Source organism: Mesorhizobium kowhaii (genome assembly GCF_042431665.1).
GTDB classification, from domain to species: Bacteria; Pseudomonadota; Alphaproteobacteria; order Rhizobiales; family Rhizobiaceae; genus Mesorhizobium; species Mesorhizobium kowhaii.
In genome coordinates, this window is the sequence record NZ_JBHLYT010000010.1 from 111,363 (window position 1) to 164,659 (window position 53,297).

General features: G+C 62.1%; 42 protein-coding genes and 1 pseudogene (1 of these 43 only partly in view). 25 read left to right on the forward strand and 18 right to left on the reverse strand.

Going from position 1 to position 53,297, the window contains the following annotated elements; genetic code table 11:
* Both alaS and recA read right to left on the reverse strand, forming a co-directional pair.
* Positions 1-2,503: the 5' portion of an alanine--tRNA ligase gene (alaS, locus tag ACFFNA_RS11525; protein WP_378918256.1), read on the reverse strand. The gene continues 164 nt to the left of window position 1, outside the view; the window shows 2,503 of its 2,667 coding nt (coding positions 1-2,503); it begins with the start codon at positions 2,501-2,503; the stop codon falls past the left edge of the window.
* A 401-nt stretch (positions 2,504-2,904) separates the two neighbouring features.
* The gene (recA, locus tag ACFFNA_RS11530) at positions 2,905-4,002 is read right to left on the reverse strand and encodes a recombinase RecA (RefSeq protein ID WP_111542534.1); all 1,098 of its coding nucleotides are present in this window, start codon (positions 4,000-4,002) and stop codon (positions 2,905-2,907) included.
* Between the two features lie 281 nt (positions 4,003-4,283).
* Here recA and ACFFNA_RS11535 point away from each other — a divergent pair, with 281 nt between their 5' ends.
* Positions 4,284-5,228, forward strand: a complete 945-nt coding sequence (locus ACFFNA_RS11535; protein ID WP_378918258.1) for a carbohydrate kinase family protein — start codon at positions 4,284-4,286, stop codon at positions 5,226-5,228.
* A 75-nt stretch (positions 5,229-5,303) separates the two neighbouring features.
* Positions 5,304-6,221: a pseudouridine-5'-phosphate glycosidase gene (locus ACFFNA_RS11540; protein ID WP_378918260.1), complete on the forward strand. Its 918-nt coding sequence runs from the start codon at positions 5,304-5,306 to the stop codon at positions 6,219-6,221.
* A 202-nt stretch (positions 6,222-6,423) separates the two neighbouring features.
* Here the strand turns inward: ACFFNA_RS11540 and ACFFNA_RS11545 are convergent, their stop codons facing one another.
* Positions 6,424-6,747, reverse strand: coding sequence for a TfoX/Sxy family protein (locus tag ACFFNA_RS11545; RefSeq protein WP_378918262.1), 324 nt, complete (start codon positions 6,745-6,747; stop codon positions 6,424-6,426).
* Between the two features lie 91 nt (positions 6,748-6,838).
* On the opposite strand from ACFFNA_RS11545, the gene ACFFNA_RS11550 reads away from it, so the two are divergent.
* Positions 6,839-7,336: a GFA family protein gene (locus tag ACFFNA_RS11550; RefSeq protein WP_111542538.1), complete on the forward strand. Its 498-nt coding sequence runs from the start codon at positions 6,839-6,841 to the stop codon at positions 7,334-7,336.
* A 189-nt stretch (positions 7,337-7,525) separates the two neighbouring features.
* Here the strand turns inward: ACFFNA_RS11550 and sufA are convergent, their stop codons facing one another.
* The 7 genes from sufA to ACFFNA_RS11585 all read right to left on the reverse strand — a co-directional run bounded on the left by sufA (position 7,526) and on the right by ACFFNA_RS11585 (position 14,704).
* Positions 7,526-7,906: a Fe-S cluster assembly scaffold SufA gene (gene sufA, locus ACFFNA_RS11555; RefSeq protein WP_378918264.1), complete on the reverse strand. Its 381-nt coding sequence runs from the start codon at positions 7,904-7,906 to the stop codon at positions 7,526-7,528.
* 110 nt (positions 7,907-8,016) lie between these two features.
* Complete coding sequence (locus tag ACFFNA_RS11560) at positions 8,017-8,406, reverse strand: SUF system Fe-S cluster assembly protein (RefSeq protein WP_378918266.1); 390 nt, start codon at positions 8,404-8,406, stop codon at positions 8,017-8,019.
* A gap of 5 nt (positions 8,407-8,411) precedes the next feature.
* On the reverse strand, positions 8,412-9,653 hold the full coding sequence (locus tag ACFFNA_RS11565) for a cysteine desulfurase (RefSeq protein ID WP_378918268.1): 1,242 nt from the start codon (positions 9,651-9,653) through the stop codon (positions 8,412-8,414).
* Between the two features lie 105 nt (positions 9,654-9,758).
* Positions 9,759-11,027, reverse strand: coding sequence for a Fe-S cluster assembly protein SufD (sufD, locus tag ACFFNA_RS11570; RefSeq protein ID WP_378918270.1), 1,269 nt, complete (start codon positions 11,025-11,027; stop codon positions 9,759-9,761).
* Positions 11,028-11,052: 25 nt separating this feature from the next.
* The gene (gene sufC / locus ACFFNA_RS11575; protein WP_378918272.1) at positions 11,053-11,808 is read right to left on the reverse strand and encodes a Fe-S cluster assembly ATPase SufC; all 756 of its coding nucleotides are present in this window, start codon (positions 11,806-11,808) and stop codon (positions 11,053-11,055) included.
* Between the two features lie 26 nt (positions 11,809-11,834).
* Entirely contained in the window at positions 11,835-13,352 is a 1,518-nt protein-coding gene (gene sufB / locus ACFFNA_RS11580) for a Fe-S cluster assembly protein SufB (protein WP_378918274.1), read from the reverse strand.
* Positions 13,353-13,540: 188 nt separating this feature from the next.
* Positions 13,541-14,704 carry a cysteine desulfurase family protein gene (locus tag ACFFNA_RS11585; protein WP_378918327.1) on the reverse strand — a complete coding sequence of 388 codons (1,164 nt, stop codon included), beginning with the start codon at positions 14,702-14,704 and terminating at the stop codon, positions 13,541-13,543.
* Between the two features lie 238 nt (positions 14,705-14,942).
* Here ACFFNA_RS11585 and ACFFNA_RS11590 point away from each other — a divergent pair, with 238 nt between their 5' ends.
* Together ACFFNA_RS11590 and ACFFNA_RS11595 are read left to right on the forward strand one after the other, a co-directional pair.
* Positions 14,943-15,617 (forward strand): alpha/beta hydrolase, encoded by a 675-nt coding sequence (locus ACFFNA_RS11590; protein ID WP_013532163.1) that lies wholly within the window; start codon positions 14,943-14,945, stop codon positions 15,615-15,617.
* A 19-nt stretch (positions 15,618-15,636) separates the two neighbouring features.
* Complete coding sequence (locus ACFFNA_RS11595) at positions 15,637-16,305, forward strand: FMN-binding negative transcriptional regulator (protein WP_111542544.1); 669 nt, start codon at positions 15,637-15,639, stop codon at positions 16,303-16,305.
* Here the strand turns inward: ACFFNA_RS11595 and ACFFNA_RS11600 are convergent.
* The 4 genes from ACFFNA_RS11600 to ACFFNA_RS11615 form a co-directional block, all read right to left on the reverse strand.
* On the reverse strand, positions 16,302-17,051 hold the full coding sequence (locus ACFFNA_RS11600; RefSeq protein ID WP_378918277.1) for a phosphatase PAP2 family protein: 750 nt from the start codon (positions 17,049-17,051) through the stop codon (positions 16,302-16,304). The two genes, ACFFNA_RS11595 and ACFFNA_RS11600, sit on opposite strands and share 4 nt — an antisense overlap.
* A 111-nt stretch (positions 17,052-17,162) precedes the next feature.
* On the reverse strand, positions 17,163-18,812 hold the full coding sequence (locus ACFFNA_RS11605; protein WP_378918279.1) for an ArnT family glycosyltransferase: 1,650 nt from the start codon (positions 18,810-18,812) through the stop codon (positions 17,163-17,165).
* A gap of 58 nt (positions 18,813-18,870) precedes the next feature.
* A complete protein-coding gene (locus ACFFNA_RS11610; protein WP_095085369.1) occupies positions 18,871-19,203 on the reverse strand; it encodes a lipid-A-disaccharide synthase N-terminal domain-containing protein in 333 nt (110 codons plus the stop codon).
* Positions 19,196-19,930, reverse strand: a complete 735-nt coding sequence (locus ACFFNA_RS11615) for a glycosyltransferase family 2 protein (protein WP_111542546.1) — start codon at positions 19,928-19,930, stop codon at positions 19,196-19,198. Before ACFFNA_RS11615 ends, ACFFNA_RS11610 begins: the two co-directional genes overlap by 8 nt.
* A gap of 571 nt (positions 19,931-20,501) precedes the next feature.
* Here ACFFNA_RS11615 and tyrS point away from each other — a divergent pair.
* The gene (gene tyrS / locus ACFFNA_RS11620) at positions 20,502-21,755 is read left to right on the forward strand and encodes a tyrosine--tRNA ligase (protein ID WP_378918281.1); all 1,254 of its coding nucleotides are present in this window, start codon (positions 20,502-20,504) and stop codon (positions 21,753-21,755) included.
* Positions 21,756-21,761: 6 nt separating this feature from the next.
* Here tyrS and ACFFNA_RS11625 read toward each other — a convergent pair whose 3' ends face one another.
* Positions 21,762-25,160 carry a hypothetical protein gene (locus ACFFNA_RS11625; RefSeq protein ID WP_378918285.1) on the reverse strand — a complete coding sequence of 1,133 codons (3,399 nt, stop codon included), beginning with the start codon at positions 25,158-25,160 and terminating at the stop codon, positions 21,762-21,764.
* A 95-nt stretch (positions 25,161-25,255) separates the two neighbouring features.
* Between ACFFNA_RS11625 and ACFFNA_RS11630 the strand changes: the two genes are divergently transcribed.
* From ACFFNA_RS11630 to ACFFNA_RS11665, 8 genes are all read left to right on the forward strand, one after another.
* Entirely contained in the window at positions 25,256-25,723 is a 468-nt protein-coding gene (locus ACFFNA_RS11630; RefSeq protein ID WP_378918287.1) for a peroxiredoxin, read from the forward strand.
* Between the two features lie 145 nt (positions 25,724-25,868).
* Positions 25,869-27,173 carry a M23 family metallopeptidase gene (locus ACFFNA_RS11635; protein ID WP_378918288.1) on the forward strand — a complete coding sequence of 435 codons (1,305 nt, stop codon included), beginning with the start codon at positions 25,869-25,871 and terminating at the stop codon, positions 27,171-27,173.
* Positions 27,174-27,683: 510 nt separating this feature from the next.
* Positions 27,684-29,123, forward strand: a complete 1,440-nt coding sequence (locus ACFFNA_RS11640) for an FAD-binding oxidoreductase (RefSeq protein WP_378918289.1) — start codon at positions 27,684-27,686, stop codon at positions 29,121-29,123.
* Entirely contained in the window at positions 29,120-29,863 is a 744-nt protein-coding gene (locus ACFFNA_RS11645) for a FadR/GntR family transcriptional regulator (protein ID WP_111542552.1), read from the forward strand. The genes ACFFNA_RS11640 and ACFFNA_RS11645 overlap by 4 nt, the downstream gene beginning before the upstream one ends.
* Positions 29,864-29,865: 2 nt before the next feature.
* On the forward strand, positions 29,866-30,303 hold the full coding sequence (locus tag ACFFNA_RS11650; RefSeq protein WP_378918291.1) for a VOC family protein: 438 nt from the start codon (positions 29,866-29,868) through the stop codon (positions 30,301-30,303).
* 91 nt (positions 30,304-30,394) lie between these two features.
* Positions 30,395-31,423 (forward strand): ABC transporter substrate-binding protein, encoded by a 1,029-nt coding sequence (locus tag ACFFNA_RS11655; protein WP_378918329.1) that lies wholly within the window; start codon positions 30,395-30,397, stop codon positions 31,421-31,423.
* Positions 31,423-32,196, forward strand: coding sequence for an ABC transporter ATP-binding protein (locus tag ACFFNA_RS11660; RefSeq protein WP_378918293.1), 774 nt, complete (start codon positions 31,423-31,425; stop codon positions 32,194-32,196). Before ACFFNA_RS11655 ends, ACFFNA_RS11660 begins: the two co-directional genes overlap by 1 nt.
* On the forward strand, positions 32,193-32,948 hold the full coding sequence (locus ACFFNA_RS11665; protein WP_111542556.1) for an ABC transporter permease: 756 nt from the start codon (positions 32,193-32,195) through the stop codon (positions 32,946-32,948). The genes ACFFNA_RS11660 and ACFFNA_RS11665 overlap by 4 nt, the downstream gene beginning before the upstream one ends.
* A gap of 25 nt (positions 32,949-32,973) precedes the next feature.
* Here the strand turns inward: ACFFNA_RS11665 and ACFFNA_RS11670 are convergent, their stop codons facing one another.
* A complete protein-coding gene (locus tag ACFFNA_RS11670; protein ID WP_378918295.1) occupies positions 32,974-34,191 on the reverse strand; it encodes a M20 metallopeptidase family protein in 1,218 nt (405 codons plus the stop codon).
* Positions 34,178-35,356 (reverse strand): M24 family metallopeptidase, encoded by a 1,179-nt coding sequence (locus tag ACFFNA_RS11675; protein ID WP_111542558.1) that lies wholly within the window; start codon positions 35,354-35,356, stop codon positions 34,178-34,180. Before ACFFNA_RS11675 ends, ACFFNA_RS11670 begins: the two co-directional genes overlap by 14 nt.
* 217 nt (positions 35,357-35,573) lie before the next feature.
* Here ACFFNA_RS11675 and ACFFNA_RS11680 point away from each other — a divergent pair, with 217 nt between their 5' ends.
* From ACFFNA_RS11680 to ACFFNA_RS11725, 10 genes and pseudogenes are all read left to right on the forward strand, one after another.
* Complete coding sequence (locus ACFFNA_RS11680; protein WP_378918297.1) at positions 35,574-36,740, forward strand: ROK family transcriptional regulator; 1,167 nt, start codon at positions 35,574-35,576, stop codon at positions 36,738-36,740.
* Positions 36,737-37,501, forward strand: a complete 765-nt coding sequence (locus ACFFNA_RS11685) for an ATP-binding cassette domain-containing protein (protein ID WP_111542560.1) — start codon at positions 36,737-36,739, stop codon at positions 37,499-37,501. Before ACFFNA_RS11680 ends, ACFFNA_RS11685 begins: the two co-directional genes overlap by 4 nt.
* 38 nt (positions 37,502-37,539) lie before the next feature.
* Entirely contained in the window at positions 37,540-38,580 is a 1,041-nt protein-coding gene (locus ACFFNA_RS11690; protein WP_378918299.1) for a sugar ABC transporter substrate-binding protein, read from the forward strand.
* A gap of 123 nt (positions 38,581-38,703) precedes the next feature.
* Entirely contained in the window at positions 38,704-39,699 is a 996-nt protein-coding gene (locus ACFFNA_RS11695; RefSeq protein WP_378918301.1) for an ABC transporter permease, read from the forward strand.
* A 13-nt stretch (positions 39,700-39,712) separates the two neighbouring features.
* Positions 39,713-40,483, forward strand: coding sequence for an SDR family oxidoreductase (locus ACFFNA_RS11700; protein WP_378918303.1), 771 nt, complete (start codon positions 39,713-39,715; stop codon positions 40,481-40,483).
* Positions 40,484-40,628: 145 nt separating this feature from the next.
* Positions 40,629-42,149 (forward strand): beta strand repeat-containing protein, encoded by a 1,521-nt coding sequence (locus tag ACFFNA_RS11705; RefSeq protein ID WP_378918305.1) that lies wholly within the window; start codon positions 40,629-40,631, stop codon positions 42,147-42,149.
* A 603-nt stretch (positions 42,150-42,752) separates the two neighbouring features.
* Positions 42,753-43,343 carry a hypothetical protein gene (locus ACFFNA_RS11710; RefSeq protein WP_378918307.1) on the forward strand — a complete coding sequence of 197 codons (591 nt, stop codon included), beginning with the start codon at positions 42,753-42,755 and terminating at the stop codon, positions 43,341-43,343.
* Between the two features lie 38 nt (positions 43,344-43,381).
* The gene (locus tag ACFFNA_RS11715) at positions 43,382-46,951 is read left to right on the forward strand and encodes a beta strand repeat-containing protein (RefSeq protein ID WP_378918309.1); all 3,570 of its coding nucleotides are present in this window, start codon (positions 43,382-43,384) and stop codon (positions 46,949-46,951) included.
* 208 nt (positions 46,952-47,159) lie between these two features.
* Complete coding sequence (locus tag ACFFNA_RS11720) at positions 47,160-48,938, forward strand: calcium-binding protein (RefSeq protein ID WP_378918311.1); 1,779 nt, start codon at positions 47,160-47,162, stop codon at positions 48,936-48,938.
* A 59-nt stretch (positions 48,939-48,997) separates the two neighbouring features.
* Positions 48,998-49,135 (forward strand): annotated as a pseudogene (locus tag ACFFNA_RS11725) (SDR family oxidoreductase); the annotation flags it as partial.
* Positions 49,136-49,140: 5 nt separating this feature from the next.
* Here ACFFNA_RS11725 and ACFFNA_RS11730 read toward each other — a convergent pair.
* Positions 49,141-50,292 (reverse strand): LuxR C-terminal-related transcriptional regulator, encoded by a 1,152-nt coding sequence (locus tag ACFFNA_RS11730; RefSeq protein WP_378918313.1) that lies wholly within the window; start codon positions 50,290-50,292, stop codon positions 49,141-49,143.
* 349 nt (positions 50,293-50,641) lie between these two features.
* On the opposite strand from ACFFNA_RS11730, the gene ACFFNA_RS11735 reads away from it, so the two are divergent.
* Positions 50,642-53,297, forward strand: a 2,656-nt coding sequence (locus ACFFNA_RS11735; protein WP_378918315.1) for a beta strand repeat-containing protein, incomplete at its 3' end; no start/stop codon positions are given.

Genomic DNA, 53,297 nt, shown 5'->3' on the forward strand with positions numbered 1-53,297 from the left:
GATCATCGGTGACAGCGACCACGACGCTCGCCTTGTTGTCCTCGCCGGCGCCGACGAAGACGACGACGCCGGAACCGAGCGAGCTCTTGCCGGCATCGGCCAGCGGCTTCAGATCCTTCGGCGAAACACCCGAGACCGCCTTGCCGAGGAAGCCGACGCCCGCCACCGTCTCGTTCTCGGCCGGCGCACCCGCCGCGGCTCCGCCGCCCAGCGCCAGTTTCTTGCGCGCTTCGGACAGTTCCTTCTCGAGCTTCTTGCGCTCGTCGAGCAGCGCCTCGACACGCGCCGGCACGTCGGCCGGCGAGATCTTCAGCGTCGCGGCGACCGATTTCAAACGCCGGTCCTGCTCGTCGAGATGCTTGCGTGCGGCTTCGCCGGTCAAAGCCTCGATGCGGCGCACGCCGGCGGCGACCGCGCTGTCCGACACGACACGCACCAGACCGATATCACCGGTCGCCATGACATGCGTGCCGCCGCAGAGCTCGACCGAATAGGGCCGGTTGGCCTTGGCGCCATGCAGGCCGGTGCCCATCGACACGACGCGCACTTCATCGCCGTACTTCTCGCCAAACAGCGCCATGGCGCCTTCGGCAATGGCGTCGTCGACCGACATCAGGCGCGTGCTCACCGGGCCGTTCTGGACGACGATCTCGTTCGCCATGCGCTCGACCTCTTCGAGATCCTCTGCTGAAATCGGCTTGTTGTGCGAGATGTCGAAGCGCAGGCGCTCGGGCGCAACCAGCGAACCCTTCTGCGCGACATGGCTGCCGAGCACCTCGCGCAGCGCCTCATGGATCAGATGCGTCGCGGAATGGTTCGCGCGTAGCCTGGAGCGCCTGATATGGTCGACCTTCAGCTCGACGGCAGCGCCCGTCTTGACTGTGCCGCTGACCACCTTGCCGAGATGGACGAACAGCCCATCGGCCTTCTTCTGCGTATCGGAAATCTCGATCGAGAAGCCCTCGCCAGAAATGACGCCGGTGTCGCCCATCTGGCCGCCGGACTCGGCATAGAACGGCGTCTGGTTGACGACTACGGCAACCGCGTCGCCCTTGCTTGCGCTGTCGACGGTCTTGCCGTCCCGGACAAGCGCCTGGATGAGGCCTTCCGCCTGCTCGGTCTCGTAGCCGAGGAATTCGGTGGCGCCGGCCTTCTCGCGCACCGGGAACCACACACTCTCGGTGGCCGCGTCACCGGAGCCTGCCCAGTGGGCGCGTGCTTCGGTCTTCTGCCGCTCCATGGCATTGGTGAAACCGGCAAGATCGACCGAGATGCTGCGCTGGCGCAGCGCGTCCTGCGTCAGGTCGAGCGGGAATCCGTAAGTGTCGTAGAGCTTGAAGGCCGTCTCGCCATCCAGCATGTCGCCTGCGTGCAGCGTTTCCGTCGCCTCCGCAAGCAGGCCGAGGCCGCGCACCAGCGTCTTGCGGAACCGCGTTTCCTCGAGTTTCAGGGTCTCGGTTATCAACTGTTCGCCGCGCACCAGCTCCGGATAGGCCTGGCCCATCTCGCGCACCAGGGCCGGCACCAGGCGCCACATCAGCGGATCGCGGGCACCGAGCAACTGCGCATGGCGCATGGCGCGGCGCATGATGCGGCGCAGGACATAGCCACGGCCTTCGTTCGAGGGCAGCACGCCATCGGCGACCAGGAAGGAGGACGAGCGCAAATGATCGGCAATGACGCGGAAGGATGCGACCGTCTCCTTGTCGGGACCGTGCCCGATGGCGGACGACGCCGCGTCGATCAGGTGACGGAACAGATCGGTCTCAAAGACGCTCTCCACCCCTTGCAGGATGGACGCCATGCGCTCCAGGCCCAAGCCGGTGTCGATCGACGGGCGCGGCAGGTCGATACGCTCCTCCTTCGTCACCTGTTCATACTGCATGAACACCAGGTTCCAGAATTCGAGGAAACGGTCGCCATCCTCCTCCGGGCTGCCTGGAGGGCCGCCCCAGATGTGTTCGCCGCGGTCGATGAAGATCTCCGAGCACGGCCCACAAGGTCCGGTGTCGCCCATCGCCCAGAAATTGTCCGAGGTCGCGATGCGAATGATGCGGTCGTCGGAAAACCCGGCGATCTTCTTCCAGAAGCCGGCCGCCTCATCGTCCGTGTGATAGACGGTGACCAGCAGCTTGTCCTTGTTCAGCCCGAATTCCTTGGTGATCAGGTTCCAGGCGAGCTCGATGGCGCGCTCCTTGAAGTAGTCGCCAAAGGAGAAATTGCCCAGCATCTCGAAGAAGGTCAGATGGCGCGCGGTGTAGCCGACATTGTCGAGGTCGTTGTGCTTGCCGCCGGCGCGAACGCTCTTCTGGGCGGTCGAGGCGCGCGAATAGGGCCGCCTCTCCAATCCAGTGAAGACGTTCTTGAACTGCACCATGCCGGCGTTGGTGAACATCAGCGTCGGATCGTTGCGCGGCACCAGCGGGCTCGACGCGACGATCTCGTGACCCTCCTTGCGAAAGTAGTCGAGAAATGTCGACCGGATCTCGTTCACGCCACTCATGAATGCTGCCTTTTCGAGAGAACCGCCGGCGAACCGGCGGAAAATGGGCTCTGGGTATCAAAGCGCGTCGCGCTGAAAACGGATTCAGTCGACGCGCTTTAAGTTTTGCTTCTATGCATGTCGTTGTCCCAAAACCGCTGCGCACTTTTGGGCGACATCCATCAGAAAATAGACTTGGCCTTTTAGCGGTCGCACCGCACCCTGTCCAGAAACACGGAATTGGTCCAAATCGCGACTTTTACCAGCCGTTCGAACCGGGCTGCCACGAACCCAAAACGAAAAACCGCCGGCTCGAAAGCCGGCGGTTTGGAACGCGAAAACACAGAACTCAATTACATAAGCTTGAGATAATGGAACAAGATTATGGCCGATCTTCGGCCGGCATCTTGCGCACGAAGTTGTTACATCGCGCCGGATTCCTCCTCGAAACCGTCGTCGCCGCTCTCGGCGCCGCCATTCTCGAGGAATTTCTCAGCGATCAACCCGGCATTCTGCCTGAGCGCCAGTTCGATCTCGCGCGCCGTGTCGGGATTGTCGCGCAGGAACAGTTTGGCATTCTCGCGGCCCTGGCCGAGACGCTGCGAATTGTAGGAGAACCAGGCGCCCGACTTCTCGACCACGCCGGCCTTGACGCCGAGGTCGACCAGTTCGCCGGTCTTGGACACACCCTCACCATACATGATGTCGAACTCGACCACCTTGAAGGGCGGCGCCAGCTTGTTCTTGACCACCTTGACGCGGGTCTGGTTGCCGACGACCTCGTCGCGGTCCTTGACCGAGCCGATGCGGCGGATGTCGAGGCGGACCGAAGCGTAGAATTTCAGCGCATTGCCGCCCGTCGTGGTCTCGGGCGAACCGAACATGACGCCGATCTTCATGCGGATCTGGTTGATGAAGATGACCATGGTGTTGGAGCGCGAGATCGATGCGGTCAGCTTGCGCAGCGCCTGGCTCATCAGGCGGGCTTGCAGGCCGGGCAGCGAATCGCCCATCTCGCCTTCGATTTCGGCGCGCGGCGTCAGCGCCGCGACCGAATCGACCACCAGCACGTCGATGGCGCCGGAGCGCACCAGCGTGTCGCAGATTTCCAGCGCCTGCTCACCGGTGTCGGGCTGCGAGATCAGAAGGTTTTCCAGATCGACGCCAAGCTTGCGGGCATAGACCGGATCGAGCGCATGCTCGGCATCGACGAAGGCGCAGATGCCGCCCTTCTTCTGGGCTTCGGCCACGGTGTGCAGCGCCAGCGTCGTCTTGCCCGAGCTTTCCGGCCCGTAGATCTCGACGATGCGGCCGCGCGGCAGGCCACCGACGCCAAGCGCGATGTCGAGGCCGAGCGAGCCGGTCGGCACGGTTTCGATCTCGACGACCTGCTCGTTCGCGCCGAGCCGCATGATCGAGCCTTTGCCGAAAGCCCGCTCGATTTGCGACAGCGCCGCATCCAGAGCCTTTGATTTGTCCACCGCTTTGTCCTCTACCAGCCGCAAAGAATTCTGAGCCATGATACATCACCCCTTGGTCGTCAATGAAGGCCGGACAATCCGTAATCCCTGCCTATTTGTACCTTTTTTGTTCTCGTTTGGCAAGGGGGTTCAAATATCTGAAAAACAATCAATATCCGGATTTGTTCTTTTTTTGTCCTAGGGATTCGATCAGGAATGCGCCTCGCATTGGGCCAGACGGTGCAGTCGTTTCGATCTGCCGAATCGCGGGCCTGCATGCGAAGCTTCATCACACAGCCTAGCGCTTGTGCGGCTGGAATAACAAAGGTCATATCGCCGGCATGCTGAAATCTCCAAGAATTCTGGCAGTGGGCGGCGCCCATATCGACCGGCGTGGCCAGGTGTCCGGCGCTTACGTGCCGGCCGCGTCCAATCCCGGCACGATGCGCGAGGATGTCGGCGGCGGCGTCTTCAATGCTTTGCGCAATGCGGTCCGGCGCGGCGTTTCGGCCTCGCTGCTGTCGGTTCGCGGCGGCGATGCCGCCGCCGATACCGTTTCACGAGCCATCGCCGAGGCCGGGATTGCCGACCTGTCCGCCGTGTTCCTCGATCGCACGACGCCGAGCTATACGGCGCTGATCGACCGCGAGGGCGAATTGATCGTCGGCTTTGCCGACATGGCGCTCTATGAGCTGGCGTTTCCCAAGCAGGTCAGGCGCTCGAAGGTGCGAGAGGTTATCGCTGCCGCCGATGCCGTCTTCTGCGACGCCAATTTGCCGACGGCGGCACTGGAGCGGCTTGTGGCACTCGCCGCCGGCAAACCCGTCTTCGCCATTGCCATTTCGCCGGCCAAGATCGTGCGCCTGAGGCCGGTGCTCGGTAATCTGGCCGTCGTTTTCATGAACCGGCGCGAGGCAGTCGCACTGGCCGGCCTGGACAGTGCGGCCTCAGGGCAGGACATCGTAGACGGGCTGAAACGCGCGGGGCTCAAAAGCGGCGTGGTGACCGCGGGCGGCGCTCCCATGCTGGGCTTCGATGAAGCCGGCACCTTCTCGATCCGGCCGCCGACGCCAAGAAAGGTCGCTGACGTCACCGGCGCCGGCGATGCGCTGGCGGGTGCAACGGTCGCTGCCTTGCTGCGTGGCATGCCCTTGCGCGCAGCCCTGCGCGAAGGCATTGCCGCAGCGACGCTGGCCATCGAAAGCGCCGACGCCGTTCCCGATTTCACTACGGCGGCTTTCACCGAGGCGCTGGCTCTTGTGCCGGATGCGCAGGAAGTGGCATGAGACCGGCCAGTTCATAGTGCCGGAGTGTTTTCGCGCGTCCAGATGGATGCGCATCGCTCCGGATTGGAGATCAGGATGACACCAGAAACCGCCCGCCCCTTTATCGATATCCACGTGCCGGTTGCACAGGCTCTGGCTGCTGGCCGGCCTGTGGTGGCGCTGGAAAGCACCATCATCACCCATGGCATGCCCTACCCCGACAATGGCGCCATGGCGGCCGATGTCGAAAAGATCATCACCGATGGTGGCGCAGTGCCGGCGACGATCGCCGTGGTTGGCGGCCGCATCAAGATCGGCCTGTCGGACGGCGAGCGCGAGTCCCTGGCCATGACCGGCGACGCCATGAAGCTGTCGCGCGCCGACCTCGGCTTTGCGGTCGCGCAAGGGCGCACCGGTGGCACCACGGTCGCCGCCACGATGATCGCGGCGCATATGGTCGGCATCAAGGTGTTCGCCACCGGCGGCATCGGCGGCGTGCACAAGGGTGCGGAAAAGAGTTTCGACATCTCAGCCGATCTCGACGAACTGGCCCGCACGCCGGTGATCGTCGTGTCAGCCGGTGCCAAGGCCATCCTCGACATCGAAAAGACGCTGGAAGTGCTGGAAACACGCGGCGTACCCGTGGTTGGTCATGGCTGCGAGATGATGCCGGCCTTCTGGTCACGGCATTCGCCCTTCCGTGCGCCGCTGACCTTGCAGACACCGGAAGAGATCGCGCATTTCTACCAGACGCGGCAGGCGCTGGGGCTCGCCGGCGGCATACTGATCGCCAACCCGGTGCCCGAGAACCACGAAATCCCGGCCGAAGAGATGGCCGGCTATATCGAAGCCGCGCAAAAGGCCGCGGAAGCGCTCAACGTGACCGGCAAGGCGGTGACGCCGTTCCTGCTGGGGAAACTCTTGGAACTGACCGGCGGCAGGAGCCTGAAGACCAACATCGCGCTGGTTGAGAACAATGCGCGGCTGGCGGCGAAGATCGCCAAGGCGCTGTAGGACACCAGTACTTCAGCCTTTAGCGGCGAATGCCCCCTCACCCGGATTGCCAAAACCGAATTGCGAAGGGCAATTCGGGGCAATCCGGCCTCTCCCCGAGGGGAGAGGAGCTTGCAAGCGCCGACGCCAACCTCTTCTCCCCAGCGGGGAAAAGGTGGCCGCGAAGCGGCCGGATGAGGGGGCGGCCTCGCGCTTACGGGCGCTATTTCCCCGCCCGCCGCCCCGCCTCATAAGCGCGGCGTGCCCAGGCCGTCATCTCGTCGGGATCTTCAAAAGCGCTGTCGGGAATGCTCCAGTAGGGCATTGAGACCAGCTTGCCGTGGCGGGTGCCGGTATAGGTCCACTGCCGACAGCCTGCGGCCTCGAAGTCGGGCGCGCTTTGCGCGTCGGCCTTCAGCATCAACTCGCCGCGCAGCACGATGGCGACGATGACGCCGTCGAAATAGATGCCCTTGCCGCCGAACAGTTTGCGGATGCTGACCGGGCCGAGGCCCTCGAAGAGTTCTGCGATGCGTTCATTGTCCATGCCGCGATCATGTCATCGCGCCTGGGACTTGTCATGCCGCAACCAAAATGCTGCTGACAGGTTGAAAGACGTCTATCGGAGTTTTCCCATCATGCCGCTTCTGCTCAAGGGTTCCTGCCGCTGCAATGCCGTCCGTTTCGAGGTGGAGAGCCACACGCCGGCGCCGTTCATGCTGTGCTACTGCTCGATCTGCCGCAAGCAGCAAGGCGGCGGCGGCTTCGCCATCAATCTCGGTGCCGACAACGAGACCCTGAACATCAGGGGTAAAAGGAACCTTGGCGTCTACCGGGCCGAGATCGAGGACGATGAACATCCGCAGTGCGAGGTGTCATCGGGCGAGCGCAATTTCTGTCGCAAATGCGGGTCGGCACTGTGGCTCTACGATCCGACCTGGCCGGAGCTCGTGCATCCCTTCGCCTCGGCGATCGACAACGACCTGCCCATCCCGCCAAGCCGGGTGCATCTGATGCTGAAATACAAGGCGAACTGGGTCGAGCCAGTGGTTGGCAAGGGCGACAAGACGTTCGATGTCTACCCGGAGGAATCAATCGCCGACTGGCACAAGCGGACGGGAATGTGGGTGGAGTAGCGTCCTTCGCCCCGTTCACGGGGAGGTGAGGAGTGGTCCGCGCAGCGGACGAAAAGCCAATTGTTTGGCTTTTCGACTGACGAACACCGGCAGGCAGATGAGGGCCGCGCGAACTTCAGAGAGGCCGGCTCTGCCCCTCATCCGGCCCTTCGGGCCACCTTCTCCCCGTAAACGGGGCAAAGGAATGCCTCAGGCCGTGGCGCGTGCTTCCGCGAGTGCCTTGAGATCAGCCGGCTTCAGCTCGACGGATTCGCCGCAGCCGCAGGCCGAACTCTGGTTCGGGTTGTGGAAGGTGAAACCGGTGCGCAGCGTCGTCTGCTCGAAATCCATCTCGGTGCCGAACAGGAAAAGCGCTGCCTCCGGCGCCACATAGACATGGGCGCCGTCGCGCTCGATATGGTCGTCCTTGGTGTTGGGTTCGGCCACCAGGTCGACCGTGTACTCCATGCCGGCGCAGCCGCCCTTCTTGATGCCGAGGCGAATGCCATGCGCGTTGTCGCGGGTGGCGACGATCTCGCGCACCCGGTCGGCGGCCTTTTCGGTCATCGTGATGACGGCGAAGCGTCCCATCTTTTCTTTCTCCATTCCGTGCAGGTTCAAGGCCTGCCGAACGATTCCTCACCTAAAATGGTGAAGTTTTGCCACTGACGCAAGTGCGCCAACCCTTGTCGGGCTCGACGCTAGTACCAACCCACCGCGACCTGCGCCTCTTCCGACATGCGGTCGGGCGACCAGGGCGGGTCGAAGGTCATGTTGACCTCGACGCCGGAAACGCCTTCGACGGCGCCGACGGCGTTTTCGACCCAGCCGGGCATTTCGCCGGCGACTGGGCAGCCCGGTGCGGTCAGTGTCATGTCGATCTTGACCGAGCGGTCGTCCTCGATGTCGATCTTATAGACGAGGCCAAGCTCATAGATGTCGGCCGGGATTTCCGGGTCGTAGACGGTCTTCAGCGCCGAGACGATGTCATCGGTCAGCCGCGCCAGTTCGTCGGCGGGGATGCTCGAGGCGGAAACCACGCTGTTGGCGGTTTCCGGAGTGGTTTCGGCAGCGATGCTCACATCATCCATGGTCGTCACCCAAAAAACTTGCGCGCTTTTTCAAGCGCCTCGGCCAAAGCATCAACTTCGGCCCTGGTATTATACATGCCGAACGATGCCCTGCATGTGGAGGTTACGCCAAAGCGTTTCAACAGCGGCTGGGCGCAATGCGTGCCGGCGCGTACGGCAACGCCTTGCCTGTCTATCACCATCGACACGTCATGGGCGTGAATGCCCTGCAGTTCGAAGGAGATGATGGCGCCCTTGCCTGGGGCGTCGCCGAAGATGCGCAGCGAATTGATGGCCCGCAGGCGCTCATGCGCATATATCTTGAGGTCTTCCTCATGCGCGGCGATGCGTTCGCGGCCGACCTTTTCCATATAGTCGAGTGCGGCGCCGAGCCCGATCGCCTGCACGATCGGCGGCGTGCCGGCCTCGAAGCGATGCGGCGGCTCGTTGTAGGTGACGATGTCCTCCGTCACCTCCTCGATCATCTCGCCGCCGCCCATGAACGGGCGCATGCCCAGGAGAATGTCCTTCTTGCCGTAGAGCACGCCGATGCCCGACGGACCGTAGACCTTGTGGCCGGTGAAGACGAAGAAATCGCAGTCGAGATCCTGCACGTCGATCGGCATATGCACGGCGCTCTGGCTGCCGTCGACCAGCACCGGAATGCCGCGTGCGTGCGCGATGCGCACGATCTCCTTGATCGGCGTCACCGTGCCCAGCGCATTCGACATCTGGGTGATGGCGACCAGCTTGGTGCGGTCGGTCAGCCGCTTCTCGAATTCCTCGATGTGGAAGACGCCGAGATCGTCGACCGGCACCCAGACCAGTTTCGCACCCTGCCGCTCGCGGATGAAATGCCACGGCACAATGTTGGAGTGATGCTCCATGATCGACAGCACGATCTCGTCGCCCTCGCCGATGTTGGGCATGCCATAGCCATAGGCGACGGTGTTAATGGCCGAGGTCGTGTTCGAGGTGAAGACGATGTTGTCGGTGCTCGGAGCATTGAGGAAACGGCGCACCGCCTCTCGCGCCTTCTCATAGGCGTCGGTCGCCGCATTGGAGAGGAAATGCAGGCCGCGATGGACGTTGGCATATTCCTGGGAATAGGCGTGCTGTATGGTGTCGAGCACCACCTGCGGCTTCTGCGCCGAGGCGCCATTGTCGAGATAGACCAGCGGTCTGCCGTAGACCTCGCGCGACAGAATCGGGAAGTCGCGGCGGATCGCCTCGACGTCGTAGGGGATGTTTTCGACTTTCTGGTCCATTTCGAAGTCCTTGCCGCTCTAGGCCGCGTTCCTTCCAGCACCCCTCATCCGTCTTGGCGCTTCGCGCCAATCCACCTTCTCCCACAAGGGGAGAAGGGAGGGAGCTTACCCGTGTGTCACAAACCAGTCGTCGAGCTTCGCTTCCAGCGCCTCGACGATCGTCTCGTCGTCCAGTTCCTCGATCACCTCGGCGACGAAGGCTTTGACCAGAAGGCCGCGAGCGGTCTTCTCGTCGACGCCGCGCGCCATCAGGTAGAACAGATGGTCGTGGTCGATTTCGGTGACCGTCGCGCCATGACCGCAGACGACGTCGTCGGCGAAGATTTCAAGCTCCGGTTTAGTCGAGAACTCGCCATCGTCCGACAACAGCAGCGTGTTGCAGGCCATCTTGGCGTTGGTCTTCTGCGCATATTGATGAACGTTGATGCGGCCCTGGAAAACGCCGCGCGCCTTGCCCGTCACCACGTTGCGGATCACTTCCGTCGAGGCCGTATGCGGCACGGTGTGGTCGAGCACCATGGTCACGTCGGTGTGGGTGTCGCCGGCCAGAAGATTGATGCCGCGCAGCGTGAAGTCGGCGCCTTCGCCTGTCGTCCTGACCATGATCTCCTGGCGCACAAGCTTGCCGCCGGCATTCATGACGAACAGCGTCAGTTTCGCGTTCTTGCCGATATGGGCCTTGAACTGCGCCAGATGCGTTGCCGTCTCCGGCTGCTCCTGCACGATCAGCCACGTCACCTCTGCGCCTTCGCCGAGCACGAGCTGGCTGACCGAGCTGACCAGAGCAGCGCCCTCGCCGGCCTGGCGCTCGACAATGGTCGCCCTGGCGCCAGCGCCGACACGCACCGGCAGGCGCACATGGGTCTGGCCACCGGACTGCAGGTTCTGCAGTTCGATCGGCTTTGCCAGCTCGGCGCCATCGGCGATGTCGACAAAGTAACCGTCGGCAACGAAGGCGGTGTTCAGCGCGCCGATGGCATCATCGCTGCCATAGGAATCGAGCCCCGGCGCGATGCTGCCGTCAGTCAGCTTCTCGGACAGGCGCTGCACGGTGACGCCCTCGATATCAGGCACTTTCGCGCTCGACACGCCGTTCAGGACCGCCAACACGGCGGAGCCTTCCACGATCGGTGCAACGGCTTTGACCGCTGCGGCCGGATCGAAATCCGGCACCGCGTTCAACAGCCGGCGCAGATCGGTGTAGTGCCAGGATTCGATGCGCCGCGTCGGCAGGCCGTGCTTGATCGCCTCGATGGCGTCGTCGCGCTTCAGCATCACCGCGCCGTCGCCCGGCAGCAGCGACAGCCGGTCGCCGAACGCGTCGATCAACGCTGTCTCGGCCGGTGTCCGCTGCGGTTGTGTGTGCATATTCATCAGTTTCGCCTTGCCTTCTGGCATCTCACGCGGCTTCGCCGATCACGCCGGCATAGCCATTGGCTTCCAGATCGAGCGCCAGCGACTTGTCGCCGGACTTGATGACCTGGCCCTTGTAGAGCACGTGCACGGTATCGGGCACGATGTGTTCGAGCAGGCGCTGGTAGTGGGTGATGACCAGGAACGCACGGTCGGGCGCGCGCAGCGCGTTGACGCCCTCGGAAACGATCTTCAGCGCATCGATGTCGAGGCCGGAATCGGTCTCGTCGAGCACGCAGAGTTTCGGCTCCAGCAGCTTCATCTGCAGGATCTCGGCGCGCTTCTTCTCGCCGCCGGAGAAGCCGACATTGAGCGGCCGCTTCAGCATCGCAATGTCCATGCTGAGCGAGGCGGCGGCTTCCTTCACCCGCCTCAGGAATTCAGGGATCTTCAGCGGCTCCTCGCCGCGCGCCTTGCGCTGCTCGTTCATCGCTACTTTCAGGAATTCCATGGTCGCAACGCCCGGTATCTCCATCGGATACTGGAAGGCGAGGAAAATGCCCGATGTGGCGCGCTCGGCCGGATCCATTTCGAGGATCGACTTGCCGTTGTAGAGGATGTCGCCCTCGGTCACCTCATAGTCCTCGCGGCCGGCGAGGATATAGGACAGCGTCGATTTGCCCGAGCCGTTCGGCCCCATGATCGCGGCGACCTCGCCGGCTTGCACCGTCAGGCTCAAGCCGCGGATGATTTCGGTGCCGTCATCAACGATGCGGGCGTGCAGGTTTCTGATTTCAAGCATTCTTTGTTTCCTAAATATTTGTCCGGTCAGCCGACCGAGCCCTCAAGCGAGATTCCGATCAGCTTCTGCGCCTCGACGGCGAACTCCATCGGCAGTTGCTGGATCACGTCCTTAACGAAGCCGTTGACGATCAGCGCGATCGCTTCCTCTTCGGGAATGCCGCGCTGCATGACGTAGAACTTCTGGTCCTCGGAAATCTTCGACGTCGTCGCCTCGTGCTCGAACTGCGCCGTCGAATTCTTGGCTTCCATGTAGGGCACGGTGTGCGCGCCGCACTGGTCGCCGATCAGCAATGAATCGCAGTTGGTGAAGTTGCGGGCATTGGTCGCCTTGCGGTGTGCCGAGACCTGGCCGCGATAGGTGTTCTGCGAGAAACCGGCGGCGATGCCCTTGGAGATGATGCGGCTCGACGTGTTCTTGCCGAGATGGATCATCTTGGTGCCGCTATCGACCTGCTGGTAGCCGTTCGACACCGCGATCGAATAGAACTCGCCGCTGGAATCGTCGCCGCGCAAGATGCAGCTCGGGTATTTCCACGTGATCGCCGAGCCGGTCTCGACCTGCGTCCACGAAATCTTCGAACGGTCGCCACGACAGTCGCCGCGCTTGGTGACGAAATTGTAGATGCCGCCCTTGCCCTCGGCATCGCCGGGGTACCAGTTCTGCACCGTCGAATATTTGATCTCGGCATCGTCGAGCGCCACCAGTTCGACGACCGCGGCATGCAGCTGATTCTCGTCGCGCTGCGGCGCCGTGCAGCCTTCGAGATAGGAGACGTAAGCCCCCTCCTCGGCGATAATCAGCGTGCGCTCGAACTGACCGGTGTTCTTCTCGTTCATGCGGAAATAGGTCGACAGCTCCATCGGGCAGCGCACGCCCTTGGGCACGAAGACGAACGAGCCGTCGGTGAACACGGCGGAATTCAGCGTGGCGTAGTAATTGTCGGAGGTCGGCACGACCGAGCCGAGATATTTCTTCACCAGGTCCGGGTGCTCGCGGATGGCCTCCGAGATCGAGCAGAAGATGACGCCGGCCTGCGCCAGTTCCTTCTTGAAGGTGGTGACGACGGAGACGGAATCGAACACCGCGTCGACGGCGACGCGGCCCGATTTGTAGACATTGTCGCTGACTTCCTCGAGTTCCGAGGCGTCGGTCTTCTGCACACCGGCGAGGATTTCCTGCTCCCTCAGCGGGATACCCAGCTTTTCGTAGACCTTCAGCAGTTCGGGATCGACATCGCTCAGCGACGTCGGGCCGGGCGTGCTCTTCGGCGCCGCGTAGAAGTAGATGTCCTGAAAATCGATCTTCGGGTAGTGAACGCGCGCCCAGGTCGGCTCGTCGAGCGTCAGCCAGCGACGATACGCTTCCAGGCGCCATTCCAGCATCCAGGACGGTTCGTCCTTCTTGGCCGAAATGAAACGGATGATGTCTTCGCTGAGGCCCTTGGGGGCCTTGTCCATCGCGATTTCAGTTTGGAATCCGTATTTGTATTGGTCGACGTCGATCTTTCGGACCCGATCGATCGTGTCCTGCACAGCAGGCATATGCGTTCTCCATCCACGCCGGGGTCAAGGCCCGACAGTTTTCAAACTATGGCACCGCCAAAATGAACGCCGAAGGGCATTCGCGGCAGCGTAAGTTCCATATAGTGCGCTTCGACCGGAAATTCACCCGGCCAGCATAAAACGCACGGCTCTACCAGGCCGAAGGCCTGTCGTTAACCGGCCGCTGCTCATGCGGCCTTTTCCCTGTTCGCACGACGCGCGGCGATTCCAGCCAGCGCGGTGCGGAACAGCTCGATGTCCTGCGCGTCGGTCGCGGCACCGATCGACACGCGCAAGGCGCCAAGACTGTCGCCGTAGCCCATGGCTTTCAGCACATGGCTCGGCCCGACCTTGCCCGACGAACAGGCGGAGCCGGCCGACAGCGCCACACCGGCCAGATCGAAGGCGATCTGCGCGGTTTCGGCTTTGATGCCCGCAATAGCGAAGAATGTCGTGTTGGCAAGCCTTGGCGCGCCGGTTCCAAAGATTTCCGCGTCCGGCACCAGCATTTTCACGATGGCCTCGATCTCGTCGCGGCGATGCCGCACCGCGTCAATGGCCTGCAGTCCGTCGAGAGCCTCGCGTGCCGCAGCGCCAAACCCGGCGATGGCGGCGAGGTTTTCCGTGCCGCCGCGATGGCCCTTTTCCTGACCACCGCCATTGATCAGCGGCTTCGGCATCATCAGATCGGAGGCGGCGACGATGACGCCAACGCCCTTGGGGCCGCCAATCTTGTGCGAGGATAGAATCAGATAATCGGCGTAACCCGCTGACAGATCGATCGAAACGCGTCCCGCCGCCTGGACCGCGTCGACGACGAGGACGCCGCCCGCTGCCTTGACGATCTCTGCGATACGATTGATCGGCTGGATGACGCCGGTCTCGTTGTTTGCGGCATGGATGGCGACCAGCGGCAGGCCCTCGGCCTTGTCATGATGGGCGAGTGCGACCGCCAACGCGTCGAGATCGGCGATGCCGTTGGTGTCGACGCCGATCCGCGTCACCTGCGCTGCCGGGAAGCGCCCGCCATTCAACAGGCAGGGATGATCGGCTTCGGACACGTAAAGACGGCTCATGCGCAGCCTGCCGCGCCCCATCTGCCAGTCGGGCGTCAGCAGCGTCGAGGCAGCTTCCGTCGCGCCGGAGGTGAACACGACATGCTCGGCCTTGGCGTTGACCAGCGCTGCCACGTCACGCCTCGCGGTCTCGATCAGGCGGCGTGCGGCGCGCCCCTCGGCGTGGACCGATGACGGGTTGGCGGCGACATCAAGTGCGGTGACCATAGCCTCGCGCGCCGCGGCAAGCAGCGGCGCACTGGCATTGTAGTCGAGATAGGCGCGTATTCCGGCCATTTTCGTCCAGTTGGTCCCGTCAGAAGCCATTCCGCTGTCGTATCGCGTTATTTCCTTGAAATTCCAAGGCGAGCCGTCCTATTTACGCGGCTTGCGGCGCGGGTGGCCGGGCTCGACGTCTGGCCACTCAGTTTTGAACAATTCTAAACTAGCTTCTAAGAAGACGCTCGCCCTGCGTCAAGGCCAGAGGAAGGTTCGTTCCGGACGCCGCGCATTCGTATACCAAGTGGAGTTTTTCATGCCTGAGGTCATTTTCACCGGTCCTGCCGGCCGCCTGGAGGGACGCTACCAGCCTTCCAAGGAAAAGAGCGCGCCGATTGCCATCGTCCTGCACCCGCACCCGCAATTCGGCGGCACGATGAACAACAAGATCGTCTACGACCTCTTCTACATGTTCCAGAAGCGGGATTTCACTACGCTTCGCTTCAATTTCCGCGGCATCGGCCGCAGCCAGGGCGAGTTCGACCACGGCACCGGAGAGTTATCGGACGCCGCTGCCGCGTTGGACTGGGTGCAGTCGCTGCATCCGGATTCCAAGAGCTGCTGGGTCGCCGGTTACTCCTTCGGTTCCTGGATCGGCATGCAGCTCCTGATGCGCCGGCCGGAGATCGAAGGCTTCATCTCGATCGCGCCGCAGCCCAACACCTATGATTTCTCGTTCCTGGCGCCCTGCCCGTCGTCGGGCCTGATCATCCATGGCGATGCCGACAAGGTGGCGCCTCCGAAGGATGTGCAAGGCCTGGTCGACAAGCTGCACACGCAAAAGGGCATCACCATCACGCAGAAGACCTTGCCCGGCGCCAACCATTTCTTCTCCAACGATGCCGACCTGCTGCTCGAGGAATGTGCCGATTATCTCGACCGCCGGCTGGCCGGCGAATTGTCGGATCCGCGGCCGAAGCGGTTGAGATAGGCAAAGGAAGCGGGCAGCGATGTACGAGCCTCCTCATTTCAGGGAAACGCGGCCGGAAATCCTGCACGGGCTGATCCGGGCGCATCCGCTGGGCCTGTTGATTTCCAACGGAGCCGAGGGGCCGGTCGCCAACGCCATCCCGTTCCTGCTCGACGCCCCCTCTGGGCTTAATGAAGACGTGCCGCCGAACGGCAGGCTGCGCGCTCATCTGGCGAAGGCCAATCCGCAATGGCAGCTGTTGGCCGACAATCCGGCTTCACCCGTGCTGATCGTCTTCCAGGGCACCGATGCCTATGTGACGCCGTCCTGGTACGAGACCAAGCGTGAGACCGGCAAGGTGGTGCCGACCTGGAATTATGCCATCGTGCAGGTGCGTGGCACCGTCAAGGTGATCGAAGATCAGGACTGGCTGGCGCGGCAGATCGCCGATCTGACCGCGTCCCAGGAGGGCGCCCGCGCGGCGCCCTGGGCGGTGACCGATGCACCGGCGCCCTTCATCCAGGCGCAGATCAAAGGCATTATCGGACTGGAAATCGAGATCAGCGAAATCCACGGCAAGTGGAAGGTCAGCCAGAACCGGCCGGTCGCCGATCGCGCCGGCGTTGCTGAGGGGCTCGAAAACGAAGACCACCAATCGCCCGACATGGCCCGCCTGGTGAGATCCTACGGCGGCCTGGACGGCAATTAGGTCCGAGCGGTAGCCGCTCCAATCAGCCGAAACGTCTTCTTGCGGACCGGCAACCCTGACGGCATCGGACGAAAGATGAAGCCGAGCCGGGCAAAGACCAGCCCGCACGCCAGCGCGAAGGCGCAGCCAAGGCCGAAGCCGGCGACGGTGTCGCTGGGATAGTGCGCGCCGACAAAGACCCGCGTCGAGGCGATGCAGGCGGTGATCGCCAAGGCGATGTACCAGCGCCGCGGAAACAAGAGCAGAGCGACCCCGAACACGGCGCCCATGGTCGTGGCATGGCCGGACGGGAAGCCGGCGAAGCGCGCATCGAAGGCAAAAGGATGCAAGGCCAGCACACCAAAATCGTCGAAATAGAGCGGGCGAGCCCGACCGATCGCATATTTCAACACATTGACGGCGAGCCCGGACAGGCCGGCGGCGCTCAGCACCAGAAAAGCCAGGCAGGTCCAGTTGTAGACCAGCATCAGCGATCGCCGTGAAAGGCTCCGCCAGTCCGTCAGGTTGGCGGCGACGAGCAAAAGCGCTGATGGAATGAGATACCAGCCACCCAGGCCGAACTGCGTGAAGAAGTCGGCTAGATTGACGAACCCCGGCGACCATTGGCCGTGAGACATTCCTGCCGGGGTGTCGAGGCGAACAAACGTCGCCGCCGTCAGCAAGACCCAGACCAGGCCCCAAACCGGCCACGCTATGTTCGGGTATTTGGCGGGACGAGCGGCAAAGCGCTTTTTTGCGATCTGCATCGTGTCGCGAAAATTGTCGACCGATCGGCGCCCCACTCCAAGGAGCATACCGGAAACGGAAGGGCGTGATTTCACGAGCATAGGAAATTCGACCCTGTCATCGACGAGCCGTCATTGCGCCACACGATAAAGCCCGAGCGACAGTTTGTCTCCCGACGAATAGTTGAGGCCGTCGATCCGGGCAACGCGGTTGGCAGACTTGCCTTGTGCCGCAAGCAACCCATTCAGTTTCTGCTCGTCCCCGATCGGTGCCAGCGCCAGCGCGCAGGCCGGATCGACAAGCAGATGGTTGGCGACGCCACCGATATCGGTCAGCACCGTTTTCGTGCCGACCAGGAAAACCAGGCTCGGTTCCTGAAATCGCGACGAGGCGAGCACCGTGGTGTCGCAAGGTCGGTTGGCGCGGACCGCCGCCTCGATCGCCGGGCTCAGCCAGATCGGCTTCAGCGACGGCGCGATGACGCCGAACAACAAGGCATAGGTGATGCCGGCACAGACCGCGACAGCGCCGATGCGGCGGAGCGGCACTTGCAGCTGCCGCGAAAAGGCGAAGTAGCCGGCGCCCAGCGCTGCCGCCGCAGCCGGAATGCTCCACCAGGAGAAGCTGCCGGTGAGGTAGATCGGCGCTCCGACACAGACCGCCGCCAGACCGAAGCTGACCACGGCGAGACCAAACGCGGTCGACCACCACAACCAATCCTGCCACCGCCTGAGCGGCGCGTTCGCATCCTGCGGCGACAATGTCAGCAACCAGCCGATCAGCAGTGCCATGCCGGGATAGGCCGGCAAGACATAGTGCGGCAGCTTGGTCGGGATCAGCTCGAACACCAGCCAGAACGGAATGTACCAGGCGAGGCAGAAGCGCAGCCGGGGATCGTCGCGCAGCCGGTTGAGCGCCTGGAGCCCGGCGCCGACCGCGATCAGGCCGAAGGGCCACATGAACAGCGAATAGGTCAGCATGTAGAAGCCGGGCGGCAGGCCGTGCGATTCCTCGCCCGACGCGACCTTGCCGATCATGTCTTTGCCGACGGCCTGCTGCAGGAAGGCGCCGCCGCTCTTCCAGGTGATCAGCGCGATCCAGGGCAGCACGATCAGCACGACCAGCGCCAGGCCGCGCCCCACTTTGAGCCTCGACAGCCAGCGCCCATCGCGTTCGAAGGCGAATAGCACCGCGATGGTGAGTGCCGACAGCAGCGGCGCGATCGGTCCCTTGATGAGGATCGCAGCACCCTGCGCGATCCAGAAAATCCACCAGAGATGGCCGGCAACAAGTTGGTTGCGGCGCGACGCCAGATAGATCTGCGCCAGCGCGCCTTGCGCCGCCACGCAACAGGCCAACAGCATCGCGTCGGTCTTGGCGTCGCGGCCTTCGAAGGCGGTGGCGAAGATCGCCGCCATGACCAGGCCGGCGGCGATGCCGGCATTGGCCCCAAACAGATTGGTGCCTGTCCAGGCGATGCCGACAACGGCAATCGCAATGCCAAGCGCCGAGACCAGGCGATAGATCCAGATCGGAGCGGCAGCGCCCTCGCCGCTCAGCGCCACGGCCGCCGATTGCAGCCAGTAGATGCCGATCGGCTTCTGGTAGCGCGAGGCCTCCTGAAAACGGATGTCGACATAGTCGCCGCTCTCCGCCATCTGCTTGGTGGCCTGGACGAAGCGCGACTCGTCGCGGTCGATCGGCGGCATCGACGCCAGCCCCGAAACCGTCATCACCAGGCTGAACAGGAAGAGAAGGATGTAATTCCTGTTCACCGCCATGTCTCAGCCTTTGTGACTATTTTCTCTTGATGTGCCAGGCTGCTCAATCGACCGCCGCTCAATCGACCTTGCTCATGGCGGTCTTGCGCTCATTGGCGATCAGCCAGAGATTGCGGATATAGATGAACAGGCCCATGGACTGGCCGGCTATGAACACCGGATCCTGACGCTGGATGGCATAGATCAAAAGCAGGCCGCCGCCGAACAGGGAAAAGAACCAGAAGGCGACCGGCACCACGCTGCGCTTGGCCTTTTCCGAGGCGAGCCACTGCACGACAAAGCGCATGGTGAAGAAGAACTGCGCAACGAAGCCGAGCAGGATCCATGCATCGAACTGCTTGATGAAAACCTGGTGAAGCCAGGTCACCAATTCCTGAAGCACGTTAACCACGGCTGATTTCCTCTACTTTGGGCATTCTGCGGCGCCGGCGGCGCAGCCACCAGACACCAGCGAGATCGAGAACCCCCTGCAGGCCGCGATCGAAAATGCCGTAATTCGACTTGCCGTGCCGGCGCGAGCGATCGACGACATCGCAATGGACGACGCGATAGCCCTCCTGGATGACCAGGGCCGGAACAAAGCGGTGGGTGCCGTCGAAGAACGGCAATTTGCGCAGGATATCGGTGTGGACGGCCTTCAGGCCGCAGCCGGTGTCGCGCGTCTCGTCATGTAGGATGGCATTTCTCAGCCAGTTGGCGAAACGCGACGCCAGTTGCTTGATCTTGCTGTCGCGGCGCTTGAGGCGCTGCCCCTGTGCCGCGCCGAAATCGGGGCCGGCCTGCCGCAAGGCATCGATAAGCAGCGGAATGTATTGAGGATCGTTCTGGCCATCACCGTCGATCGTGGCGACGATGCTGCCACGCGCCGCCCAGGCGCCCGAACGCACCGAAAGGCTCTGGCCGGCGGATTTCTGGTGCCGCAATTCCCGGACCGGAAACGGGCGAAGAGCTGCTTGCGCTGCGAGCACCGAAGCGGTGTCGTCGGTCGAACCATCGTTGACGACGATCAGTTCGAAGTTGCGCCCGGCCATGGCGGCCCCGATCTCGTCGATCAACAGCGGCAGATTTGCCGCCTCGTTCCTGCAAGGAATGACGATGGATATCAATGCGTCCGGCATGTCGCGTCGGGGCTCTGTCGTCGGATATGGCATTTTATGGATGCCGTGCGGTGCCGCTTGAGGTCGTGGACTGCAAGAACCTTTTGGCGCGGCGCCTCATTACGCCAGCCGAAACGATGAAGCAAGCATTGGAGCCCAGGGCAATCGCTTCAGACCTATGACAGTTCCAACTTGTGGCGGAGACCACCAATTGTCGAAGTCGGCGCTGCCCCTCATGGCCCTGCCGGGCACTTCTCCCCGTATAGTGACGGGGAGAAGGGGGCTGATCGCAGCGCCGGCACCTTTTCTGCAGCGCTGACAATTGGCGAAACCATCGATGAGAGCGCCCCTCTCCCCGTCACTATACGGGGAGAGGATGCCGGCAGGCAGGTGAGGGGCAGCACCAACGTCCGGAAAAGGGTGGGGTGCGAATGCAAACCTGAAGCGATTGCCATTGGAGCTGGATCGTCGCTGACGTCATCCGCGCGGGCCGCAAAACCGGATTCCACTTTTGCTGATCGCGCTTGGGTGCTAAACGCGCGCGTTCATGCACGCCGGGCCAGATTGGCCGGACGCTTTCGGGAAACAAAAAATGCCTGCCTTCAAATCCGACTTCCTGCGCACGATGAGCGAGCGCGGTTTCATCCACCAGACTTCGGATGATGCCGGCCTCGACAATCTCTTCGCCACGGAGACGGTGACGGCCTATATCGGCTTCGATGCGACCGCCAGGAGCCTGCATGCCGGTTCGCTGATCCAGATCATGATGCTGCACTGGCTGCAGCAGACCGGTCATCGGCCGATCGCGCTGATGGGCGGCGGCACCTCGATGATCGGCGATCCGTCCTTCAAGGACGAGGCGCGCAAGCTGCTGACCCCGCAGGACATCGACGACAACCTTGCCGGCATCCGCCGCAACTTCATGCCGTACCTGAAATTCGGCAGCGGGCCGAATGACGCGGTCATGATCAACAACGCCGACTGGCTGATGGAGATCAACTACGTCAATTTCCTGCGCGACGTCGGCCGTCACTTTTCGGTTAACCGCATGCTCGCCTTCGATTCCGTCAAGCTCCGGCTCGATCGCGAACAGTCGCTGTCGTTCCTCGAATTCAACTACATGATCCTGCAGGCCTATGATTTCGTCGAGCTCCACAAGCGCCTCGGCTGCCGCCTGCAGATGGGCGGCTCCGACCAGTGGGGCAACATCATCAACGGCATCGATCTCGGCCGCCGCATGGAGGACGCGCAACTCTATGCGCTGACCACGCCGCTGCTCACCACCTCATCGGGCGCCAAGATGGGCAAGTCGGCGTCGGGCGCGGTCTGGCTCGATGCGGACATGCTGAGCCCCTACGAGTTCTGGCAGTACTGGCGCAACACCGAGGATGCCGATGTCGGCCGCTTCCTGAAACTCTACACGACGCTGCCGCTGGACGAGGTCGCGCGGCTTGAGCAGCTCGGCGGATCCGAGATCAATGAGGCCAAGAAGATCCTCGCCACCGAGATCACCGCCTTGCTGCACGGTCGCGGGGCGGCGGAACAAGCCAGCGAGACGGCGCGCAAGACGTTCGAGGAAGGCGCGCTCGCCGAATCGCTGCCGACCGTCGAGGTGGACAAGGCAGCGCTCGAAGCCGGTGTCGGCGTCCTGTCGCTGCTGGTGACCGCCGGACTGGCGGCGTCGAACGGCGAGGCGCGGCGGCATGTGCAGGGCGGTGCGGTGCGGCTGAACGATCAGCCCGTCAGCGACGAGCGCCGGCTGGTGACACCTCAGGATTTGAGTCCGGAAAACGTCGTAAAGCTTTCACTCGGCAGGAAAAAACACATTCTGGTGCGGCCGATTTGAGGTCGGTCAGCGATATTCGAAGATCGACCTGAATATCCCGGGCGCGATCACCGACAGCGGATTGATGTCCAGCACTGGCTTGTTGGCGTTGCCCTTGAGCCGGTAGGTGACGCCGATCAGGCCGCGGTCGCGGCCATTGCCGAGAAGCGCGCCGACCAACGGCAATTCGCCGAAGATGCGATTGAGGCCATAGACCGGCATGAACGTGCCGGTCATGTCCATGTTGTTGTCCTGGTCGTAGAGCGTGCCTTGGAACGTCGTGCCGATGCGCGGACCGCGCAGCACGCCATTGGCCAGTTTCAGATAGCCGCTGCCCTTGTCGATCTCGGCGTAACCGCGCTCGAACTTGACCCGCGAGGTGTCCAGCTTGCCCTTGACCGCCTGATTGAGGCTGCGGTTGTCGCCGGCCGGCGTGGTCGAGACCATGGAGGCCAGTTTCGGTTCGTTGACCACGAAAAAGTTGCTGGTATCGACCTTGCCCTTCAGCGATCCGTCGCTCGGCCCCGCCAGCGCCAGGGTGATCGCTCCGCCTTCCATATGCTCGTAGATGTTGAGGAACCTGAGTATGGCGCCAGCGTCGGCGGACTGCATGTTGAGCGTGCGCTGGCCGGCGCCGGTGGTGTTGCTGATGGTTATGGCGGCACCCGAACTCGCCGTGGCGCTGACCTTCAGCCCGTTTACCCGCGAGCCGGCAGCGCTGTAGTCGAGCTTCAGGTTGGACAATTGCTCGTCATGGAAGCCGGTCAGCTGATCGACATTGGCGCTGACGGAAATAGAGTCGGAACCAGTGGTCTTGGTTGCCGTGTCGACGTCCGAGGTGAACTGTTTGATCAGCGAGCGGGCATCCAGCGCGTTGCCTGATATGTTGACCGCATAGCCCTTGCCGGATCGCTTCACCGACACGGCGACATCGTCGCCCCTGTTCAAGGTGACCTTGCTGAACTTTGCGGAAGACAGAGCGCCATTGACCAGCACAATGCTGCCGTCGACGGAGAAGGTCTTTCCGTCGAGATTGAAGTCGGACAGCGTCGTGGTGTCGTCGGCCTTGGTCATGACGAATGTGACGTTGGCGGGAACCCCTGCCCCCTTGCTCCAACCTGCCCATGGGATGTCCAGCCTGGCGTTGGTCAGATCGGCCGAGACGTTCTGGTCGCCGCTGCCGCTCTTGTCGATCGCGACCTTTACCGTTCCGGAAAGCATCGGCGTCAAGCCGGGCATTGCGGCGGCACGGATCTTGTCGTCGAGCACCAAGGCCACCTTGCGACTGGGCGGCGGCCCGTCATCCCTGAGCGGCTCGATCAGGTCGAGTTCGGCCGGAATGCCGTTCAGCGATGCCTTAGCGGAGATCACCGCCTTTTCAGGGTCGACGGTGATCGAACCATCGGCATCGGTCACGGTCTGGCCCTCGAAGGGCTTGGCCAATGACATGCCGCTATAGTCGAGCGACACCAGCCAATCGAGCTTCGAGCTGTCGACGCCGGACTGCAACGGAATGTCAGCCCTGACATGGCCGGTGACGCTGCCCGTCAGGTCTTCCGGCAAAAGGCCGACATGGCGCATGGCGTTGATCGGCTCGTAGGAGGCGAGTTCGGCAACAGCGGACGCGTCGCCCTCGACGTCGATCTCGAGCGCGCCGATGACCGGCGGGCGGTTGGCGGCCTTGACCGTCAGCGTGCCATTGCTGGCCGCCACGGTACGGCCGCTGGGCATGTAGACGGTGCCCGAGGACAGGGAGACGTCGACATCATTGCCATGGAAACCAACAACGCCGACAGCGTCGCGTATCGGCGGAATGCGGCCGGCCGTGTCAAAACGCGATCCCTCGATCTGGAAACGGCCGAACACCTCGTCGGCGGACAGCGGCACTCCGTTGCCAAGACGGCCCGGCACGACCTGGAACTGGAGGTTGGCGTCGACGACGCGGCCGCCAAACAGATTGGCCAGCACCCACAGCCGGGCGTTGCGTGCCGAAAACCATGGCCAAAGCTGCTTGACGTGGGAGACCGGCATGTCATGGACGTTGAACGCCAGATTGATCCCAGGCGCCTTGCCGTCGACGAACTCCACGGCGGCGGTTCCCAGAATCTCGCCGCCGGCGCCGGAACGGACAGCGATCTGCTCGGCCACCAGCCTGTGGCTCACTGTGTTGTAGGCACCGGCGATCCGGGCGAGGAAGGCGAGCGCAGGCTCAGGCGACTCCGAAGGCGCCAGCGAGGAACCGTCGCTGGTCAGGTCGTAGCGATAGGACGGTTCCTCACCTGCCGTTCCGGTTGCCGGCTTCGGCCCGATCGAACCGGCGAAATCGAATGTCGACCGGCCGGTCTTCAGCAGCAATCTGTCCACCTGGACCTTGTTGCTGCCCGCAACCAGCGTCGCATTGACATCGACGTCTGCCGGCAGCAGCCCACGCGTGCCAAGATCGAGGATGGAACCCGTCGATGACAGAGCGGCCGTCAGCCGCGATGCATTCATGCCGGACCCTTCCGATCCCGTCAGCTTCAGCGCAACCACACCCAGCTTTCCGGCAGCGGCCGTGGTATCAGCAGCGCCCGCGACAACACTGGCATCCGCCAGATCGATCCTCGCATCCAGCGCCGTCACGCGGTGTGCCGCGACATCGCGGGTGGCGGAAGCGGCAATGGTAACCGCCCTGCCGTCAACATCCGCTTCAGACGAAAACTGCATGCCGCCCGGTCCCGACTGCACGACGGTGGCGTCGGTGACTTTGACCAGTTTGATCGTTCCCGTTTCGGGCAGCACGAATTCGACATTGCGAAGATCGATCTGGCGCATCGACTCTTCCCGCACCGCGTCGAGCGCGCTGTGGATGTTGCCGAACACCGCAGCGGACAGTTTCTCCGGATCGACGAGGCCATCCTGATTGCGCAGGGCCGCGGTCCAGTCGCCGCCGGACGGCATCGCCGCCACGACGATGCGCACGTCGGAGATCCTGGCACTGGTCAGCCGCACATCCCCCCACAGCAGCGGTATCAGGCGCACGCCGAAGCGCACGCGGCCCGCATCGGCCATCGGCTTGCCGTCGGCGGTCTTCAGGCTGACGTCGCTGACCTGCAACGCAATGAAGCTCGATCCATCAAGGGTGATGCGCGCCGGCCCGACCGAAACATCGACATCGACGCCGGCCAGTTTCTCGATGGCGGTTTCCGCTTCCGCCCGAAGCCGCTCGGACCCAACGCCGGACGCACCGACCAGATAGACAACGACTGCCACCAAGAGGACGAGGCAGGCGAAACCGGCGAACACCCTTGCCAGGATGCGAAAGCCGCGTCCGATCGACGCCTGACCGAGCGGCGGCACGCGGCACGCGGACGGAAAGGTCCCCAGGTCGGTGATCTCATCCCGCCTGAACCGGATCTTCTCGTGCTGCGGTTGCTCCTGATCCACGCAATTTTCCGTTCTACGAACTCGATCGTGGACGAATCCCCGCTCGACACTATATCGGTGTGGCTTGGCGTGTAACCACAAACAAGGGCATCGGTATGGCTGACCTCGACGTAGGCGATCTCGCGCCGCAATTCGATTTGCCGCGGGACGGCGGCGGATCACTCAGCCTTACCGCATCCTCCGGCAAGCCCATTGTGCTCTATTTCTATCCGCAGGACGACACAACAAGCTGCACGCAAGAGGCGATCAGCTTTTCGCAGCTGAAGCCGGAATTTGAGAGGGCCGGCGCCGTGGTGATCGGCCTGTCGCCAGACACAGTCAAGAAACACGACAAGTTCAAGTCGAAATACAGTCTCACCATCGACCTCGCCGCCGACGAGGAGCGCAAGGTGATCGAGGCCTACCATCTGTGGGTCGAGAAATCGATGTATGGCCGCAAATACATGGGTGTCGAGCGGGCGACGTTCCTGATCGGCCGCGACGGGCGGATCGCCAGGATCTGGCGCAAGGTCCGGGTCAAAGGCCATGCCGAAGAGGTGCTGGAGGCTGTCCGCGCGCTTTGAGATCCTTGTCGGCACGGCCGACTGCCCACAACCTTATGCCCGCCTGACGGGCAATCGTTACCGGAAAGCCCGCACCGCAAAACTTTGTTAACCCTAATAATGTGTAATCAAGCTGTCGTGGTGTCGTAAACGAAAGCTTGGTCCCGTGAACGCAACCGGTCAGTCAGCAGTCTTCGGCAGGCGTAAAGAGCCCCACACGATCATCATCGCCCGGGGCAACGAGATCAGGCACTTCACGATCCGACCCTGGCTCGCCGCCTTTGTCGGCTCGGCGCTGGCGGCAATCGCCATTGGCTACCTGCTGGCCACCTCCTATCTCGTGCTGCGCGACGACCTGATCGGCGCCACCACGGCGCGGCAGGCACGCATGCAGCAGGCCTACGAAGATCGCATTTCGGCGCTTCGCGCCCAGGTCGACCGCATCACCAGCCGCCAGCTGCTCGACCAGCAGCTGATGGAAACCAAGGTCAGCGAACTGCTTGAACGCCAGAGCCAGTTGAGCCAGCGTCATGGCCGCCTCGGTCCGCTGCTCGAACGCGCCGAGAACGAAGTCGGAGCGGCGCCTGCCGAGGATCCGTCAGCGGCCGGCAAGCCGGACAAACGCGCCGAGGTGACCGGCAGCATCAACCCGCCTGCGCAGACCTACGCGGTCGCCAGCCTGAGCGCCGACCTCGGTGCCGGCGACACCAGGCCGTTCTCGTTGTGGTCGACCCGTTCCGATCCGCTGCCCAACGATTCAGCCGCCGATCGTGCCGACAGGCTGTTCGTCTCGATCAACAAGTCGCTGAAATCCATCGAGAGCGATCAACTGACCCGCATCAGCACGCTCGCCGACAATGCCTACAAGAGCGCCGACGCGATCACGCAGGCGCTTGCCGCGGCAGGCCTGCCGGTCGACAGCGATTTCGGCAAGAACGAGAGCGACGTCGGCGGACCGCTGATTCCACTCGACAGTTCGATGATCTTCGACAGCAAGGTCAAGGAACTGGACGAGGCGCTGGACACGCTCGACCAGCTCAAGAAGGAAGCGCGTCAGCTGCCGCTGACCAACCCAGCTCCGGGCCATTCCGTCACCAGCCCGTTCGGCGTGCGCACCGACCCCATCCTTGGCACCGCCGCACTGCATTCCGGGATGGATTTCAGGGCGCCGATCGGCATGCCGGCCAAGGTCACCGCGCCCGGCGTCGTCACCAAGGCAGGCTGGAACGGCGGCTATGGCCGCATGGTGGAAGTCGACCACGGCAATGGTTTTGCGACGCGTTACGGACATCTCAGCGAAATCGACGTGACCGTGGGCGAGAAACTGGATGCCGGCGCCGTCATCGGCAAGACCGGCAGCAGCGGCCGCTCGACCGGCCCGCATCTGCATTACGAAGTCCGCCACAATGGCGAAGCGATCGATCCCCTGCGCTTCCTCACGGTCGGCAAGAAGGTCGCCCAGTATCTCTGAGGCGCGCAGGCCCTGAGCTGATCGGCGGCCCTCTCCAGACCCAGCTCGCCCTGAAGGCCCGAAAGGTGACCCGACAGCCACGCGGAAGGGCAATCGCTTCAGGTTTCGAATTCGTCTCGTCACCCTTTTCCGGAGGTTGGCGCCCCCTCACCTGCCTGCCGGCGTTCGTCGTTTGAAAAGCCAAGCAATTGGCTTTTTGTCCGCTGCGCGGACCACTTCTCACCTCCCCGTATAGTGACGGGGAGAGGGACTCCGTCATTGATGGTTTCGCCAATTGTCAGCGCTGCAGAAAAGGTGCCGGCGCTGCGGTTCGTCACTATACGGGGAGAAGTGCCCGGCAGGGCGATGAGGGGCGGCGCCGACTTCGACAATTGGTGATCTCCCCACAAGTTGGAAACTGTCGTCGGTCTGAAGTGATTGCCCTGGGCCATGCGGCTTGCCCGTTGACAACATTCCAGTTGTAGGATGATATGTATAACCATACACACCTGCTCCAAAGCCGGCCCGACAATGACCATCCACGGCATCTCGCCTGACGTTCTCGCTGCTCTGGAGCGTGTTCTGGGGCAGAGCGGCGTGGCAGCCGACGCTGCGGGCATGGCCAGATATCTCGGAGACTGGTCGGGCGATCATCATGGCGGTGCCCTTGCCGTGCTGAAGCCGGCATCGGTCGCGGAGGTGCAGGCCGCCGTGCGGCTGTGCGGCACGCTCGGGCTGGCGATGATCCCACAGGGCGGCAATACCGGGCTGGTGGCGGGTGCGATCGACATCGACACGAGCCGGAGCGCAGTGGTCATCAGCCTGGAGCGGCTGAACAAGATCCGCCTGGTCGACGCCGACAATTTAATCTTGCAGGCCGATGCCGGCTGCATCCTGCAGCACATCAAGGATGCCGCCGAAAGCCAGGATTGCCTGTTTCCGCTGGCGCTCGGCGCCCAGGGAAGCTGTCAGATCGGCGGCAACGCGGCCAGCAATGCCGGTGGCGTCAACGTGCTGCGCTACGGAATGGCCCGCGATCTCATTGTCGGCCTGGAAGTGGTGCTGCCGGACGGCGAATTGTGGAGCGGCTTTTCCGGCCTGCGCAAGGACAATCGCGGCTACGACCTGAAGCAGATTTTCATCGGCAGCGAAGGAACGCTGGGCATCATCACCGGCGTCGAGGTCAAGCTGTTTCCGAAACCCGGCCGGGTCGAGACGGCGTATCTGGGCCTTGCCTCGTTCGAAGCGGCCATCACGCTGTTCAGGCAAGCCCGACGCGGATGCTCGGACCTGATATCCGCCTTCGAGATCATCGGCTCGGAATGCATGGAGCTTGCGCGTTTGGTCGATCCGAACATCGTCGCGCCGGTCACCGCCCCTGTTCATGTGCTGATCGAGCTGTCATCGAGCGCTGCCATCGACCTGCGCACCCTGCTGGTCGACTTCCTCGCCGGCGCCATGGAAAAGCATCTCGTCACTGACGCCGTTCTGGCCGAGAGCGGCGCGCAGGCCAAGGTTTTCTGGACCATTCGCGAAGGGCTGGTCGAGGGCCAGGCCAAGCGCGGCTACCATGTGCGCACCGATCTTTCCGTGCGCATCTCGGACATTCCCACCCTCATCGCCCAGGCCCGCCAGTTTGTCGCGCTGGAGCATCCGGGCTGGTTTCCCCAGGCCTACGGCCATGCGGGCGACGGCAACATCCATTTCAACGTGCTGCCGCCGCTCGACCTTGCCGAGCCCGAGTCGCGCGCCAGGGGTACCGAGATCACAGCTGGGCTCTACGACATCGTCAACGCACTTGGCGGCTCGATCAGCGCCGAACACGGCATCGGGCGCACCCGTCAGCGCGTTTACTGGGCTGGACTATCCCCCGTCCACCGCCGGCTCGTCGGCACACTCAAAAACGCCATCGATCCGGACGGGCTGATGAATCCCGGCTGCCTCTTTCCCTCGACGGAGACCGTTTCATGAAACAACGACTGGCTGCAATCGGCACTGTCGAGGCGCTGCCGCATCGGGTTGCCGCGTTCCTCAGCCGCGAGATCGAGTCCGGCGACCTCAATCCGGGCAGCCTGCTGCCGACGGAGCAACAGCTTTCGGAAAAATTCGGCGTCAGCCGAAACGTGGTGCGCGAGGCGATCGCGCAATTGCGCGCCGACGGCATGGTGGAGGCGCGACAAGGCATCGGCTCTTTCGTCCTGGCGCCGGAGCAGCGGGCGGCGATCCGCATCGACCGCGAGACGCTGAAGGAGGGGCAGAATATGGAGCGGCTCTTCGAGCTGCGCTGCATCCTCGAGGCCGAGTCAGCCGCGCTTGCCGCCGAGCGGCGCGGCCAGGAGCATCTCGACGCCATCAAGGCAGCGCTCGACCGCATGAGCGGCGAGGAGCGCTGGGAAGACGGCAGCATCGACGCCGACCTCCTGTTTCATCGCGAAATCGCGCGGGCGACAGGCAACAGCTATATCCACACCTTCATCTCCTTCGTCTGCGAACAGATCCGGCGCTCGATCTACTACGCGCGGCTCACCAACCCCTTGCACGACCTGGTGGAAGTCAATGTCGGCGAGCATGTGCGCATCTATGAGGCACTGGTCGCCGGCGACCCGGCGGCTGCCGAAGCGGCGATGCGCGCGCACATCATCGGCGCCGCCGACCGTGTCGGCGTCAAGCTGCCGACGTCGCGCGCCCAGCGCGCCGACGGAAGGAAATAGCCATGTCGCTCGGGACCGCATACCGGATTTCGGACGTCTGCCTGCTTGTCGAGGACATCGATCGCACGGTGGCGTTCTATGTCGACAGGCTCGGCTTCCGCCTGCGCCGGCGCGCCGAGGGTTTTGCCGATTTCCATGGCGAGGGCGTGACGCTTGCGGCCTGGGAGATCGACCATATCAGCCAGCACACCGGCGTGTCGAAGCTGCGTTCGCCGCGCCATGCGCACAAGGTTTGCGTCGCGGTCAAACTCGACGCGCCCGGCGAAATCGACCGCCTCTATGCCGATCTGACGGCCAAGGGCGTGCCCTTCCAGGGCCCGCCAGGGGATTATGTCTGGAACGCGCGCTGCGCCTATTTCACCGACCCGGACGACACGCTCTGGGAACTCTACGCCTGGCTCGACGGCGGCCCCGGCGACTACCACGAAGAACGGCCGTAGACGACAGCGCGCCCAAGGGAACGGCGCGCAATGAAGAGACAGACAAGTCTTGCAACAGGAGCGAAAAATGAGTGGGAACAAACATTACGACATGAACCGCCGCAGCTTCATGATATCAGGCATAGCAGCCGTTGCCGCCGCATCGGCCGGGATGCAACTGGTGCTGACGCCGGGTGCGAAGGCGGCCGGAAAGGTCGTCATCCAGTATGACTGGCTGATGTCCAACGGCCAGATCGGCGATATCGCGGCTGTCGCCAATGGCTACTTCAAGGATGCCGGGCTCGACGTGGAATTCAGCCCGGGCGGCCCCAACGCCGCGACGGTGCCGCCGGTGATTTCGGGCGCCGCACAGCTCGGCCAGTTTTCCGAAACGCCGCAGCTCTTTGCGGCGCGCGCCAGCGGCGTGCCGGTAAAGATCATCGCCTGCGGCTTCCGCACCGGCCCCTACGCCTTCACGTCGAAGGCGGCAAACCCGATCCGCGGCATCGCCGACCTCAAGGGCAAGAAGATCGGCATCCAGCCAACCGCGCGTTTCGTCATCGACGAGATTCTGGCCAAGAACGGCATGAGCCCGTCCGACGTCACCGTCGTCAATGTCGGCTTCGACAAGGCGCCGCTGGTGCGCGGCGATGTCGATGCCATTGGCGGCTGGATTACCAACACGCAGGCCTTGAGCGTCGTCGGCGATGACCGCATCGACCTTCTGGTGCGCGATCTCGGCTTGAATTCCTACGCCGACGTCTATTTCGCCACCGACGCCGCGATCGAAAAGGATCCGGACACGCTGGCGAAGTTCATCGGCGCGGTCGCCAAGGGCTGGGGCTGGGTGCACGCCAACCCGCAGGAGGCCGTGAAGAAGATGGTCGCCGCCTATCCGGAAATGGACCTCGGCTGGGAAGAGAAGACCGTCAACCTGGTGCTCAAGCTCTCCTTCGATGCGGCAACGGCCAGGGACGGTTGGGGCACCTTCGATCCCGCCTCCATCGAGGAGCAGTTGGCGTTGCTCGACAAGGTGGGACAGTATCCGAACGGCCGGCCGGCGGCTGCCGACGTCTACACGACCAAGATCCTCGAACTTTCGGCCGCCGACCGGCCGAAGCTCGACGCGCCCGCCGCCTGATGGCGAACGCGATCGAGACCCGCGGCCTGGATGTCGGCTATGGCGGCCGCCAGGCCGCCGTCAAAGTGCTTTCCGGTCTCGACCTCAACGTCGAGGCCGGATCCTTCCTGTCGATCCTCGGACCCTCGGGCTGCGGCAAGTCGACCTTGCTCAGGGTGGTTGCCGATTTGCTCGATCCGCTCGGCGGCACGATCAGTGTGCTCGGCGACACGCCGCATGCGGTGCGATCGCGCCGCGATGTCGGCTTCGTCTTCCAGGACTCGACCCTGCTGCCCTGGCGCACGGTGCGCGACAATGTCCGCCTGCCGCTTGGCGTCGGGCAAGGCAGCCTGACCCGCAGAATAGAGGACCGCAGCGACGAATTGCTGGAGCTGATGGGGCTTGCCGGCTTCGGCGAGCGCCTGCCGCACCAGCTTTCCGGCGGCCAGCGCCAGCGTGTGGCAATCGCCCGCGCGCTGCTCGGGCAGCCGAAGCTGCTGCTGATGGACGAGCCGTTCGGGGCTCTCGACGAAATCACCCGCGACCGGCTCAACGACGAGCTGCTCACTTTGTGGAGGCGCACCGGCACGACGATCCTGTTCGTCACCCATTCGATCGCCGAAGCCGCCTATCTCGGCGAAAGGGTCATCGTTCTCGCCGCCAATCCGGGGCGACTTGCCAAGGACATCGACATGCGGCCGTTCAAGCAGGACGGCAACCGCTGCTCGCGCGAAGATCCGGCGATCGTCGCCGCCATGGCCGAGCTGCGGACCGCGCTAGAGCGCGCGTCATGAGGCCGGCACCCCTGTCTCCGCAGGCTGCCATCGCCCTGCCCGTTCTCGGTGCGGCGTCGATCCTTCTCACCTGGCAGTTTCTGCTGCCCGTTCTCGGCGTGCCGGCCTATATCGTGCCGACGCCAACGGCGATATTCGGCGTCTTCCAGAGGAATTTCGCGCTGCTCGTCGACAATCTCAGGCCGACGCTGATCGAGGCGCTGGCCGGCTTCGTCATCGGCAACCTGGCTGCTGTCCTGCTGGCCGTTCTGTTCGTGCACAACCGCATCCTCCAGGCGGCGTATTTTCCGATCGTGCTGTTCTTCAACACCATTCCGATCCTGGCGCTGTCGCCGATCATCATCCTGATCTTCGGGCTTGGCATGACGCCGAAGATCGTCATCGCTGCGGTGATCTGCTTCTTCCCGACGCTGGTGAACATGATTCGCGGCCTGGATTCGGCCAGCGACAACGAGCATGAGCTGTTCCGGGTGCTGTCGGCGACGCGCTGGGAAATTTTTCGCAGCCTGCGCCTGCCCCGCGCCTTGCCGATGCTGTTCTCCTCGCTCAGGATCGCATCGGCGACGGCGGTCATCGGCGCCATCGTCGGCGAATGGATCGGCTCGGACAAGGGCCTCGGCGCGCTGATCATCCAGGCGAGTTTCAACTACCAGTCCGACCGGCTTTACGCAGCGATCGTCTTGTCATCAGGCCTATCGATCGCGCTGTTTTCCGCCGTGGTGCTGATCGAGCGCCGGCTCGTCAAGTACTGAACAGGCGATCCGCCTCGCGCATTGGTCAGTCGGGATTGTCTCGTGGCATCGACAGAAACGTCGTGGCTGCCGAAACCAGGGTGGCTGCGCCGACTTTTAAGGCGGCCTCATCGACACGAAACCTGGAATGGTGAAGCGGAAAGACCGATCCGACATCTTCATTGCGGATTCCGAGCCGAAAGTAGACCGATGGGCGCTTCTCGCTGTAGTAGCCAAAGTCGTCCGCAATGGTCCATCCAGCTGTGTTGAGAACATTGTCGGCCCCCACACAGGTCCTGGCGCTGGCGACAATCAGCTCAGTCATCTCGACATCGTTGACGACCCCCGGTTCGCCCTTGTGGATGTCGAGTTGCACGCTGGCGCCGTGGCTCGCCGCAATTCCCTCGAGTATCGCACGGACGCGGCGCCAGGCCCGCTCACGCGTGGCGTCGCTGCCGCTGCGGATGGTGCCTTTCAATGCGACCTTGCCGGCAATCACATTGTAGGCGCTGCCGCCGTTGATCCCGGTTACGGATATGACCAGGGGATCGTATGGGTCGATCTCGCGCGAGACGATCTTCTGCAGTTCGCTCACCATGGAGCAGGCCACGGCTATCGCATCGATGCCCTCATACGGCTTTGCCGCATGCGCGGCCTCGCCTGTGACGAGAGCGTCGAACGTATCGCACGCCAGAGTGTACGGACCAGGGCTGACCGCGATCTTGCCGGACTGTGTGTACGGATCGACGTGAACGCAGATGGCAGCGTCAATATCGTCGAGAAGCCCCTCTTCCACCACGCGTCTGCCGCCCGACGGCTCGTCCTCCTCGGCCGGCTGGAAGATGAGGCGGACAGTTCCGCCGAACTCATCCCGCGATCGGTGAAGATGCGCGGCAACCGCGAAGGCCATCGATGCGTGGGCGTCGTGACCGCACGCATGCATCACACCTGGATTGATCGACGCATAGTCGACGCCGGACTCCTCCTCGATTGGCAAGGCATCGATGTCGGCGCGTATGGCCAACTTGCGATTTGACGGTTTGCCGGTGCCGACAATGTCGACGGCCAGGCCAAAGCCCGCGACGTCACGGATGTCGGCAATTCCCTGACCAGCCAGCATCTGCCGCAAGTAGCGCTGGGTGTTGGCTTCGTGGTTCGAAAGCTCCGGATTGCGGTGCAGATGGCGGCGGACCTCGATCATCCGATCGAGAATTCCGGCATCGATCTTGATCGTGCCGGCATTCGCACTCTCAGGATTTGACATGAATCTCTCGCGGGAACTTCGTCAGCGTCTCGTGGCCGGTTGCGGTAACCAGGATGGTCTCGCTGATCTCGATGCCCCAACCGTCCATCCACATGCCAAGAATGGAATGAACGACGTTGCCGGGCTCCAGCACTGTCTTGTCGCCCGGCCTGAGGCTGATCGTGTGTTCGCCCCAATCCGGCGGATAGGCGACGCCGATCGAATAGCCGATACGCGACTCCTTCTTCAGTCCATAGCGTTGAATTACCTTGCGCCAGGCAGCTTCGACCGCTTCAGCTGATATCCCCGGCCTCACCGCGTCGAGCACCGCGTCCATGCCCTCGATCACTGCTTTGGCCGTGTCCGCGACATTTGTCGGCGTTTTGCCAAGCTGCAGGGTTCTTGCCAGCCCGGCAGCATAGCGACGGCAGACGCCGGCGAGTTCCAGGGCAATTGTCTCGTTGTCTCCGAACCGCCTGTCGCTCCACATGATGTGCGGCGCGGAAGCATTCTCGCCGCCGAGGATTGTCGGCGGCAGGGCGGTGATGTCACCGGCGAAGTCCGGGCTGCCGGCGATCTGCGCCGCCTGGATGGAGGCAATGGCATCGCACTCGCGAACACCCGGAGCGATCACCTCGAAGGCCCGCGTGACCGCCGCTTCGGCCAAGGTTGACGCCTTGCGCAAATAAGCGATCTCGGGCGCCGATTTGACCGCGCGGATCCAGTTCACCAGCAGATCGGCGTCGTGCCATTTCGCATTGGGAAGCCCGGCGACAAGCCGGGCATGCGCCTTCGCTGAGAAATAATAGGCTTCGAGCTCGATGCCGGTGTGCCTGATACCCCAACCCTTGGCGACGATCCAACTCGCGATCCAGTCCATGGGATGGCGATCGAAACGCTGCACATGGTCTTCCGGGAAGCCAACCACGTTCTCGGGCTTCATCCAGGCGGTCAGAAGGCCACCGGCCGCATCCATGGCGCGCCCGATCCAGACCGGCTCGACCGCTTCGACAGGAACGAGGACCACCTGAGGCGTGTAGAATGACCAGCCATCATAGCCAGTGATGTAATGCTGGTTGGCAACGTCATTGACGACTAGGAGTTCGAGACCGCGCTTCGCCATCTCGGCGCGGATCTTTCGAAGCCGCTGCTGGTACTCGTCGCGGGCAAACGGCAATTCGATCATCTCTGCTCCATGCTTGTTGACTCAACGGTTGCGGGCTCACCATTGAAACGGTTTCGACATGGCGGCAATCAGCCAAGGACAGCATGTGAGCAGGTCCTAAACCGGACGGGATTCACGGACTTCTTCCGATTTTGGTTTTGTCTCAATTTATTTTTGAATTCCATTTGACTGAATAAATAAGCGGTGCGAAGCTGCGCTCTCCTAAGGGGCGCACGTCATGGCACTGAGGGGGACCAATCAGGAGTTCGGGCGGCCGTACAATCGGCGCATCGTGCTTGAATCCATCCGCCTGCAGGGACCGATCGCCCGTGGCGAGATCGCCAGGCGCGTCGGGCTCACCGTCCAGACCGTATCGACCATCGTTCGCGAACTGGAAGAACAGGGTTACATCCTGTCCCTGCGTGAAGAGCCGAAGGGCCGCGGCCTGCCGCCGGCGACCCTGCGCATCAATCCCGAAGGCGGCTATGCCGTCGGCATCCACATCACCCCTTTCGGCATCAGTGCCGCCTTGATCAATCTAAGCGGCGACGTGATCGAGAGCACGTACCGCGAAGCCCCGAATGCGACGCCCGACCATGCCTTCGACCTGATCGGAGCGATGGTGGTTGAATTGACCAGATTGCGGGCTGGAGGTCGGGTTCTCGGGGTCGGCCTGGCCCTGCCCGGCCCGTTCGGCGTCGAGTCCATGAGTTTTGTCGGCCCGACCACGATGACCGGCTGGAAGGATGTGGCGCTGCGCGAGCGGCTGGCGACGTCGACCGGATTGCCGGCCTTCTTTGAAACCGACATGGCGGCCGCCGCCATGGGCGAGCGCCTCTACGGCCTCGGCGCGCAGTTTTCCGAGTACTATTACCTCTATTTCGGCGTCGGCCTGGGTGGCGTCATGGTTCACGACGGCAGCGTGTTGCGCGGCGCCTGGGGAAATGCCGGCGAGGTCGGACACATTCCCGTCGTTCCAGGCGGCGAGGCTTGCCCCTGCGGCAACAGCGGCTGTCTCGAAAGATACCTCTCGCTCGAGGCGCTCCGGCGCTGGAATGGCAGCGAGGCCGATTGGGTGGCGGAAGTCGCCCCGATCTTTCGCAATGCCGTCGCCATCATCGAGAACCTGTTCGACCCCGAGACGATCATCCTCGGTGGGCTGGCCTCCACCGATCTGCTCGAACGGCTGGCCAGTTCGACCGAAGGCCTGCACAATTCCGTCTCGGCGCGAAAGGACCGCACGACGCCCCGTGTCATGGTCGCGCGTGGCGGGCAGCATTCGGTGTTGCGCGGCGCCGCCGCCCTTGCCGTATCCGGGGTGCTGTCACCGCGCTTCGGCCAGATCTTCACGGCTGAACGCGAACGCGGGCGCGATCTCCTGAAAAGTGGAGGGATTGCGGCATGAGCGAACCCCTGCTGGTGCTCGACAACGTCACCAAGAACTACGGCGCGATCGAAGCGCTGAAGGGGATCAGCTTCTCGATCGGCCGCGGCGAGGTCGTGGCGCTGCTGGGCGACAACGGTGCCGGCAAATCGACGCTGGTCAAGATCATCGCCGGCGGGCTGGAGCCGACCTCGGGCCGCATGCTGTTCGAGGGCAAGGAGTTCCTTGCCAGGTCGCCCGCCGAAGCCAAGGCGGCGGGCATCGAAACCGTCTACCAGGACCTGTCGCTGTGCACCAATGTCGACGTGGTCGCCAATTTCTTCATGGGGCGCGAGATCACCAGGAAGGTGCTTGGCATCCCGGTGCTCGATGAGCGTGCGATGGAAGTTGTCGTCGAAAAGGCGCTGGCCAGCGCCGGCACCCGTATCCCCTCGCTGCGCACCAATGTCGAGCACCTTTCGGGCGGCCAGCGGCAAGCGATCGAGCTCAACCGGTTCGTGCATTGGGGCGGCAAGCTGGTGCTGCTCGATGAGCCGTTCGCCGCCCTTGGCGTCGAGCAGACGCGACGCGGCCTCGACATGATCCGCCAGGTGGCGAGCCAGGGCATCGGCGTCGTCATCATCACCCATATCATGCAGCAGGCCTTCCAGGTCGCCGACCGGATCGTGGTGATCCGCCAAGGGGTCGTGGCCGGTGATGTCGCACGCAACAAAACAAGTCCCGACGCGGTGATCAACATGATCACCGGGGAGACGCTTGCCGGTGCCGGACCGGGAAGCTGAGGGACAAAGAGGGGTCCGGCTTAACAGGAGCGAACGACATGAAGCGAATACTTCTTGCTGTCTTCGGTATCCTGGCACTGGCCTTTGCCACGCTTATGCCGGCATTCGCCCAGTCCAAAGGTACTGTCTACTACATGGTGCCGACATTGCTCGACGAGTTCCAGACCGGCTCGGTGAGTGCGCTGGAGCTGTTCCTGAAGCAGGTCGGCTACGAGATGAAGGCGCTGAACGCCGACAACAAGACCGACGCGCAGCAGTCGCAGATGAACGACGTCATTGCACTGAAGCCGGCGGCGATCATCCTCGCCGCCGTCGATTTCAATGCCTTGAAGCCGTCCATTGAAGCAGCACGCGCGGCCGGCATCCCGGTGGTCGAGTTCGACCGCCAGATCACCTCGACGCCCTCCGACTTCACCTCGGTGGCCGGAACGGTCGAGATCGGCTACGTCGCCGCGGACCAGGCCGAGAAGCTGCTGAAAGCCAAGAACGGCTCGGTCAAGGGCAAGGTCCTGCAGGTGCTCGGCGACCCCGGCGATCCCTATACGCTCGACATCCAGAAGGGCTTTGAGGAGAAGATGAAGGCGTTCCCGGACGTCAAGATCATCTCGCTTCCGGCCATGCAATGGGAAGCGAGCAATGCCGGCACCATCGTCGCCGACCAGATGCTGGCAAACCCCGACATCGACCTGATCTTCAGCCATGCCGCTCACCTGTCGGTTGCTGCCGTCGCCTCGCTCGAGACTGCCGGCAAGAAGCCGGGCGACGTCATGCTGATGAGCTCGAACGGCGCTCCGGTCGGCCTCGACCTGATCCGCAAGGGCTGGCTCAACGTCGAGGTCGAGCAACCGCTCTACGCGCAAGCCGCGGCCGTCGCCATGTTCATGGACAAGATCGTCAAGAAGGAAGAGATCAAGCCTGGCGAATACGATGTGCTCGGCCTGAAATCGACCGTGACCAAGGAAGCCTGGGGGCCGAACATCAAGATCCCCGGTGCCGCCATCACCAAGGAAAACGTCGACAACCCGGCCTTCTGGGGCAACCAGAAGCCGTCGACGGAGGCCATCAAGTCGGTCGAATAGGCCCGTCGCACAAAACGCTCCGGGCCACCTCGGCCCGGAGCCAACCCCCGCAATTCCAATCGCGCATGATCCCTCTCGAAAATCGAATTGATTTTCGGGGTCACGTGCCAGCCGGATCAGCCCATGAACCCCCGCACGCGCCATGCCCTGGAGTTCGTTCTCGACAACCTCGTCTGGTTCATGCTGCTGTTCGTGCTGGTGGTGTTTTCGCTCTTCATCCCGAACTATTTCCAACTCGGCATCTTCGCCAACATCATCGAGGCCTCGAGCGTGCTCGGCGTCATGTCGATCGGCCTGGCGCTGGTCATTATCGCGGGCCACATGGACCTGTCGGTCGAATCGGTTGCGGCGCTCAGTGCCATGGCGGTCGGCATCCTGTTTTGTTCCTCGGGCATCGGGCTTGGCGTGCAACTGCACCCGGAATGGCTGATGGTTCCGGCTTCGCTGCTGCTGGCGCTGGCCGTCGGTGGCCTCATCGGCGCGTTCAATGGCTATCTCGTGGTGCGGGTGAAGATGAGCGCCTTCATCATCACGCTGGCATCCTACATCTGGGTGCGCGGCCTCGTGCTGGTCATTTCGGGCGGCCGCTCGGCGCAGGATCTTGCGCCGGCGATCCGCTGGTTCGGCATCCAGCGCCTCGTCGGCCTGCCGCTCACCGCCTGGATCGCGATTGCCTGTTTCGTCGTCTTCTCGCTGATCATGGCCAAGACGCCGTTCGGCCGGCACCTCGTCATGATCGGCGGCAACGAGACGGCAACCTTCCGCGCCGGCATCCGGGTCAACCGCAACCTGATTATCGCCTTCGTGCTTGCCGGCGCCATCGCCGGCCTTGCCGGCTGGCTGCTGGCCATCCGCACCTCGGGCGCCACCGCCAATCTCGGCGTCGGCCTGCTGTTCAATGCCTTCGCCGCCGTCGTCATCGGCGGCGTCAGCCTGAAGGGCGGTGTCGGCACCCTGCCCGGCGTTTATGCCGGCGTGCTGCTGCTGTCGGCCATCAACACGGCGATAAACCTGATGGGCTTGCCGGCGAACTTCACCCAGGTGATCCATGGCCTGCTGGTGCTGGCCGCCGTGCTGCTCGACGCTTTCAAGCAAACCATTCGCCAAAGACTCGCATGACTGGACGGCTCGCATGACTGGACGACTACAAGACAAGGTGGCGCTGATCGTCGGCAGCGCCCGCGGCATCGGCAAGGGCATCGCGCTGCGCTTCGCCGAAGAGGGTGCGAGGCTTGTTCTGGCCGACACCGAGGTTGCGGCCGGGCAAGCGACCGCGGCCGAACTGGGCGTCCCCTTCATCCGCACCGACATTTCGTTGATGACCGAGGCCGAGGCCGCCGTGGCGCTGGCGCTTGAACAGCATGGCCGCCTCGACATCGTCGTGCAGAATGCCGGCATCTATCCCTGGCAGTTGATCGAGAACACCAGCGCGGACGACTGGGACCGCGTCATGGCGGTCAATCTGCGCGGCACCTTCAATGCCACCCGCGCCGCCCTGGTGCCGATGAAGGCGCAGCGCTACGGGCGCATGCTCTACACCTCCTCCATCACCGGGCCGCACGTGACCAGCCCCGGCCACGGCCACTATTCGGCCAGCAAGGCCGGCATCAACGGCTTCATCCGAGCCGCAGCACTCGAATTCTCCGGCTACGGCATCACCGTCAACGGCGTCGAACCCGGCAACATCCTCACCGAAGCCATCGAGCTGCATCGCGGCGCGGCCTATATCAAGAACATGGAAGACTCCATCCCGCTCGGCCGCCTCGGCAGCCCGCGCGACGTCGCCAATGCCTTCCTGTTCCTCGCCTCGGACGATGCCAGCTACATCACCGGCACGACAATTGTTGTCGATGGCGGTCAACTGCTGCCCGAGGGCAACGACTTCCGGCTCCTGCCGCCTTGAGCATAGCCGCAACAACAACGCGTCGAATTACACACTCTTTCAGGGCTCTGGATTCACTTATAATAACGACGGTGTCCCTACCGGTGGAACGGTCACATCCATCCTGTATGTGCTGGCTGGCAGCACGGTGGCGCAGGTCACCGGCATGAACGCAGCGGCCGCCGCCGTTGCCAGCTTCGTCCTCGACAATGACACGACCGGCTTCCTGAATCTTGTGCTGGCTGGCAATGACACGCTGAACGGAACGCCGCTGCACGACGTGCTCTATGGGTTCGGCGGCAGCGACTCGATCAATGGCGGCGCCGGCGCCGACACGATGGGCGGCGGCCTCGGCAACGACACCTTTTACGTCGACAATGCCGGCGATCATGTGATCGAGCTCAACGGACAAGGCACGGATACGGTCAACAGCACGATCTCCTTCAATCTCTCCGGTCAGGAGCTGGAGAAGCTGACACTGACAGGATCGGCTTCCGTCAACGGCACCGGCAATTCCATTGCCAACACCATTACCGGCAACAGCGGCAACAACACCATCGATGGCCTTGGCGGCGCTGACACGATGAGCGGCGCTCAAGGCAACGACACCTACTATGTCGACAATGCCGGCGATCACGTGATCGAGCTCAACGGCCAGGGCGTGGACAATGTGCAGGCCTATGTCTCCTTCAGCCTCTCCGGACAGGAACTGGAGAATTTGGCGCTGCGCAGCGGAGCCTCGATCAACGGCACCGGCAACTCCATCGCCAATTTCATCACTGGCAACAGTGGCAACAACGTTATCGACGGCGTTGGCGGCGCCGATACCATGAGCGGCGCTCAGGGCAACGACAGCTACTATGTCGACAATGCCGGCGATCATGTCATCGAGCTCAACGGCCAGGGCACCGACGGCGTCTTCAGCTCCGTCTCCTTCAACCTGTCGGGACAGGAGCTGGAAAACCTGACGCTGACAGGATCGGCTGCTATCAACGGCACCGGCAATTCGATCGCCAATGTTCTCAACGGCAACGCTGGCGTCAACACGCTGACCGGACTCGGCGGCAACGATACGCTGGATGGCAAGGCCGGTGCCGACACCACGCAAGGCGGCATCGGCAACGACACCTACTATGTCGACAATGGCGGCGATAATGTCATCGAGCTCAACGGCCAGGGCACCGACAATGTGCAGGCCTACGTCTCCTTCAACCTGTCGGGTCAGGAACTGGAGAACCTGGCGCTGCGCAGCGGGGCCTCGATCAACGGCACCGGCAATTCCACTGTCAATGTCATCACCGGCAACAGTGGCAACAACGTCCTCAACGGGCTTGGCGGCAATGACACGCTGTCCGGCAGCACCGGCCATGACACCTTCGTCTTCACCACCGCGCTCAACGCTTCGACCAATGTCGACCGCATCACCGATTTCTCGGTCATCGACGACACCATCCAGGTCGACAATGCGATCTTTGCCGCACTTGGCGGCAACGGCACGCTGACTGCCGACCAGTTCGTCAAGAACGCAACCGGCCTTGCCGGCGACGGCAATGATCGCATCGTCTACGAGACCGATACCGGCTGGCTCACCTATGACAGCAACGGCGTTGAGGCGGGCGGCTCGACCCACTTCGCCACGCTGGCCGCAAACCTCGCGCTGACCAACGCCGATTTCGTGGTGGTGTGACGCCGAATGTTAGGGATGCGCGCGCCTGCGCTACGACGGATAGTAAAAGGCGCGGGCACGGGGGCGATCTGCCTTCCACGGCCACAGCTACCTCCGAATTAAGTATTGGACTATTAACCTTAAATAAGATATCGCTAAAATGAGGGAAAAACTGGGGAAGCTACCCAAAAAAGGGCGGCTGCGGAGATAAATTCGGGAGGCCTCAACCATCCGAAGTGGGTCACTTGTTGCGCAGAGCGGATTAACCGCCAGCAGCGAGCTCCGAGTTACTCCCATCACCGGGTAAAACCCCATGGTATTGTGAGGGATGTGTACCATGGTGAGCAAGTTGCCAAAAATAATAAGGCCGCCAAGATAATAAGGCCGCCAAGTACGGCATCAAAGACCGGCTTTCCTGAATGGTCTTCCGAGACTCTGTTCGAGATAGATTGATCGCATGCTCTATCTTAAGTTCTCGGCCTTTCAGGGGAAGCCCGCTGGGTTTGCGGCGCCCATAAACATCGCCGATACCGACAATCTCCGTACAAATTTGTTAACTCAACTTTTTTAGACGTCAGCAAGAAACGTAATACCTACGTCCGCCAAGTAATCGAGTAGGCAATAATGGGTAACATCATCAATTTTGCCGATGCAGCCGGAACGACAGTTTCGTTCTCTTTTTCAGAGGATCAGCTAAGCTTCGATGGACTGTTCTCTGCCGGCAAGCTGACGCTTATGCAGCTTGGCTCGGATGTGGCAGTGACGTGCAACGGCACTACGGTCACGCTCGCTGCTGTCACCATAGATGAATTGCTGGATGCCGATTTCGCGTTCGCCGACGGTAGCGTCGTTCGTTTCGATACTTCTAATCAGCTGACGGGGTCAGACCAAGCCGACTATTTCTATTTTCGCAACAGCAGTTCTGACGCCGTAACGGCCGGCGCCGCGGACGACACGATCGTTGTGGGAGATCACCTAGAAGCAACCGATGCCATAGATGGCGGCGGCGGCAACGACACGGTGACCGTTTCTGGCAGTCTCTCGGTCGCGCTTTCACCAACAACGATCACTGAAGCGTCAGGGATGAGCATCACAAGCGTCGCCACACGCTGTATTGGCTTCAGGCGGTTCCGGATCGCTCTGACCGGGCGAAAGCGATCCCACCCTGTCCGGTCAAAGCGCGCTTCTGTCGCTCCACACATAAGTTCTCAATGAACGATTTTCGACTGCATTGAAGTATCTGGGAGGGTGAAATGGCCGACAGGTTTGGAACCAATGGCAACGATGTCATCAATGGCACGGCGGACGACGATTTCATGTCTGGCGGTCCCCAGGGCGGGGACCCGGCGCTCGAGACCGGGGACGACGTGATCAATGGCGAGGGCGGCAACGACACCATCCTTGGGCTTGGCGGCAACGACACGCTGACCGGGGGCGACGGCAGCGATACAATCGAGGGCGGCGACGGCGAAGACGAACTTCACGGCGGCGCCGGCGATGACACGATGCTCGGCGGCGATGGCTCGGACGTGTTCCACGGCGGGGCAGGCAATGACACTTTTGACGGCCAGGGCGATTTCGATGACGTCTGGTACGCCGGTGAGGGTGGCCCGCAGGGGGTTGCCGTCGATCTGGCTGCCGGGACCGCGACGGATACGTTCGGCGATACCGACACGCTGACCAGCATTTCCGGCATCGCCGGATCTGATCTCGCGGACACGCTTCTCGGTGATGACGAAGACAACATTATCCGTTCCTTCCGCGGCAACGACCTTGTCGACGGACGCGGCGGCAGCGACGAAGCGCACTATGCCAATGACCAGAATCTCATCTCCGTGACAGTGAACCTGGCCTTGGGCACGGCGGTGGAGGTCTATGGGGATGGCACGTCCACCGACACACTCATCGGGATTGAGCGGATCCGAGGAAGCCTCGGTGACGATTCACTCACTGGCGACGACGGGAGCAACAGAATCCGAGGTATTGCAGGCGACGATTTGATCAATGGCGCCGGCGGCCGCGACATGGCGGATTACAGCCAAGACGCGCGGTACGGCGGCAACCAGGGGGTAACTGTCAATCTAGACACAGGCAGCGCTGTCGACGGATTCGGCGACACCGACACGTTGACGGGTATTGAAGACGTTCGCGGCACCATGTTTGGCGACATTCTTACTGGCGATGATGGTGAGAACCAACTGGAGGGCGATGGCGGCGACGACACCATCAATGGCCTTGGCGGCGCCGACACGATGAGCGGCGCTCAAGGCAACGACACCTACTATGTCGACAATGCCGGCGACCACGTCATCGAGCTCAACGGCCAGGGCACCGACAATGTGCAGGCCTCTGTCAGCTTCAATCTCTCCGGTCAGGAGCTGGAGAAGCTGACGCTGATCGGCACTGGCAACATCAACGGTACCGGCAATTCCATCGCCAATCTGATTATCGGCAATTCCGGCAACAACATCATCGACGGGCTCGGCGGCGCCGACATCATGCAGGGCGGCATCGGCAACGATGCCTACTATGTCGACAATGCCGGCGATATCGTCAGTGAAAGCACGGCCGGCGCCAACGGCTCCGATATCGTCAACGGCTATATCTCGATCAACCTCAGCGACGGCAACCACTTCACGGGCAATATCGAGAACGTTGCACTGCGCAGTGCGGCCTCGATCAACGCCACCGGCAACAGCCTGGCCAACGCGCTGAACGGCAATTCGGGCGTCAACACGCTGACCGGCCTGGGCGGCAACGACACGCTGGATGGCAAGGAAGGCGCCGACACCATGCAAGGCGGCATCGGCAACGACACCTATTATGTCGACAATGCCGGCGATCATGTCATCGAGCTCAACGGCCAGGGCACCGACAATGTCCAGGCCTACGTCTCCTTCAGCCTTTCCGGCCAGGAGTTGGAGAACCTGCAGCTACGCAGCGCCGCGTCCATCAACGGCACCGGTAACTCGATTGCCAACATCATCAATGGCAACAGTGGCAACAACATCATCAATGGCCTTCTCGGCGCCGATACGATGAGCGGCGCTCAAGGCAACGACACCTACTATGTCGACAATGCCGGCGATCATGTCATCGAGCTCAACGGCCAGGGCACCGACACGGTCAACAGCGCGGTTTCCTTCAATCTCTCAGGCCAGGAACTGGAAAACCTGACGCTGATCGCCGCGGCAAACATCAACGGAACTGGCAATTCCCTCGCCAACGTTCTCAATGGCAACGCTGGCGTCAACACGCTGATCGGCCTTGACGGCAACGATACGCTGGATGGCAAGGGTGGCGCCGACACCATGCAAGGCGGGGCCGGCAACGACACCTACTTCGTCGACAATGCCGGCGATCTCGTCGATGAGAGCACCGTCGGCGCCAACGGCACCGATATCGTCAATGGCTATATCTCGATCAACCTCAGCGATGGCAACCACTTCAAAGGCAATATCGAGAACGTTGCACTGCGCAGTGCGGCCTCGATCAACGCCACCGGCAACAGCCTGGCCAACGCGCTGACCGGCAATTCGGGCGTCAACACGCTGACCGGCCTTGGCGGCAACGACACGCTGGACGGCAAGGAAGGCGCCGACACCATGCAAGGCGGCATCGGCAACGACACCTACTTCGTCGACAATGCCGGCGACCATGTGGTCGAGCTCAACGGCCAGGGCACTGACACGGTCAACAGCGCGGTTTCCTTCGATCTCTCAGGCCAGGAACTGGAAAACCTGACGCTGGCTGGATCGGCGAACATCGACGGCACCGGCAATTCCATTGCCAACATCATCACTGGCAACAATGGTGCAAATACACTTGTGGGTCTCGGCGGCAACGACATCTTCAGAGGAGGCCTCGGTCATGATGTTATGGATGGTGGAGATGGTCTCGACACGGCCGACTACAGCAACCAAATCGCTGCTGTTGCTGTAAGTCTAACCAAGTCCGTTGACGCTCAAGTCACGATCGGCGGGATCGCGGAAGATACCATTCGCAACATCGAGAATGTCACCGGCGGCAGTGGTGGCGACACATTGAACGGCGATGGTTTCGTCAACATTCTCATCGGTGGAGGCGGCAACGATACAATAAGCGGCAGGGACGGGAACGACACGCTCATTGGGGGAGACGGAAATGATATCATCAACGGCAACTCAGGCGACGACAGGCTGATTGGTGGACGTGGAAATGACACTATCAATGGCAATTCCGGCCTTGACACGGTCGACTACAGTACCGACGTCAGCAGCGGCGCCGTACATGGTATCCTCGTCAATCTCTGGGGAGTCGGCTCGCAACTGGGGTTGGCAGCCGATACCGCAACGGATTCGTTTGGGAATACGGATACCGTAGCCACTATCCGCAATGTCACCGGTACGCAGTTTGCGGATCAGATATATGGCGGCGAGCATGACAACACCCTGACTGCCGGCGCGGGCAACGACATCCTCGACGGCCACCTGGGCAACGATACACTGATCGGCGGAACTGGCAGCGACAATTTCGTTTTCCATACGGCGCTCGACGCCTTGACCAATGTCGACCACATCACGGACTTCTCGGTGGTCGACGACACCATCCAGGTCGACAATGCGATCTTTGCAGCGCTTGGCGGCAACGGTACGCTGACGGCCGACCAGTTCGTCAAGAACACCAACGGCGTTGCCGGCGACGGCAATGACCACATCATCTACGAGACCGACACGGGCTGGCTCACCTATGACAGCAACGGCAGTGCCGCGGGTGGTTCCACCCATTTCGCCACGCTGGCCGCCAACCTGGCACTCACCAACGCCGATTTCGTCGTGGTGTGAAGAGGCAACGCAAACAGCCGCCACATGGGCCCGCCATATCAGGAATGTGTGACGGGCTCTCGGCGCAAGCCTTGCAATCCTTAACTGGCACCAATGATGGTTGCGGCGGTCCGGCGTTTGACCAATCGCTAGCCCAACAAGCGCTCCAAGCGGCATATTTCCAATACGGTTTTGACAATTATCGAAAACTTGGAAGCCGAAAAAAAAATTGCAAAACGACCTCGAAAGAGCGCATATATTTGCGATTGCTAAAAATATGGAGGTGGGGACAATGGCTAACATCAATGGAACAGACGCAGGTGAATCGCTTATAGGTACTTCGGCAACCGATAACATATCTGGCCAAGGTGGTGATGATTTCATCTACGCTGGAGAAAATACGGTTGATGCATTCGACGACATTGACGCTGGCAGCGGAAACGACACAATACTGATTTCTGGTCAAGGTTACGTTTATGGCAGGGCTGGGAATGACCGAATAATTGTTATCGACAACTACGACCCCCAGAACAATTTTGTCGTCGCTCGATATGATTTTGCGACCACGAGTATAGTTGGCAACTTCTCGGCTGGTTCATTTGGAGGGTTGGCAGGGGGGACCAATACCAATGGCTTCCTTGTCCAGGATGGAGAAGGTGGGATCGACCGCGTATCGGGAGTGTCAGCGATCCAGGATGGTGCCTTCAATGATCAATTTATCGTCGATTCAAGCTACACGATGCAATACGGCAATCACCTTGAGGTGCGGCTGAGTGCTGGGGACGATACGGTCCAGTTCATCAATGTGGACGCGGCCGTCATCAGTTACAAAAAGGCCGGCGGAGCCGTGACATTGGATCTGGAGGCCGGAACGGCCACTGACAGAATTTCAGGCCAGACCTTTATTGGCCACGACACTTTCTCTGGAGCCAACATAGCTCGAGGGTCCGCATTCGATGACCTGATGTATGGGTTTAACGGTGATGACTTCCGGCTGAGGGGATCGGAAGGCAACGATACTATACATGGGCGGGGCGGTAACGATACGATCGAGGGGGATGACTCTGACGTTCCCGAGTGGGTTGGAAATGATACCCTGTACGGTGACGCCGGCAACGACACCATCCGTGGCAACGGCGGCAATGATCTTCTGGACGGCGGCATCGGTGCCGATAACATGCAAGGTGGCATCGGCAACGACAGCTACTATGTCGATAATGCCGGCGATCATGTCATCGAGGTCAATGGCCAGGGCATCGACAATGTCCAGGCCTACGTCTCCTTCAGCCTCTCCGGTCAGGAGCTGGAGAACCTGGCGCTGCGGACCGGCGCCTCGATCAATGGCACCGGCAATTCGATTGCCAACATCATCACCGGCAACAGCGGCGACAACGTCATCGACGGCCTTGGCGGCGCCGATACCATGAGCGGCAGCACCGGCAACGACACCTATTATGTCGACAATGCCGGCGATCATGTCGTCGAGCTCAATGGCCAGGGCACCGACAATGTGCAGAGCTATGTCTCCTTCAATCTGTCGGGACAGGAGTTGGAGAATCTGGCGCTGAGAAGCACCGGCAACATCAACGGCACCGGCAATTCGATCGCCAATATCATTACCGGCAATTCGGGTGCGAATGTCATCAACGGCCTCCTCGGCAACGACACGCTGTCCGGCAGCACCGGCAACGATACCTTCGTCTTCACCACGGCGCTCAACGCTTCGACCAATGTCGACCACATCACCGACTTCTCGGTGGTCGAAGATACCATCCAGGTCGACAATGCGATCTTCGCAGCGCTTGGCGGCAACGGTACGCTGACGGCCAACCAGTTCGTCAAGAACTCCACCGGTCTTGCCGGCGACTCCGATGACCACATCATCTATGAGACGGACACCGGCTGGCTCTACTATGACAGCAACGGCAGTGCGGCGGGCGGCTCGACCCATTTCGCCACGCTGGCCGCCAACCTCGCGCTCACCAACGCCGATTTCGTCGTGGTGTGAGGAGGCAACGCAAAGAGCCCGCCACATTAGGAATGTGTGACGGGCTCTCGGCGCCAGCGGGCAGCCCGCGCGACGTCGCCAATAACTTCCTGTTCCTCGCCTCGGACGATGCCAGCTACATCACCGGCACGACAATTGTCGTCGATGGCGGGCAGCTGCTGCCCGAGGGCAACGACTTCCGGCTCCTGCCGCCTTGATCAGATCAAAATTGGTCTGCACCCGGACTGAGCGGCGCACCAATATCAGAGACAAGCTTGACGAGCTCCGCCTGCCGCGTCGTGTTGGTCTTGGCAAAGATGCGGCCAAGGTGGGTCTTGATCGTGTTCTCACCGACCCCGAGCGACAGCGCACTCTTCTGGGTGGTCAGTCCGCCGCCCACGGCCAGCAAAACCCGCACTTCCGCTGGCGTGAGATCGAACAGTGTCGTCAGCACCGCCTCCGAGGGCGGCGCGGCCGAGGTTGTCGTCGAGATAAAGACGGCGGCGCATGCGGGACGGAAAGCGGCGCGCGCGGTCCCCTCGGCCAGTGGCAATACATAGGCAACGGCTGGTGGCTGGCCGGCCGCGGATAAGGGCAAGCCGATGCCGTGCGCGCCAAGCGAGGCATCGGCATGAGCGGCTCCCGATATCGCTTTCAGCAGCGCGCGGCCCGTTATCGGATTTTGTGCCTGGAGGATGCCGTTTCTAGAAAAGATGGGCTGCTGTGTCGAGAGCATCGCCTCGGCACGGCCGTTCGCATAAAGGATCGCGCCATCCGCGCTGGTAAGAACGACGGCGCATGCAAGATTGTCGAGCGTCGCGCGATAGAGACTGGCGGTCACGCGCGCCTGATCGAGCAGGTCGCCGATCAGCGAAGCGCGGCGCAAATGCGGCGAAAGGAGCGCTATGAAGCGCTGCTCCTCAGCAGTGACGGCACCCCTGCTCGCGCGCGTCGTGAAGCTCACGAGGCCGATCCGATCCGAGGTGTGCACGAACTTGGTGATGCAGCCCTCGCGCAATCCCTGCGGGCCAGCCCAGTTCCGGTAGAAAGGTGATTGTTGAAGTTCGGCTTCACTCATGCTCGACAATGTCGATAACGGTGTGTCGATGTCGCCGAAGACCACGGCCTTCAGACCTGGAATGTCTTCGAAGCCGTAGTCCTGCTGGAGAACGCGCATTTGCTCCGAATCCCAGGGCGACTGGGCCGCAAAACGTCCATGTTGATCGCCGGGATCAGCCAGCGCGATGGTTGAATAGGCGGCGTCCACGGCCTCCGTGAGTCGGACCATGACGTCGGTCCAGAACTCCGAATTGAGCGCGCAATCGTAAATGTCGCCAATAATCGACGAAAGCAACTCGTTGCTCAGCCTGCTCATTCACCCCTGCCCCTCCCTTTTCTGTCAGTCAGGGATACCACACGTCCCTGCCTATATCAGCTTGGCCTCGAAAAGCTCAACGCAAGCCGAAGGATTCTGAGACCTCATTCTTTCGGGTGACGACATTGCAACACGCCAAGCCTAGTGGGCGGCGCAAAGCAGGTTCCAGAGCGCGCCAATTCAGGCGCCCTGGCCCTGAGTAGCGTTGGATTCCAAGACTGCGTCCAGCCGCAACGACTCAGGAAACTTCTGCTTCAATTGAGAATCTGTTTCGGCGGGGGTCAGCATGTCGGTTTGGAATGGTCCTGCAGGTGGCGCGTGGTTCACCGCTTCAAATTGGACCGGCGGCGTGCCTGACGCAATCGGTGCTACAGCCGATTTCAGCAATCTCGCCGGTGCCAGCCTCACGCATCACATCGACCTGGCGGTTCAAGGTCCATTCACGGTCGGCACCTTGAATCTGGCGAGTTCCGTCACCGTGAATTACTGTCTCGAAAACGGCTCGCTCATCATGAACAACGCGGGCGGTGCGATCATCAGCGTAACGTCGACCGGCAATCCACTGGCAAGCATGCTGGCGTCGTCGCTGACGCTGCAGCTCAATGCGGCAACGTTGATTGCAACAACCGGAAGCAACACGACCCTCGACGTCCAGGCGCAGATTACCGGAACGGGGCTCCTAACCAAATCCGGCCTCGGCACCCTGAAGCTGTCTGATGCGACCAACAACTGGTCGGGCGGAACGCAAATCAATCAAGGCACAGTTTCGTTTGGCGCCGCTGCGTTCGGAACGGGAGACATCGCGTTCGCCGGCGACAGTGTGTTCCGGTCTACAGGCGGCACGACGCTTGCCAACGATCTGGTCGAACTCGCCGGCGTTTCAACATCTATCAGGGCACAGACGGGCACGTCACTTTCGTTGACCGGTACCTTCGCAGCGCTCGGCGGCGCCGGGACCGCCGTGCATTTTGGCAGCGCGACGGATAAGGGAACGATTTTCTTTGCCTCAAGCAGCATCACCGCCAATGATGCGGGCTCGCTTGCCATTGACGGCGGCACACTGAGAGCGGGCGCGGCGTTCGCGTCCTTCACCAACGGGCTGGCCAACACCAATATCGCGGCCGGAGCGGTTCTCGACGCCAATGGCTTCTATCTGGAACTGAACCATCTGACCGGGGCGGGCTTGATCACCAACGACGGCGCTTCCGATGTTGTCGCGAACGTCTATGAGGCCGGCAGCTCTACCTTCTCGGGCGTTTTCGCGAATAGCTTGAGCCATACAGGGTTAAACAAGATCGGCACCGGGACCCTGACATTGTCAGGCGCCAATACTTACTCCGGCACGACCACTGTCGCGATCGGAACATTACGGGCGGGAGCCGACCACGCCTTCAGCGCCACTAGTGTCGTCGACGTAAAAGCTGGCGCGACGCTCAATATCAGCGCTTTCGACCAAACCATCGCCGGACTGACCGGCAGCGGCGAAGTCCGGGCCGATACTGTTACATCGGCCACCTTGACGACGAGCATAAGCCTTGGCGACGTGAAGGAGTTTGCAGGCGTGATCTCGAACGGCTCGGCGGTATTTGGCGAGCTCAACCTAATAAAAAGCGGCGTGGGAACCCAGATTCTGTCAGGCCTGAACACCTATACGGGCCATACCACGATAACGGCGGGAACATTGGTGCTGTCCGGGTCGGGTTCGATTGCCGATTCATCCGGACTGGCGATTTCCGTAGGGGCCGCTTTCGATCTCGGCGGGCTGTCGGGAAACGGCGCGTCGGTAGAGGCATTGGCGAATGCCGGCACCGTCAGCTTCGGCGGAGAGATGTTGCATCTGGTCGATCAGTCAGCCGCCCTGGGAGGCACATATATAGGGTCGGGCTTAACCGATGGTCTTCACATAGACCTCGATGCGACAGCGTTGAATTTCAGCCTTTCGACCGCAACTTTCACCAACTGGGCAGATTTTACTGACGAAATCGCCATCGTTGGCAATGGCCTTGCCAATACGATTACTGGGTCGTCCCACGCTGATACCATTGGTGGCGGCCTCGGCAACGACGTGCTGATCGGCGGAGGCGGCGAGGACAATCTGAATGGTGGCGACGGTTCGGATACGGCCTCTTATGCAAGTGCTGCCGCAGGCGTCATTGCGAACCTCTCAAATCACAAGGTCAATACCGGTGACGCCTACGGCGACAGCTATTCCCTCATCGAAAACCTGACCGGATCGAGCCATGCGGACCAACTCTACGGCAACGATGTTGCCAATATTCTGGATGGCGGTGCCGGCGCCGACACCATGCAAGGCGGCATCGGCAACGACACCTACTATGTCGACAATGCCGGCGACCATGTCATCGAAGTGAACGGCCAGGGTACCGACAATGTGCAGGCCTATGTTTCATTCAACCTGTCCGGACAGGAGCTGGAGAACCTGCAACTGCGCAGCGCCGCGTCCATCAACGGCACCGGCAATTCGATCGCCAATGTCATCACCGGCAACAGCGGCAACAACATCATCGATGGCCTTCTCGGCGCCGATACGATGAGCGGCAGCACCGGAAACGACACCTACTATGTCGACAATGCCGGTGACCATGTCATCGAGGCCAACGGCGGCGGCACTGACAATGTCCAGAGCTATGTTTCTTTCAACCTCTCCGGTCAGGAGCTGGAGAACCTGGCGCTGAGAGGTGGCGCCTCGATCAATGGCACCGGCAATTCGATCGCCAACATCATCACCGGCAACAGTGGCAATAACATCATCGACGGCCTTCTCGGCGCCGATACGATGAGCGGCGCTCAAGGCAACGACACCTACTATGTCGACAATGCCGGCGACCATGTCATCGAGGTCAACGGCCAGGGCACCGACAATGTGCAGGCCTACGTCTCCTTCAACCTCTCCGGTCAGGAGCTGGAGAACCTGGCGCTGCGCACTGGCGCCTCGATCAACGGCACCGGCAACTCGATCGCCAACATCATCACCGGCAATTCCG

Excerpts from the sequence above, each read along its gene's own strand:
- ACFFNA_RS11595 (WP_111542544.1), top strand. The coding sequence starts at position 15,637 with ATGTACGAGCCTCCTCATTTCAGGGAAACGCGGCCGGAAATCCTGCAC.
- ACFFNA_RS11645 (WP_111542552.1), top strand. The coding sequence starts at position 29,120 with ATGAAACAACGACTGGCTGCAATCGGCACTGTCGAGGCGCTGCCGCAT.
- ACFFNA_RS11545 (WP_378918262.1), bottom strand. The coding sequence starts at position 6,747 with ATGGACAATGAACGCATCGCAGAACTCTTCGAGGGCCTCGGCCCGGTC.
- sufD (WP_378918270.1), bottom strand. The coding sequence starts at position 11,027 with ATGAATATGCACACACAACCGCAGCGGACACCGGCCGAGACAGCGTTG.
- ACFFNA_RS11540 (WP_378918260.1), top strand. The coding sequence starts at position 5,304 with ATGACACCAGAAACCGCCCGCCCCTTTATCGATATCCACGTGCCGGTT.
- ACFFNA_RS11655 (WP_378918329.1), top strand. The coding sequence starts at position 30,395 with ATGAACCGCCGCAGCTTCATGATATCAGGCATAGCAGCCGTTGCCGCC.
- tyrS (WP_378918281.1), top strand. The coding sequence starts at position 20,502 with ATGCCTGCCTTCAAATCCGACTTCCTGCGCACGATGAGCGAGCGCGGT.
- ACFFNA_RS11650 (WP_378918291.1), top strand. The coding sequence starts at position 29,866 with ATGTCGCTCGGGACCGCATACCGGATTTCGGACGTCTGCCTGCTTGTC.
- sufA (WP_378918264.1), bottom strand. The coding sequence starts at position 7,906 with ATGGGACGCTTCGCCGTCATCACGATGACCGAAAAGGCCGCCGACCGG.
- ACFFNA_RS11680 (WP_378918297.1), top strand. The coding sequence starts at position 35,574 with ATGGCACTGAGGGGGACCAATCAGGAGTTCGGGCGGCCGTACAATCGG.
- ACFFNA_RS11615 (WP_111542546.1), bottom strand. The coding sequence starts at position 19,930 with ATGCCGGACGCATTGATATCCATCGTCATTCCTTGCAGGAACGAGGCG.
- ACFFNA_RS11695 (WP_378918301.1), top strand. The coding sequence starts at position 38,704 with ATGAACCCCCGCACGCGCCATGCCCTGGAGTTCGTTCTCGACAACCTC.
- ACFFNA_RS11670 (WP_378918295.1), bottom strand. The coding sequence starts at position 34,191 with ATGTCAAATCCTGAGAGTGCGAATGCCGGCACGATCAAGATCGATGCC.
- ACFFNA_RS11600 (WP_378918277.1), bottom strand. The coding sequence starts at position 17,051 with ATGCAGATCGCAAAAAAGCGCTTTGCCGCTCGTCCCGCCAAATACCCG.
- ACFFNA_RS11675 (WP_111542558.1), bottom strand. The coding sequence starts at position 35,356 with ATGATCGAATTGCCGTTTGCCCGCGACGAGTACCAGCAGCGGCTTCGA.
- ACFFNA_RS11690 (WP_378918299.1), top strand. The coding sequence starts at position 37,540 with ATGAAGCGAATACTTCTTGCTGTCTTCGGTATCCTGGCACTGGCCTTT.
- recA (WP_111542534.1), bottom strand. The coding sequence starts at position 4,002 with ATGGCTCAGAATTCTTTGCGGCTGGTAGAGGACAAAGCGGTGGACAAA.
- ACFFNA_RS11585 (WP_378918327.1), bottom strand. The coding sequence starts at position 14,704 with ATGGCCGGAATACGCGCCTATCTCGACTACAATGCCAGTGCGCCGCTG.
- sufB (WP_378918274.1), bottom strand. The coding sequence starts at position 13,352 with ATGCCTGCTGTGCAGGACACGATCGATCGGGTCCGAAAGATCGACGTC.
- ACFFNA_RS11590 (WP_013532163.1), top strand. The coding sequence starts at position 14,943 with ATGCCTGAGGTCATTTTCACCGGTCCTGCCGGCCGCCTGGAGGGACGC.
- ACFFNA_RS11700 (WP_378918303.1), top strand. The coding sequence starts at position 39,713 with ATGACTGGACGACTACAAGACAAGGTGGCGCTGATCGTCGGCAGCGCC.
- ACFFNA_RS11665 (WP_111542556.1), top strand. The coding sequence starts at position 32,193 with ATGAGGCCGGCACCCCTGTCTCCGCAGGCTGCCATCGCCCTGCCCGTT.
- ACFFNA_RS11710 (WP_378918307.1), top strand. The coding sequence starts at position 42,753 with ATGGGTAACATCATCAATTTTGCCGATGCAGCCGGAACGACAGTTTCG.
- ACFFNA_RS11705 (WP_378918305.1), top strand. The coding sequence starts at position 40,629 with ATGAACGCAGCGGCCGCCGCCGTTGCCAGCTTCGTCCTCGACAATGAC.
- ACFFNA_RS11685 (WP_111542560.1), top strand. The coding sequence starts at position 36,737 with ATGAGCGAACCCCTGCTGGTGCTCGACAACGTCACCAAGAACTACGGC.
- ACFFNA_RS11565 (WP_378918268.1), bottom strand. The coding sequence starts at position 9,653 with ATGGACCAGAAAGTCGAAAACATCCCCTACGACGTCGAGGCGATCCGC.
- sufC (WP_378918272.1), bottom strand. The coding sequence starts at position 11,808 with ATGCTTGAAATCAGAAACCTGCACGCCCGCATCGTTGATGACGGCACC.
- ACFFNA_RS11535 (WP_378918258.1), top strand. The coding sequence starts at position 4,284 with ATGCTGAAATCTCCAAGAATTCTGGCAGTGGGCGGCGCCCATATCGAC.
- ACFFNA_RS11550 (WP_111542538.1), top strand. The coding sequence starts at position 6,839 with ATGCCGCTTCTGCTCAAGGGTTCCTGCCGCTGCAATGCCGTCCGTTTC.
- ACFFNA_RS11660 (WP_378918293.1), top strand. The coding sequence starts at position 31,423 with ATGGCGAACGCGATCGAGACCCGCGGCCTGGATGTCGGCTATGGCGGC.
- ACFFNA_RS11730 (WP_378918313.1), bottom strand. The coding sequence starts at position 50,292 with ATGAGCAGGCTGAGCAACGAGTTGCTTTCGTCGATTATTGGCGACATT.
- ACFFNA_RS11630 (WP_378918287.1), top strand. The coding sequence starts at position 25,256 with ATGGCTGACCTCGACGTAGGCGATCTCGCGCCGCAATTCGATTTGCCG.
- ACFFNA_RS11560 (WP_378918266.1), bottom strand. The coding sequence starts at position 8,406 with ATGGATGATGTGAGCATCGCTGCCGAAACCACTCCGGAAACCGCCAAC.
- ACFFNA_RS11605 (WP_378918279.1), bottom strand. The coding sequence starts at position 18,812 with ATGGCGGTGAACAGGAATTACATCCTTCTCTTCCTGTTCAGCCTGGTG.
- ACFFNA_RS11640 (WP_378918289.1), top strand. The coding sequence starts at position 27,684 with ATGACCATCCACGGCATCTCGCCTGACGTTCTCGCTGCTCTGGAGCGT.
- ACFFNA_RS11715 (WP_378918309.1), top strand. The coding sequence starts at position 43,382 with ATGGCCGACAGGTTTGGAACCAATGGCAACGATGTCATCAATGGCACG.